Here is a 57,671-nt window from a genome sequence, read left to right on the forward strand (position 1 = left end):
GCTGCGGTCGTAGCACTCGCCCGCAGACGAATCAACGTCCTCTACGCCATGATGCGCAACCACGAGTATTACCGCGATCCCGCCCCAGCAAAGGAAGCCGCAGCAGCCTAACCCCTAACAACGAAACAAGCCGACTGGGAAAAATCCCAGTCGGCTACCAGCCACGCGCAAAAACAACACACCTAAAAATCCCGAGTTAGGGATCCGCCCCCGTCCACCCCACCCGCGAGATTGACAAACTATATAGGAACACCCCCCGTGGACAGGTGGACGAGCTGTTGGAAGAGGTGGGTGCCACGGGGCTGCGGGACCGGCGCGTCGGCCTGCTATCCGGCGGCCAGCAACAACTCATCCGCCAGGCCCAAGCCCTGGCCAATGACCCGGACCTTATTCTTGCCGATGAGCCCCTCCTCTCCCTCGACCCCGCCCGGCAAAATGCCACGGTTAACAAGCTGAACTCGCTGCGCCGCGAGCGCGGTACCTCCATCGTCTTTGTCACCCACGGCATCAACCCCGTGCTCGGGGTGACGGATAAGGTCCTCTACATCGCGCCCAATGGCCACACCTTCGGCCCGGTCGATGAGGTCATGCGCTCCGAGGTCCTCTCGGAGCTCTACGGTTCCAAGGTCAATGTCTTAAGCGTCGACGGGAGGCTCATCGTTGTCTAATTACTGGGAAGATACCCAATACCTGCTCAGCGTGGACTTCGTGCAGTCCTCGCTCATCGCCTCCGCGCTGCTGGGCATCCTGTCTGGCGTGATGACCTCGCTCATCGTGCTGCGCCAGATGTCTTTTTCCGTCCACGCCACCTCTGAGCTGGCGCTTATGGGTGCCTCCGCGGCACTCCTCTTCGGCCTCAACCTGGGCTTCGGCGCGGTCGCTGGCGCCATCGTCGCCGCTATCATCCTGGCCATGCTGGGCTTTAAGGGCCAGCAAGACAGCGCCATCGGCGTGGTCATGAGCTTTGGCCTGGGCCTCTCGGTGCTGTTCTTGCACCTCTACCCCGGCAATTCCAATACCGCGATGACGCTTTTGACCGGCCAAATCGTCGGCGTTTCCTCCGCCTCGGTGTGGCTGCTGGCCGCCACCACGGTCATTATCGTGGCCGCCGTCGGCTTCCTCTGGCGGCCCATGCTCTTTGCCTCCGCCGATCCTGATATGGCCCGCGCCGCCGGCGTGCCCACCCGCGCCATCTCCGTCGCCTTCGCCGTCCTCGTCGGCCTCGCAGCGGCGCAGTCGGTGCAAATCGTCGGCTCGCTGCTCGTCATGGCGCTGCTTATCACCCCCGGCGCGGCGGCGGTACAAATCACCTCCTCGCCCCTGCGCGCGGTACTGTGGTCCACCATCTTCGCCGAGGTCTCCGCCGTGGGCGGTTTCATCCTCTCCCTCGCCCCCGGCCTGCCGGTTTCCGTCTTCGTGACCACCATTTCCTTTGTGATCTACCTGGTGTGCCGGTTCATCGGCTGGCGGCAAGGCAAGCGCGCCATCCGCGATGAGGTCGCGGCCAAGCATTTCCACGCCGATAACCGCGCCGCCGCAGAGGCCCACCACGCCGACTAAACTCGGCGGGCATGCATATTCATCGCCGCACCGCGGATGTGGCTGGCCACACCCGCCGCTTCATCGTCATCGAGCCCGAGAACCTCGGTCCCCAGCCGGACTTGCTGCTGTTTTTCCACGGCTCCCACCAATCCGCCAACGTCATCCGCCGCTTTACCAACGGCACGGTGGACGCGCTTGCCGATGCCACCAATACCCTCATCGTCTACCCCGACGGCATCGACCACCACTTCAACGACACCCGCGCCAACCTGCCGGTCCGCGCCCGCGAGCTCGGGGTGGATGACGTTGCCTTTAGCACTTTCCTCATCGAGACTATGCAGCGCGAGTACTCCACCGCGCGCACCTTCGCCGCGGGCTATTCCAATGGCGGGCAGATGGTGCTGCGCCTGCTTTACGATGCCCCCTTCACCCTCACCGGCGCCTGCGTCTTCGCCTCCACGCTGGGCGAAGGTTCCAACCACGCGCCCACCCACCCCGATGACTACCGGCCTACCCCGCTGCTGTTTATCCACGGCACCGAAGATCTGATTGCGCCCTATGATGGCGGGCTTGCCGGCATCGATGGGCAGCAAACCCACGGGTGCGTGCTTTCTGCCCCCGCCACCGCGGAGCACTTCGCGCTGGCCAATGGCTGCCGCCCGCCCCGCGAAACCCAGCCCATACCCGGGATAACCTCCACCTACTACGACGGCGACTACCCCGTGGAGCTCTGGACCATGGAGGGCCTCGGGCACGTGATTCCCTCTAGCAAAGAAACGCCGGCGAGCATAGGACCAAATACGGATTCCTTCAATGCTGTGGATAAAGTCCGCGAATTTTTCGGCTTAGGTGACGCTTAAGGGTAGTTGTCCACAGGGAGGTGGGGCATCGGCTAGCGCGGGCTTGCGGGGCTTCTTAGTCTCTGGGGCATGAACACGCTGCAGACATTTCTCAAGGGCCTGGCACCCGGCATGGATATCATCGCCGACTGCCACGGCCTCTCGCTGCACGCGCTGATTGCGGCCGGGTGCCCCGATACCACCGCCACCCGACTGCTCACGCTTGCCGAGACCTACTTCGGCACCACCGCCTTCCGCCGCCAGCAGCGCGAATCCATCGCCGCCAGCCGCGCCAACGGGCACAGCCTGACGGCCCTGCTCACCATCGAGCGCCACGCCGCCAAGCTGAAGAAGAAGCGCGATGCCTGGGCGCTGCGGCGCGAATTGTGTGGGATGAAGGGGAAGGTCTCGGATATTGATAAGCGGGGCCGCGCCCGCGTCAAGGAGCTCAAGGGGCCCGTCAAGCGCCAGCCCGGCGTGAAGATTTATCGCCGCGCCGACGGCCCCTGGACCATGTCCATTACCGGCCCGTCCGCCGATATCGCCGATATGCACGCCGCGATTAATAAAGATGCCCCGCTTGCTTCTGTGCAGAATATCTTCCACGGCGAGGCCGCCGCCCGCCCCAGCGTGACGACCAATGTCGTGCTTCGCCTCGACGAGCTCGATCGCATCGTCGATTTCGGCTCCGGCTCCACTGCTGGTTCAAACTCCAACGTCAGCGCTGACTCTGGTCCTGGCTCTGCCCATAGCGCCGACTCCCAGGGCGATATCGTGGTCCAGCTGACCAATGGCGCCACGATGACCGGCGCCGAGCTGGTGCGACGGGTATTTACTGAGCACGGCTACGTCACGCTCATCCACCCAGTGGAAGGTCCGGTCAACCTCTACCGCACCTCGCGCTTTGCTTCTGCAAAGCAACGCCTGATGGCAGCGGCCGAAAACCCGGTCTGCCCGTGGCCGGAGTGCCGCTACCCCGCCGATGAATGCCAGGTTCACCACCTCAATGCCTGGAAAAATGGCGGCGAAACTAACCCGGGAAACTTGACCATCGCCTGTCCGTACCACAATGGCGTGAACGACGATGATCCCAATGCCCCGCCCCTGCGCGGGCACTTAGCCCGGGTCGACGGAACCATCCGGTGGCTGCCACCCTGGGCAGATAATGGTTAAATTGTTGTGTGCCACAACGATTCGCACTGAGAAGGTTGTGCCTCGCAAAGACCCAGCGCGCCTTTGACACTAGCTGCGCCGACAACCGCACCGGCGGCTGAGGAGGCGATTCTGTGCGCTCGACTTTGCCAGCACCGAACGTGGATGGCGCTTATCCGTCGCGGCGAGCTGGCGCAGCGGAAATGGGTTATTTTTCGGCGGCGCGGCGTTGGCGTGCGAACTCGGATAGCACCGAACCCGCAGCGACGGAGGCGTTGAGGGACTCAACCCACCCGGTCATGGGGATGGACATGAGGACGTCGCAGGTCTCGCTGACCAAACGCGAAATGCCCTTGCCCTCGGAGCCGATGACGATGACGACGGGATCCGTGCCGCCTTCATAGGTATCCAGCGTGTGATCGCCACCGGCATCGAGACCGACGACCTGGTAGCCGTTTTTCTGGAATTCCTTTACGGTGCGGGTGATATTCGTTGCGCGGGCGACCGGCAAACGGGCAGCGGTGCCAGCCGAGGTGCGCCACGCCACCGCGGTGACAGAAGCCGAACGGCGCTCTGGAATGATCACGCCATCGCCGCCGAAAGCGGCCACGGAACGGATGACGGCGCCCAGGTTGCGCGGGTCGGTGATGTTATCCAGGATGACGAACATGCCGGGGCGCGGGTTCTCGGCGGCGTTGGCAATCAAATCCTCCACCGCTGCGTACTTATATGGCGGTATCTGCAAGCCGATGCCCTGGTGCATGCCATTTCCCGTCATGCGGTCCATCTCGTGGCGCTGGACCTCGATGATGGGGATATTGCGGGTATTGCACATGGACACGGCCTCAGAAAGCCGCTTATCGTTGCGCGTTCCGGCAGCGATGTAGAGCGTGGTGGCCGGCACCTTGGCGTGCAAACACTCGATGACCGGGTTGCGGCCCACCACCATCTCTGCGGTTTCTTTCTGGTGGCGCCCAGAGTTGCGGCGCTCGCGCTCCAGCTTCGCCTTGTGCTTGGCGTGGTAGACGCGGTCCTCGGCCTTCGGGGTGGGTCCCTTGCCTTCTAGGCCCTTGCGACGCTGCCCGCCGGAGCCTTTGGTAGCGCCCTTCTTATTCGTCTTGCGGATGCCCGCGCCACCGCGGCCATGGGTTCGTGCCATCGTTTCAGTCCTTTCGAGGAAACCGTTCAATAACCAGCGAAAATAACAGCGGAAAGCTGTCTAGCGCTGGGTCAACGACCACGTGGGGCCGTCTGGGGTATCGGTAATGGTGATGCCGGCGGCGGTGAGGCGGTCACGCACGGCATCGGCAGTAGCGAAGTCTTTTTCCGCGCGGGCCTGCGTGCGCCGTTCCAGTTCTGCCTGGACCAGCGCATCGAGCGCCGCGTCTGCTCCGCTAGCTTCGCCTCCATCTTCCCACTCCAGCGGGTCAAATCCAAGTACGTGCGCCATCCCGCGCACCTGAGCGGCCTTCGCGCGGGCGGCGTCCTCGTCCCCGGCGGCCAGGTCCTTATTGCCCGCGCGCACGGTGGTGTGGATAGCGGCCAAAGCCTTCGGCACGGCGATATCATCGTTCATGGCGTCCTCAAAGTCCGGCGTCCAGTCGCCACGTTCGACGCCTGCAAAGCGCTTGACGAAGCCCTCAATACGCCGGTAGCCCGCCGCCGCCTCCGTCAGGGCGGATTCGGAGTATTCCAGCACGGAGCGGTAATGCGCAGAACCCAGGTAGTAGCGCAGCTCCACCGGGCGCACGAGCTCCAGCATGTTCGAGATGGAAAGCACGTTGCCGAGCGATTTCGACATCTTCTCGCCGGCCATGGTCACCCAGTGGTTGTGCATCCAGTAATTGGCGAACTTATCGCCTGCCGCGTGCGATTGCGCGATCTCGTTTTCGTGGTGCGGGAATTGCAGGTCCAAACCGCCGCAGTGGATATCGAAATTGGAGCCCAGGTAGTACGTCGACATGGCGGAGCACTCGAGGTGCCAGCCCGGGCGGCCGCGACCCCACGGGGTGGGCCAGCTCGGCTCGCCCGGCTTGGCGGCCTTCCACAGGGCAAAGTCGAGCGGGCTGCGCTTGCCCGCGTTGTCTGACTCGCCCTGTTCCATCTCCTCGACGCGGTTGCCAGACAGCGCACCGTAGTCGGATCCCTCCGCCTTGGTCCAGGCCTCGACGTCAAAGTACACGGATCCGGCCGCGCCATCGGTCTGCGGGGTGGCCTCGGCGTCTTGGGCGGGAACGGGGTAGGCAAAGCCGGCGTCGATAAGCCGCTGCATGTACTCGACCATCTGGGTGACAAACCCCGTCGCGCGCGGCTCCACGGACGGCGGGAGCACGCCGAGCAGGTTATAGGCCTTGGTGAACTCGCGCTCGTAGGTGGACACCCACTCCCACCAGGGGCGATTATTCTCGGCGGCCTTGGTGAGGATCTTGTCATCGATATCGGTGACATTGCGAACGAGCGCGACGTCATAGCCTTGCGCGAGCAGCCAGCGGCGCAGGATATCGAAAGCCACGCCGGAGCGCAGGTGCCCGATATGCGGCTGCGCCTGCGGAGTGGCGCCACACAAGTAGATGGAGGCGTGGCCGGGGCGGATCGGCTCGAAGTCGCGTTGGCTGCGGGTGGCTGTGTCAAAAATGCGCAAAGTACTCACGCCCCCAGTCTAAATCACCCGTGCGCGGGGTTAGTGTTGGCGCCGCCAGACAACGGCCGTTGCCACCGCCGCGCGGCCCTCTTTGCGGCCAGTAAAGCCCAAATGGTCGGTCGTGGTGGCGGAAATGGACACATCAGCGCCGAGGATTTCCGAAAGCACGGCCTCGGCTTCCTCGCGGCGCGGGCCCATCTTCGGCGTCTGGCCAATGAGCTGGGCGGCGGCATTGCCGATGATAAAACCTTCCGCTTCCAGCAGCTCACGGCACTCGCGCAGGAGCTGGGCGCCGGACACACCGTCGTATTCGGGCCGGCCCACCCCCACGAAAGAGCCGAGATCGCCGAGGTGGGAGGCGGAGAGGAGGGCATCGACAAGCGCGTGGGCTACGACGTCGCCGTCGGAGTGGCCTTCGCAGCCGGGGGTGTCATCGAAAAGCAGCCCGGCAATCCAACAGGGCTTGCCGGCTTCGATCTGGTGGGCGTCGGTCGCGATGCCGACGCGGGGAATGATGGGCTCAGTCATGCTGCTCCTCTGCAAGGGCGTGGGCCAGGGTCAGGTCCGTGGGGGTGGTGATTTTGAAGGCGAGGAAATCGCCCGGCACGGTCTCCACGCGCTGGCCGTGCCATTCCATCAGGCTGGCATCGTCCGTGGCGGTGAAATCCGGCTGCTCGCGCCAATAATCCAGGTTGGCCTGGCGCAGCGCGGCGAGGCGGAAACCCTGCGGGGTCTGCACGGCGCGCAGGCGGGCGCGATCGGGGGTGCCGACCACGGCGTTACCGTCGACTTCCTTGATGGTATCGGTCACGGGAACCACCGGGATGACGGCGGGCGCGCCGGCAAGAACGCGCCGCGCCACGCGCTCGACCATCGCGGTGGGCGTGAGCGCGCGGGCTGCATCGTGGATGAGCACCACAGCATCCTCGTCCGGAATGGCCTGCAGCCCGGCCCAAATCGAATCGGCGCGCTCGCCTCGCCCATGCACCAGGCGCACCGGGATATCTGCGCCCACGCGCTTGACGATGCCCCCAGCTTCCCCCTCCATGGCCGGGCTCACCACCGCGATGACCTCGTCCACGAGGCCGGAGCGGGCCATGGTGCGCACGGATCGCTCCAAGAGGGTGCGGCCACGAAGTTCGACGTAGGCCTTGGGCACCTCCGCACCGAGGCGGGTGCCTTGCCCGGCCGCGGCGATTAAGGCGATAACGCGGGGTTTAGTCTTCGTCGTCGAAGGAGAGGTCATCGAGATCGATGTCGTTGTCGATATCGGTGGTAATGGACTGGTCATCGACTAGACCTGCGGCGCGGTGGCGCTCGATGGTGGCGTCGATTTCTTCCATCATGGTATCGGCTTTTTTATCATCGACCGGCTGCGCCAGCGCCAGCTCGCCCACCAAGATGGTGCGGGCCTTGCCCAGCATGCGCTTCTCGCCGGCGGACAGGCCGCGGTCCTGATCGCGGCGCCACAGATCGCGCACCACCTCTGCGACCTTGTTGATATCGCCGGAAGCCAGGCGCTCCTGGTTGGCCTTGTAGCGGCGGGACCAGTTGCCAGCCTCTTCCACGTCCTCATCGCGCAGCACGGAAAAGACCTTTTCCAGGCCTTCCTTGCCCACGACATCGCGCACGCCGACGTTATCCGCATTCTTCTTGGGCACGCGGACGACGAGATCGGATTGGTTAATGTGCAGCACGAGGTATTCCAGCTCTTCGCCGCCCATTTCGCGGGTTTCGATATCCTCGATGACCGCCGCGCCGTGGTGCGGGTAGACGACGACCTCGCCGACCTTATATTCCATTGCCACTCCTTATAATCCCGTGAATATGCCGATAACTAAGGCCGCCATTTTATCACGCGCGACATGCCTACCACCGGATGCCCCCGATTACCCCCACGGACTACCCGCTAGGTTAGCGAGAAACTGTGTACTTTAGATCGAAAGGGACTAGGCTAAAGATTTGATAAGTCCTGAGATCGCAATTGATGGAGGATGCTCAACGTGCAGTCCCTGAAGTCCGCCGCCCGCCGCGGTGCCATTATTTCCGTTACCGCCGTCTCCGCTTTGGCGCTGGCTTCTTGCTCGGCAGGCCACATCGCCCAGACCGCAGAGAAGGTAGCTGCGGTTGATGGTGCTTCTGCCAGCACCGATGACGATAAGATTGCCGTCCGCGATGTCACCATCCTGACAGAGCCTGACGGTGGCGCCGCGCTGAAGTTCAACGCCGTCAACCAGGGCTATGAAACCGATGTCATCACTTTGAAGTCCGTGAAGGTCGATGGCCAGACCGTCGAGATGAAGCAGACCCAGCCGCTTAAGCGCGATCACTCCATCGTGGCGGACTCCCAGAAGAACCTGGACGCAACCCCGGATCACGATTCCGAGACCGTGCAGTACGTAGCCACCCACCTGGATAACGATGACTTTGGATACGCCGGCCACCGCCCGGTTACCTTCGAGTTCTCCAACGGCTCTATCGAGGTCGATGCCACCGTCGCCGCCTCCCAGATGGAGTCCGGTAAGTACGACCGCGACGTGGAATCCCCAGAGGGCTACACCACCGACGCGAACACCGGTAACTCGCACCACTAATAGCCACCGCACGCGCGCCCTACTTTGCGGAGTACGGGCGCGTTCGTCGTTTTTGCCGCCACGTTCTAGGCTCTACACCATGGCCAAAAAATCTCGCCCCATCCACACCTGCTCCGAATGCGGTTATGTCTCCCCCAAGTGGCTCGGGCGCTGCCCGGATTGCGGTTCGTGGGGCACGATGGAGGAAAAGGCGCCGGTGGTGGCGGGGGCATCGGCAAGCGGGGGGCATGCGAGCGTGGCACCTGCGAGCCCGGTGCAGCCCATCACGCAGGTGGGCGCGCAGGCGACGAAGACGGTGCGCACGGGCATCGGCGAGCTCGACCGCGTGCTGGGCTCCGGCATCGTGCCGGGCTCGGTGGTACTCATGGCCGGCGAGCCCGGCGTGGGCAAATCCACGCTGCTTCTCGAGGTCGCCTCCCGGTGGGCGCAGCTCGGCCGCACCGTCCTCTACGCCACCGCCGAGGAATCCGCCGGCCAGGTCCGCGCCCGCGCCGAGCGCACCGGGGCGCTGCAGGAATCGCTGTACCTCGCGGCCGAATCCAACCTGGACGCCGTCTTTGGGCACGTCGATGCCGTCAAGCCCGGCCTCATCATCGTGGACTCCGTGCAGACCATGCATGCAGTGGGGGTGGAAGGCGTGCCCGGCGGCGTCGCGCAATCGCGCGCCGTGACCGCGGCGCTGACGTCGCTGGCGAAATCCACCGGCATCCCCGTGCTGCTGGTGGGGCACGTGACCAAGGACGGAAACGTGGCGGGACCGCGGGTTTTGGAGCATCTTGTCGATGTCGTCTTAAACTTCGAGGGCGACCGCCAGTCCAGCTTGCGCATGCTGCGCGGGATGAAAAATCGCTTCGGCGCGACCGACGAGGTGGGCTGTTTCGAGCAAACCGCCGGGGGTATTAGGGAGGTCGCGGACCCGTCGGGGCTCTTCCTTTCCCACCGGGGCACGACGCCGGATGGCTCCGCGGTGACCGTCGCCATGGACGGTGTGCGGCCCATCCTCGCCGAGGTCCAAGCGCTGACCGTGGACCCCGTGGCGAAGAATCCGCGGCGCGTGGTCACCGGACTCGATGCCCACCGCGTGCCCATGGTGCTGGCCGTATTGCAGGCGCGCGCCGGACAGCGCACAAACGATAAGGATGCGTATGTAGCCACGGTGGGCGGCATGCGGATTACCGAAACCGCAACCGACCTCGCGGTGGCGCTGGCCACGTGGTCCTCGCTGCACGAGCAGCCGCTGCCTGCGAAGACCGTGGTCATCGGCGAGGTGGGCCTGGCAGGCGAGCTGCGGCCGGTGCCCAATGTTGAGCGGCGCCTGCAGGAGGCGGCGCGGCTGGGATACAAGCGGGCGATTGTCCCGCGCGGGGAAATCAACCCCGTGGACGGCATGCAGGTGCGCCAAGTTGCAACGCTTGGCGAGGCCCTCGCCGCGGTCCAGCCGTAGACCAACCGTAACCGCTGGCCGGTTCTAACCCGGCCGGTTCTAGCCCGGCTGGTGACGAGGAGCCGGGTGCTCCAGCGGCGCGAACTTCCGTGCGGTCTGCTCCCGCGCGACCTGCTTCCGCCCGGGCTGGCTCTGCGCGGACTGCTTCCACGCGACCTGCTCCCGCACGGGCTATTTCCGCCCGAGCTGGTTCTGCCCGAGCTGCTTCCGCGCGGCCGACTGTAAGGAGGCCGCGCGCTTAGCGGAGGGTGAAGTCCTGCGGCGGGGAGGAATTATCGCCAATGACCGTGTGGGCGAAGTAAGCACCCGGCTCGGCGGTCGGGCGGTCGGTGCACTTGCCCGGTTCGGACGCCTGGCGGGACCATTCGGCCTCGAATTTCAGCTCCTTGCCCGCAGGGAAGGTCTGCTCTCCGGTCTGTACGGAGGCGTAGCAATCGGTATCGGACCACACGCGCTGGTTATCGGCCATCTTGTAGACCTCGAAGCGCAGCGAGTTCTCATCTAGATCGATCGTGCAATCCGCGGCGGTGGGGTTGGTCACGGTCATAAAGAACTTCGGCAGCTCGCCGTCCGGCACGGAGTAGTTGAGCATGGAGGTGCGCACCTCCAAGTCCTCAAGCGAGCAGGTATCCTTCGCGGCGTGCACGGATTCCTCGGGCTCCTTGCTTTCCGATGCCCCATCCTTGACTTCCTCCGCCTCGGACTCCGAGGCAGACTCGGATTCAGATTCGGATTCGCTCGTCGAATCCGCGGACGTGGTGGAGGATTCGCTGGTGGTTTCTGCGGACGTGGTTGCCGCCGAAGTCTCTGAGGACGCGGCAACGGAATCGTCGCTATCGCCGCCGAAGGCGGCCACCGCCGCCCAGATCAGCACCACGGCCAGGACGATCACGATAATAAGCGCGGCAACCCGGCGGCGCTTATAGATCTCTTCTGGAAGGGGCTTATTCTGGTTCACGCACTCAATTTTAAGTGGTAGACGCGCCTGGATCCGCTAAGCGCGCTCCGCGTGTCAACTCAACGCCGTAAGAGTGCAACGGCTCAACGCGCGAGTCCTCGAGGAGGTAGCGGGCGCCGACGATGCCGAAGGAGCCATCGTCAAGCTGCTTGCGCACGTTGGGGATGCTGGCCACGACCTGGGTGACGGTTTGGAGGGTGTGTTGGCGCTCGACATCGGCAAGCGTGGCGTCTGGCCCCGCAGTCCACGCGGACGTCGCGACCTTCTCGATGATGGGCCGCTGCAGGCCGATGGGCAGCTCGCCGCCGCGCACAAAATCCACCGCGGCCGCCACCGCACCGCAGGACTGGTGACCCAAGACCACCAGCAGGTTGGGGTGCAGGTGGTCGAGCGCATAATCCAAGGAAGCCAGCACGGAGGCGTCGAGTATGTGGCCGGCGGTGCGGATGACGAAGGCATCGCCAAAGCCGATATTGAATATGTGCTCGATGGGCGCGCGGGAATCGGAGCAGGCCAGGACCACCACGCGGGGATCCTGGCCTTTGGTGAGCCCGTCGCGCTCATAAATCTTGTTGAGATCCATGATGGTGCCGTCGATGACGCGCTGGTTTCCGGCCTGGAGGGCCTCCCAGACGGCCTGCGGATTATGGGCAACGTTACTTAATGGCATGAAGTATATTTTAATGCCCTAGACTGTCCTGCGAGATGGATACGCACGCACTTCTTTCCTGGTTTGACGCCAATGAACGCGATTTACCCTGGCGGCGCCCCGGTACCTCCGCCTGGGGAGTGCTGCTTTCCGAGGTCATGAGCCAGCAAACCCCCGTCGCGCGCGTCGCCCCCGTGTGGGAGGAGTGGATGCGGCGCTGGCCCACCCCCGCGGACTTCGCCCAAGCCTCCCGCGCCGAGGTGTTGCGCGCGTGGGGCAAGCTCGGCTACCCGCGGCGCGCGCTGCGGCTCTGGGAGTGCGCGGGGGTAATGGACGAGGTTCCGGCGGACGTGGATGAGCTGCTGGCGCTGCCTGGAATTGGCGACTATACCGCCCGCGCCGTGGCGTGCTTTCACTTTGGCCAGAACGTGCCGGTGGTCGATACCAACGTGCGCCGTGTCTATGCCCGCGCCGAAGACGGGAATTTCCTCGCTCCGTCGCCCTCCAAGCGCGAGCTCGCCGCTGTGGCCGCGCTGTTGCCCGAGCGCAATGGGCCGCGTTTTTCCGCCGCGCTCATGGAGCTCGGCGCGCTGGTGTGTACTGCGAAAAATCCCGATTGTAAGCGCTGCCCCCTGCGCGCGACCTGCGCCTGGCAGCTCGCCGGATGCCCCGAACCTTCCGCCGCGGAACAAACGCGCGCCAAAAAGCGCGTACAGAAATTTGCCGGGACCGATAGGCAGGTGCGCGGCAAAATCCTAGACGTGCTGCGCGCCGCCGATCACCCAGTGCCGCAGTCCGCGATCGACGTAGTCTGGCCCGATGCCGCGCAGCGTTCCCGCGCGCTGGCTTCGCTGCTTGACGATGGCCTCGCCGAGCAAAACCCCGCCGGCCTCTTCCATCTGCCGGACTAACTGGCCGCCGGGCCTGCCAGCGTTTAGGCGCAGCGACTCGCTAACGCCAGCGACCGCGGAAGTTGAGTCCGCCCGGGAGGTTGACCCACATGCCGCCGCGGGAATTAAAGGTCACCGGCCCAATCTTCGTGGACATGGAGGCACCGGATCCGGAGATGTTAATCCAGCTATTCTTGCCGGTCTTTTTGCGCGAACGATATTGAAGTCCCATAACCGGTCATTCTAGCAATACCCCCGTGCACGACGCTGCGCCACAGAACCAGCGGGCCGCTGTACCGCCATACCGCTGGACAGAGGCATTCGCCCGCCCCGGCTGGTGAGCAAGCTGACCATGGGTGGGCGCATACGAAAACCACCCAGGGTTCGCGATGGAACCGTGGGTGGTTTATGCAGGCCCGCACGGGGGCGGGGCTTAGCCGATTAGTTACATCGGCTGGCCAGCGCCTGCCGGTGGCGGGTTCTTGCCATCGTCGTCGGAGTTGCCGAGCCCCGGCTTTTCCGAAGGCACGTCCGGGGAAATGACATCTGGCTCGCCGTTGGTGTCGATGCCATCATTGCTGGAACCGGAACCGCCGTCCTTCGGGCCACCATCCTTCGGATCGTCGCCCTCTGGGCCGCCGTTACCGTCGCCGTTGTCGCCATCGGAATCGGAGTCGGAATTATCCGAAGCGGAACCGTCGGCGGCCTCGTCGGAGGGGTTGTTGTCGCGCACGGAGGCATCGGCAAGCGAGGGCTCATCGATGTCATCCGGCAGCGGCTTCGGGCGCGGGGTGAAGGTGAAGGTAGCGCCGGAGTCGTCCTTGGACTCGCCGTCCCAGCCTTCGACGTCGACCGAGATGATCTCGCCGGCGCCAATCTCGCCGAAGAGGATCTTCTCCGAGAGCTGGTCCTCGATATCGCGCTGAATGGTGCGACGCAACGGGCGGGCACCAAGCACCGGATCGAAGCCGCGCTGGGCCAGGAGGTTCTGGGCCTTATCGGTGAGCTCGATGCCCATATCGCGCTCCTCCAGCTGGGTACCCACGCGGTCAATGAGCAGGTTAACCATCTGCACGATCTGCTCGCGGGTGAGCTGGTGGAAGACCACGACGTCATCGATACGGTTCAGGAACTCGGGGCGGAAGTGCTTCTTCAGCTCGTCGTTAACCTTCGCCTTCATGCGCTCGTACTGGGCGTCCGAATCGTTCTCGCTAGCGCCGGTAAAGCCCAAGCCCACCGGCTTCGAGATGTCCTGGGTACCCAGGTTCGAGGTGAAGATGAGGACGGTGTTCTTGAAGTCGACGACGCGACCCTGGCCATCGGTAAGCCGGCCGTCTTCCAGCACCTGCAGCAAGGTGTTGTAGATCTCCTTGTGGGCCTTTTCGATCTCATCAAAAAGCACCACGGAGAACGGCTTGCGGCGAACCTTCTCGGTCAGCTGGCCGCCCTCTTCGTAGCCAACGTATCCCGGAGGAGCACCGAAGAGGCGGGAAGCGGTGAAGCGGTCGTGGAACTCACCCATATCGATCTGGATGAGGTCATCATCCGAACCGAAGAGGAAGTTAGCCAGCGACTTCGACAGCTCAGTCTTACCCACACCGGACGGGCCGGCGAAGATGAAGGAACCGGAAGGACGGCGTGGATCCTTCAGGCCTGCACGGGTGCGGCGGATGGCGCGGGAGACGGACTTGACCGCCTCGTCCTGGCCAATGATGCGCTTGTGCAGCTCCTCTTCCATGTTGAGCAGGCGGGAAGATTCCTTCTCCGTCAGCTTCAGCACGGGGATGCCGGTCCAGTGCGCCAGGACCTCAGCGATTTGGTCCTCGCCCACCTCGGCGATTTCCTCCAGGTCACCGGAGCGCCACTGCTTTTCCTTCTCGGAGCGCTCCTCGCCCAGCTTGCGCTCGTCATCGCGCAGGCCGGCGGCCTTTTCGAAGTCCTGGGCATCGATAGCCGCTTCCTTTTCCCGGCGAACCTCGGCAATGCGGTCATCGACCTCGCGCAGGCCCTTCGGGGCGGTCATGCGCTTAATGCGCATGCGGGCACCGGCCTCATCGAGGAGGTCGACGGCCTTGTCCGGCAAGAAGCGGTCATTGATGTAGCGGTCCGCCAGCTGCGCGGCGGCGTGCAGCGCCTCATCGGTGTAGGACACGCGGTGGTGCGCCTCGTACTTATCGCGCAGGCCCTTCAGGATGAGGAAGGTGTCATCCAGCGAAGGTTCATCGACCTGCACCGGCTGGAAACGACGCTCCAGCGCGGCATCCTTTTCGATGTGCTTGCGGTACTCATCCAGGGTGGTAGCACCGATTGTCTGCAGCTCGCCGCGGGCCAGCTTGGGTTTTAGCAGCGAAGCGGCGTCGATGGCACCTTCGGCAGCACCGGCACCGACGAGGGTGTGGATCTCATCGATGAACAAGATGATGTCGCCGCGCTGGTTAATTTCCTTAAGAACCTTCTTCAGGCGTTCCTCAAAGTCACCGCGGTAGCGGGAACCGGCAACCAAAGAACCCAGGTCAAGCGAGTACAGCTGCTTGTCCTTGAGAGTTTCTGGGACCTTGCCGTTAACAATGTCCAGCGCCAAGCCCTCAACCACTGCGGTCTTACCAACGCCAGGCTCACCGATGAGCACTGGGTTGTTCTTGGTGCGGCGCGAGAGCACCTGCATGATGCGCTCAACCTCGGACTCGCGGCCCACGACGGGGTCTAGCTTGCCGTCCTTGGCTGCCTGGGTGAGGTTGCGGCCAAACTGGTCTAGCACGAGCGAGTTGGAGCGCTCGCCCGAGCCGCCGGAACCACCGCGCCCACCGGCACCGGCACCGGGACCTGCGCCCGCGCCGATGGGGCCTGGGGCCTGGTTCGAGTCGCCGCCGCCTTCTTGCTGGCCGCCCTCGTAGCCGGACAGCAGCTGGATAACCTGCTGGCGCACGCGCGGCAGATCAGCGCCGAGCTTCGTCAGCACCTGTGCGGCAACGCCGTCGCCCTCACGGATAAGTCCGAGCAGGAGGAACTCCGTGCCAATGTACTTGTGCCCCATCTGCAGGCCCTCGCGCAAGGACAGCTCGAGGACCTTCTTAGCGCGCGGGGTAAAAGGAATGTGGCCGGTGTGCGGCTGGCTGCCCTGGCCGATGATCTCCTCTACCTCACGGCGCACGTCCTCCAAGGAAATGCCCATGGACTCTAGAGCCTTGGCAGCTACACCTTCTCCCTCGTGGATAAGGCCGAGCAGGATGTGCTCGGTTCCGATGTAGTTGTGGTTAAGCATGCGTGCTTCTTCTTGCGCCAAAACGATGACGCGACGAGCACGGTCTGTAAACCTCTCGAACATGACTCCCCTAAACTTTCGCTTCTAATGTGGTACCCACTGTAACGCCGCACGACCCAAAGGATTTCCTCTTTTTGGTCCCCATTGCCCTATAAACGCCCTAAACCGCCCATACTCGCAGCTCACATAGGTGTACGCCGGTAGCGAACAGGCTCTATTTAGCCTAGAATCTTCTACATTCTCCCTGCCGTCTCGTAGATACGAAGGAATAAAACAGCCGTGCCGCACCTTCCCGAATTCTTTGCTTCCCAGCACAACCTGCATGAAAAGGCAGTGCTGGATGAGGGGCCCAATTCCACCCTTTTTGCCGTGGAGGATGGCTCCACCCACGAGGAACTTACGGTGGAGATCTTCGCTGCGGGGGTAGAGGGCATCGTCAAGGCCTCTACCGCCCTGCACGGCCTGCACCACCCCGCGCTCGCCGCCCTGGAAGGCTCTGGCACCACCGCAGATGGGCAGGAATTCCTGGTTCGCAAGGCTTGTAAGGGCACTGCCTTGCCCGCGCTTGCCGATGCCCCCACCAAACCCCACGCCCAAGAAATCCTCACCCCCGTGGCCGGCGCGGTGGATTTCCTGATTAGCCGCAACCACGCGGATTTCGCCGTCCATGGGCTCAAGGCTGAGCGCGTTTTCGTGGATAAGGATAAGGACGTCGCCGTCCTCGCTGCCGCGGGCCCAAGCGGTGCCAGCTCCGCCGAGACAACGGCGGAGAGGTCTGCAGAGAAAACAGCGCAGGAAACCGCGGAGAAAGCTGCTGAGAGCGCGACGGGCGCCGATGCGGTCCGCGCCTTCCAAAAACTCGTTACCGCCACGTGTCCTTCCTTTACGCCGGACAAGGATTATTCGAGCGCTAAAGAGGTCGTGGCGGTGCTGCGCCCCGAGCGGGATCTCGATACCTCGCAATTCCCGCCGGTGCAGCCCGAAGAGCCCGAGCCCCAACAACAGTTCCCGCCACAACCGCAGCAGCAGTTCCCACCGCAGAACCAGGCCGGGCCGCAGTATCAACAGCAATACCAGCCGCAGTACCAGCAACAGCCGGTACCGCCGATGAATGCGGCCCCGCCAAAGAAAAAGGGCAAGGGCGGGCTCATCGCGCTCATTTCTGTTTTGGCCGTCATCGTGGTGGCCGCCGCGGGCGCGTTGTGGTATTTCCTGTCCTACCCCAGCTGGGATGACAAGGAAAAGAACTTGGCGGATGCTTATCCGAGCCTAATCGGCTCGCGCAGCGGCCAAGACGGCGCGCTCGGTGCAGAGTGTTCCTCCCGTCCCCCAGAAGATGGACAAGAAGCGAAGATCACCTGCTCGGGAGACGGTTTCGACTACACCGCCGCCTACTACCCCAGCGTGGAAGAACGCGATGCCGTCCTCCCAAACACTGACCCAGTAGAGCTGTCTAACGATAGGTGCACCATCCAAAGCTACGAGGCCTCAACGGATCCGCAGACCTACGTTATGGCGGTGGAAGGCACCCAGTCTATCTTCATGGTGTGGGGCAATGATGCCGAAGCTGCGCGGCTAAAGCTGCCGCTGTGCGCGCAGTAGGCGCCGGAGGAGCACAGGCGGGCTGTCAGGGCTACCCCGCGCAGAGCTAGTCCGCCCGGGTTACTCCGCCCGGCGCGTCGGGCGCCGTACAACGTCACGGCGCTAGTCGGCGGCGGGCACGCGCTTGAGCAGCGGCGCTAGCACGAGCACGAAAAGCGAGAGCACTCCGGCGAAAAGGAAGGCCCAGTGCGCGCCTTGGGCGGTAGCGGCGGCCTCGCTCATCCCCTCGGCCTGGCCGGATTTGGTGCCGCTGGTCAAAAAGGCCACGAGGAAGGCGGTACCCGCCGCGCCGGCGAGCTGCTGCAGCGTATTCAAGATGGCAGAGCCGTGGGAGTAGAGGTCATCGGGAAGCGAGGACAGCGAGACCGTCATCAGCGGGGTCATCATGAGCGCGATGCCCACGGCGAACAGCACATGCATGCCGATGACCATCCACACCTCGCTATTTTCTGTCAGCAGGGTCATCAGCCAGATGCCGATAGAAAACATGACCGCGCCGGGAATCAGCAGGGGCCGGGGTCCAAGGGCGTCATAAATCCGCCCCACAATCGGGGAAATCCCGCCCTGCAGGAGGCCGCCAGGCATGACCACGAGGCCGGTGACCAGCGAGGATACCGCCAGCGAGGTCTGCAGATAAATGGGCAGGATATTCACCGTGCCCAGCAGCAGGGCGAACATGAGCAGCATGGCAATGACCGCGAGGGTGAAATTGCGGACCTTGAACGGGCGCAGGTCCAATAGTGCGCGGTTTACCTTGGCCAACCGGAGTTGGCGCACGGTAAAGGTGATGAGGGCGAGGATGCCGAGGAGGAGTAGGAGGGCATCGGCAAGCGAGCCGCCCTCCACCATCTTTTCGATGGACGATAGGCCATAAATGAGCCCGCCGAAGGCCAGGGCGGATAAGAATACCGACGGAATGTCGAGCGGGGTATCCTTGCGCTCACCCACGTTGACCAGGCGGAAGTAGCCGGCGATGCTAATGGCGGCGATGAGCGGGACCATGGTCCAGAAGATGACGTGCCAGGTCGCCATGCTCAAAATGAACCCGCCGACGGTGGGGCCTAGGGCCGGCGCCACGGAGATGACCACGGTGATAATGCCCATAATGGTGCCGCGGCGCTGTGGTGGAACAAGCGTCATGGCCACGGTCATAAGGGTAGGAATCATTAGCGCGGTACCGGCGGCCTGCAGCACGCGGCCGGCAAGGAGCAACCCGAAGGCCGGGGCGAGCGCCGCTAGCACCGTGCCCGTCAGGAAGACGCCGGTGGAGGCGCCAAAAATCTGCCGGGTGGTGAATTTATCCATCAGGAACCCGGTGGTGGGAATGACCACACCCATGGTGAGCAAGAAGCCGGTCAGCAGCCACTGCGCGGAGGTCGCGGGGATGGAGAAATCCGCCATGATGGTGGGCAACGCCACCGAAAGCGCGGTTTCATTCAGGATCATCACCATCGCGGAGAGCACCAAGATGGTGAGGTTGGCTATGACCTCTGCGGAGATTTTCGGGGCGGGATTCTGAGACACCAAATCAGGATACTGAGTTGGCTTAACCTGCAAAACTTGGGGCGTATGATTTAGATGTCTTCTACCGCACCCTCGATTCACGTTAGGCAATCCCACAGTGCATTTCCTCAATGATTCCCGCCCACCCTACGAGCTGACCTACTCGGATGTATTTATGGTGCCGAATCACTCGGATGTTGGCTCGCGGCAGGCAGTCGACCTCACCGCGGCCGATGGCACGGGCAATACCATCCCGCTCATCGTGGCGAATATGACGGCGGTGGCCGGCCGCCGCATGGCAGAGACCATCGCCCGGCGCGGCGGCATGGCCATCCTGCCGCAGGACCTCAGCCTGGAGGCTGCGGCGGAGACGATCGCCTCGGTGAAAGCCACAGACCTCATCTATGACACCCCGATCACCATCAAGCCGCACCACACGGTGGGCTATGCCAGCAACCTATTGCACAAGCGCGCCCACGGCGCAGCCATCGTGGTCGACGGCGCGCTGCCCGTGGGCATCATTACTCCGAAGGACCTGCGCGGGCAGGATAATTTCACCGCCGTGGGTGAGCTCATGACCACGGATTTGGTGACCTTGCCGGTGGGCATCGACCCGCAGGAGGCCTTTACCCGCCTCCGCGCAACTTCGCGCAAGCTCGCCCCGGTGGTCAACCCGGATGGCACTCTGGCCGGCATTTTGACGCGCAAGGGTGCGCTGCGGGCGACGATGTATAAGCCGGGCATCGACAAGCAGGGGCGCCTGCACATCGGTGCTGCGGTGGGCATTAATGGCGACGTTGAGGGCAGGGCGCGGGCGCTTGCCGATGCCGGCGCTGACGTCCTCGTCATCGATACCGCCCACGGCCATCAAGACACCATGCTGGCGGCACTGCGCAAGGTCAGCGCCCTGGATCTGGGCCTGCCGATTGCCGCCGGCAACGTGGTCACGGCCACCGGCGTGCGCGAACTGGCCAAGGCGGGCGCAGATATTATCAAGGTCGGCGTGGGCCCCGGCGCGATGTGCACCACCCGCATGCAAACCGGCGTGGGACGCCCGCAATTTTCCGCCGTGTTGGAGTGTGCCGCCGCTGCCCGCGAGGTTGGCGCGCACGTGTGGGCCGATGGCGGCGTGCGCGATCCCCGCGACGTGGCCCTGGCACTGGCCGCGGGTGCGTCCAATGTGATGATTGGCTCCTGGTTCGCCGGCACCTTTGAATCCCCCGGTGACCTGCACAAGGACGCCGATGGATCGTTCTACAAGGAATCGTTCGGCATGGCCTCGCGCCGGGCGGTGCGCGGGCGCAATTCCGCCACCGAGGCCTTCGAGCGCGCCCGCCGGGAGATGTTTGAGGAAGGCATTTCCACCTCGCGCATCTACCTCGATCCGGAGCACGGCGGCGTGGAGTATTTGGTAGACCGCATCATCTCCGGCGTGCGCTCATCCTGCACCTACGCCGGGGCCGATTCGCTGGCTAGCTTCCACGAGCGCGCCACCGTGGGCGTGCAATCGGCAGCCGGTTTTGCCGAGGGCCAGCCGCGGGCCACCAACCGCTAGGGCGCTTTGGGCGCGTGCTACTTTTGCAAGTATGTTGACTCGCTATGACCAGGCGGCCTCGCGCGCGGCCGCGCAGGTTATGGGGCAGTATTCCACCAGTTTCTCCCTGGCCACGCGCCTTTTGCGCGGGCGGGTGCGCGAAGACATCCGCCACGTTTATGCCGTGGTGCGCATCGCGGACGAGCTTGTCGATGGCACCGCTGACCAGGCCTGCATCGATGCCGCCGCCGCGCTCGATGCCTACGAGGCCGCTATCCTGGCGGCGCCGGAGAAAAGACTGCACACCGATCCCGTCGTGCATTCCTATGCCATTACCGCCAGGCGCTGCGGCTTCCAGCGCGAGCACCTCGTGGCCTTTTTCGATTCCATGCGCGCTGACCTTAACCAGCGGGAGTATTCCGCGGCGGAACTCGCCGAGTATATCTACGGCTCCGCCGAGGTCATCGGCTTACTGTGCGTACAGGTCTTCCTGGCGGAAGAGACCGTGTCCTCTGCCGACCGCACCACGATGGACCGCGGCGCGCGACACTTGGGAGCCGCGTTTCAAAAGATTAACTTCCTGCGGGATTTGGGCGAAGACTCCTCGGTCCTGGGCCGGACCTATTTCCCGCAGGCTGCTGGCGGGGAGCTTTCTGAGCCCGCCAAGTCCGCGCTCATCGCCGATATCCGCCACGATCTCGCTGCCGCCGAAGAATCCATTAACCTCTTGCCGCTATCCGCCCGCTTCGGTGTGCGCGCGGCCGCCGATATCTTTGCCGAGCTCACCAACCGGCTCGCCGCTACCCCCGCCGCGGAGTTAAAAACCGCCCGAATATCCGTGCCGAATCGCACCAAGGCGTGGCTGGCCGCCCGCGCAGTGCGCGCGGTGCGTGCGGTGCGCGCGGTGCGATAGCGCACCGCGCGTAGGTAAAGGACCCCGCCGAAGACTGAATACTAAGGAGAACATCATGCACGCCGTCGTCATCGGGGCCGGCATCGCCGGCCTTGCCACCGCTGCCCTCCTCGGAAGAGAGGGCTATGAAGTTACCGTCGTAGATTCCCTAGACGAGGTAGGCGGGCGCGCGGGCAGCTATGCGGAGGCCGGGTTCCGCTGGGATACCGGACCGTCCTGGTATCTCATGCCGGATGCCTTCGACCACTTCTTTTCCCTCTGCGGCACCTCCACAGAAAAGGAACTGGACCTGGTGAGCCTCTCGCCGGATTACCGCGTCTATACCGGCGGCCCCGCCGAATCCGCTACTGGCACCAGCTCGCGCCCTACCCCCGTGGATATTCATTCCGGGACCGATAACGTGGCCCATCTCTTCGAGTCGATAGAACCAGGCGCGGGCAGCCAGGTGCGCACCTATTTGGCAGATGCCAGCGACGCCTACCAGGTAGCGCTCGATCACTTTTTGTACACCACCTTTTCGGCGCCGTTGAACTTGGTGCATGCAGATATTCGGCATCGGCTAGCGCGAATTGCAGCGCTGCTAACAACCAGCTTGCAAAAGCACGTCAACGGGCAATTTTCGGATACGCGCCTGCGCCAGATTCTCAGCTACCCAGCGGTTTTTCTCTCTTCCGAGCCTGCCGCGGCCCCAGCACTGTATTCCCTTTTAAGCCATACCGACCTGGTGGAAGGCGTGCGCTACCCCCTCGGCGGATTCCACGCGGTGGTGCAGGCCATTTACCGCCAAGCAGAAAAATTCGGCGCCACCTTCCGCTTGGGTGAAGAGGTCACCGTCATCACCACCGCCGGCGGGTCCTCTACCCGCGCCACCGGCGTCCGCACGACGAACGGGCACATCGATGCCGATATTGTGGTCTCCGCCGCGGATTTGCACCACACCGAAAATCAGCTGCTGCCCCGGAAGCTGCGCACCTATCCGGAGCGCTACTGGGCCCGCCGCAATCCGGGGTTGGGCACCGTGGTGGTACTTGCCGGTGTGAAGGGGAAGCTCCCGCAGTTAGCTCACCACACCTTTTTGTTCAGCCAGGACTGGGACCCCGATTTCCGCGCGGTCTTTTCCGCACCAGAAGCGGAACGTCCCCTCGGCGCGTCTGAGTCCATCTACATTTCGAAGGTTTCGGCCACCGACGCGGATGTCGCACCAGAAGACCACGAAAACCTGTTCTTCCTCATCCCAGTACCCGCTGCAGAAGCCTACGGGCACGGCGATGCCTACCATCCCGAGGCTTCCCCGCGCGTTGCTGCTATTGCCGATGCCGCCCTCGACCAACTTTCCCGCACCGCCGATATTCCTGACCTCCGCGAGCGAATCACCATCACGCGCAGCCTTGGACCAGCCGATTTTGCCGAGCGCTATCACTCCTGGTCAGGTGGAGCTTTGGGGCCAGCACATACGCTATTTCAATCTGCGTTCTTCCGTGGGCGCAATGCCTCGCGCAAGGTGTCCGGCCTCTACTACGCTGGTGCGACCACCGTGCCGGGCGTCGGCGTGCCGATGTGCCTGATTTCTGCAGAAAACATCATCAAGCGCCTGCGCGGCGATACCTCCGCTGGGCCCCTGGCAGGCTAATCGAGGTTACGCATCGAGCAGCACGACGCGGCTAATTCCGCTCCGGTCCTGACAATTGGGCAATCTGTTGCTTGGCTCAGTGTCATCGAGGAACTTCGGTGCTGCAAAGCTGCATTCCCACTCGCCGATATTCAGGATGCCACGCGTATTGACCTCTTCAGGCTTGAAGTCATAGTGCACATAGTAATCCACCACTTCCATTGCCTTGGGGCAGTTGGTTCCATCTACCTGCGCATAAACATTCTTAAGGCCCCACCGAGTGTCCATCTGTCCACAGATGGTGCCTTGCTCCGCATAGCCATTGGAATCCGGCTCTAATGGGTAGGTATCGGCGGAGAACTGACCGTTGTCTTTGAGAGTGAAGTGATGGCCGTTGGCGGTGACTGTAAATTCATCCTCGCGTGGGGCCGAAAAGGTTATGCCATTAATCTCTACCTCTTCGCCGGCCTTGAGTGGTTGTGCTGGAACAAGATCGCCCGGCTCGACTACAGCCGAAGGGAAGAATCCTGCGCCCTTCTTGTAGCTGACCATATTGGCATCCCATTGCGGAATTTCCGGATCTGGCAAAATCGGTGGATTGGAAAAGTTCACGGAGCACCACGGCCCTTCAGATTGCTCATTTAAGGAGCACTGAACCTTTCCATCGGGGCTTTTCACTCCCCAGGAGTTCATCTGCTCGTAAGCGGGACCGGTCGCGAGGAAATCTTTAGCATCGCGCTGTTTAAGACCGTGAGAATCTTTATCCTCCTCCGCCTGCTTAGTCGTTGTGGTTGTCTCTTCCGTTGACTCAGGAGCGGAGGTTTCTTCCGAGGAGGCTTGGGTCGTGGGCGAACTAAAAGCCTGGTTCTCAGCCTCATCATTGGGCGAAGAGCACGACGCGAGACCGGCTGCCAAAAGGCTTATGGAAAGGAGAGAAACGATTCTTTTCATATATTCAGTTTCGCATAGTATGTGCACCGCTTCAGGGGTTAGCGAGCACTTCTCGCGATTGTGAAAACAAAATCCGCCACCCCCGTGAAGTCGGCGGATTCGGTGATTGCAGCAGCGTTGCGGGCTACTTCTGTTCCTCCAGAAAAGTGCAACCTCCGATGCACAACGTCTGATGCAATAGGTCCTCGGTGATAACTGAGCAAACTCGGCCCTGAGATGTAGCATTTTTCGCTCAGATATCACCGAGGAGGTTGCACTTTTGTGAAACCGATAGAACTAGGCAGAAATAGGCGTGCGACTCGGGCCGCGAGGCACACGCGGCGGGTGCAATGGGGCAAACAAAAAGGCTGCAGCCAAAGAAAGGCTGCAGCCGGTGTCGAGGCGCTAACGGGTGCCTGCGTGGGCGGGCACCGAGTGGGAGCGCCGGGTATGGGCTACTTCTGTTCCGGCTTTACCAGCGGGAAGAGCACGGTTTCGCGGATGCCGAGGCCGGTCAGGGCCATGAGCAGACGGTCCATGCCCATGCCGGTACCGGCCGTCGGCGGCATGCCCTGCTCCATCGCGGCCAGGAAGTCCTCGTCCAAGACCATGGCTTCCTCATCGCCGCCGGCGGCAAGGCGGGCCTGATCCTCGAAGCGCTCGCGCTGGACGACGGGATCGACAAGCTCCGAGTAGCCGGTGGCCAGCTCGAAGCCGCGCACGTACAGGTCCCACTTTTCGGTCACGCCGGGCTCGGAACGGTGTTGGCGGGTTAGCGGGGAGGTCTCGACCGGGAAGTTCTTCACAAAGATGGGGCCTTCAAGTTGGTCCTCGCACAGGACCTCCCAGATTTCCTCCACCAGTTTGCCGTGGCCCCAGCCTTCGCCCTGCGGCACGTCGAGGCCGATGACCTTGGCAATGCCCTTCAGGGTCTCCACGTCGGTTTCGATGGTGACCTCCGGCTGGCCGGGGAACTTACGCTGCAAGGCCTCGTTCAGGGAAGGATACATCTCGATTTCGGGCCATTGATCGCCGCCGAAGTCAAAATCGGTGCCATCGGCAAGCGTTACGGTGGTGGAACCAAAGACCTCGCGGGCCACGGACTGGATGGACTCGCGGGTCATGCGAGCGCAATCGTTGTAATCGCCCCAAGCAGCGTAGGTCTCCAGCATGGCGAACTCCGGCGAGTGGGAGCGGTCTACGCCCTCATTGCGGAAGTTGCGGTTGATTTCAAAGACGCGGTCGATGCCGCCGACGACGGCGCGCTTCAAGTACAGCTCTGGGGCAATGCGCAGGTAGAGGTCAATATCGAGCGCATTGGAGTGGGTGATAAACGGGCGAGCGGCCGCACCACCGTGCAGGGTCTGCAGCATCGGGGTTTCGATCTCTACAAAGTCCTGGCTTTCCAGGTAATTGCGCAGCGCGCGCATGACCTTTACGCGCACCATGGCGTTCTTGCGGGCTTCTTCGCGGATAATGAGGTCGTTATAGCGCTGGCGCACGCGGGTATCTTCAGCCATATCCGCGAAGGACACCGGCAGCGGGCGCAGGGACTTGGCCGCCATGGTCCATTCCTCAGCCATGATGGACAGCTCGCCACGACGGGACGCAACCACGTGGCCGCTAACGGAGATGAAGTCGCCCAAGTCCACATCGGACTTCCAGGCATCGAGGCGCTCCTTGCCCACCTTGGCCTGCGAAAGCATGGCCTGCATTTGGGTGCCATCGCCGTCCTGCAAGGTGGCAAAGCACAGCTTGCCGGTATTGCGCATGAAGATAAGGCGGCCAGCGATAGCGTGGGTGACCTCGGTTTCCTCACCAGCGGCCAAATAGGTCACGCCCTCTTCATTGCCCGGCTCCTCACCCTCGGCCACTACGCGGAAATCATGGCGCAGTTCCTTTAGCGCGATGGTGCGCTCGACGGATACCGGGTAGGCCTCTACGCCGGATTCCAGCAGGCGGTCGCGCTTTTCACGGCGGATGCGCAGCTGCTCAGGGACATCGTTTACTTCAGTATTCTTCTGCTCGCTCACGTTAGCCTAGGGTAGTCGATCCCAGCTGCTACCCGCGATTTGGCCCAGCTATGTCTACCAAAGCAGCGAAAGGGCGCACAGACCGCAAGCACACACCATGACGTTGTATCGACTGAGAACACTAACGATTCCTACAAAATATCGTTTAAGCCTGCGCTTCCCCACCTATAAAAAGAATCCGGCCCTGAGATAGTTTCTCAGCGCCGGTATTCTGTAGCTGCGGGTACTGTCCCGCTTTATAGCTAAGATTTTATACCTATTCTAAAAGAAAGACAAGTGTGTGATGCCTAAACTGACATATCGTGCGGCTAGGCAAATAGAGCGGGCTATCCCTCCTGCGCGCTTCCAGACATATAAGCAAGCCACGGTAGGGCTTGTTGAGGCAGCTCAGCTTTATCTATGGAATATACAAGCCTCCAGCGCGGTTACCGAGCTGACGGGGATAGTTGAAGTCTTGCTTCGTGACACAATCGATATGCGTCTCCGTCAATGGAATGCTGCTCTCGGAGGTCATGAAGATTGGATTGTGAATCCGGCTCCAACGATTTTGCAACATCTAGTTCGTCCCAATGTCCCCGCTTCATGGCAGCCCCGAAATGATTCAGACCTATATCCAAGGTGGTGGGAGAAGAAGGCACTAGATAATTATGCTAAGCCCCATCCAGGTAGCCGTTCGGTGAGGTCCGTTCCACCAACTCACGATGATTTGGTGGCGAGTTTGAACTTCGGTTCATGGACTAGCATTCTTCCTTCCCCGAATGCTGGTCCTCGAAACAAACGAGTCGAAATATGGAACTCAGCACTGTCATCAGGATTTCACGGCGTTCGACATGAAGCGGTATATCGCTATGCCCATGAACTACGGTGGATGAGAAACCGAGCTGCTCACCTACGGCCAATGCTTGATACTAATCGTCTCTGGTCTACGCATCGCTACGCGATACGCTTACTTAGGTCTATGGATACTGATTTTGCACAGATCATTGCGGGCCAAGCTACTCTTCCGACCATTATTAAGGCCAAGCCCCGTGCTCTGTGAAGAAGCCAATAAATCCAAGGGCGAGTGACATGCCTGAATGCCCTGGACTTGCCTAACATTTTCTGCGCCCCAGGTTTCGAGAAAGTTCCATCGGGCCACTTTAATTGCACTCTAATTGCACTCTGCTCAGCCAAAGAAGAATAAACCAAGTGACGCCTCGGAGCTAAGGTTTCCTGCGATCAAGCAAACCCAGGAAATCCAGGTTTGATTGGCCCCTGTCTTTAAATAGATCGACGCTGCTAGTAGTTACTACCATTGAAGCGTGATTACTAACGAACTTCGGGAATTAACAGCCAAAGCAACCGCCCATGCGCAGCGTTTCCAAGACTGAGGCGACCACACCGTCGCCGCAGCCCTCCTGACCAAATCAGGAAAACAGGTTCTCGGTTTAAACGCACACCATTTCCTTGGTGGCCCCTGCGGTGAAGTCTCTGCTTTAGCAAACCATGCCGCTAGTTACCCAGAGGATCCCATCCAAGCAATGGTCGCCGTATATGGACCTACCGGACAAGTAATTTCACCCTGTGGTAAATGCCGCCAGGTACTTTTTGATGTCGATCCATCCATCCAGTGTATTGTGCGCGGAAGCAACGGCCTTGAAGCGCTCACCGTGGAAGAGCTTCTTCCATTCGCGTTTAACTGGCGAGATATGGAAAAAGAGCAGCGTATCTACATGTGGGAAGGCTACGAGGATTCCATTCGGAGCGGAGAAAAGCAACAAACAATCCGAGTAGATGATCCCTTCTATGAAGGAAAAGCCCAAATAGTCTTTGAGAAGGAAACCGGAGAAGTTGTCACGCTACCCGCACAGGTCACAGCCGTTGTATCTACCCAGCGCGGGCTACTGTCGGAAAAGCAAGCTAAAAATGACGGGTTCAATTCTCTATCCGAGCTTCACGAAGCTTTAGATACCCACTACCCCGGATTAGCGGATACAGACGAAGTTGACGTTGTAGAATTCGAGCTCCAGTAGACTATCCAGACCGAAAATCGGATCATTCGCTACCTAACCAAAAAGCTGCTGTTCGGAAATTTTTGAGATATTTCGTCAAGATTTACAAGTGCCGCCACCAAAGGGCTCCCAACTGTAGGAAGCGAGCTAACGACTCCTCCATAAGTCCAGTCGATTGAGCCTTCGCCGTTAACCACGGTACTTCGGCACGACTGGCTCCATGCCGCGCCAGCAGAGTCCTTTAATCCCGGCCGCTACCCGCGATTTGACCCAGCCATGTCTCCCAAGCGGCGTCGAGCACGCATAAGCCCCTGCGATCCACTCCCGCGCGTCCACATAGTGGAACACCACCCCCTTAATTTACCCGCACTGCAAGAATTTGTGTGAACCGTGACATACTGTTCAGACCTGTGATACACAACACCTCACCTTCGACGCGCAAGGAGACACAGCCATGAACTCTCTCATCCTTGTCATCATCGGCGTGGCGATGATGCTGGCCGGCTACCTGCTCTATTCCAAATTCCTGGGCAAGAGCATCTTCCGGCTATCAGAGAACTACACCACCCCGGCGCACCACCTCAAAGACGGCGTGGATTATGTTCCCACCAATAAATACGTGCTGTGGGGTCACCACTTCACTTCCGTGGCGGGTGCGGCACCGATTATCGGCCCGGCAGTGGCCGTCATTTGGGGCTGGCTCCCGGCATTCCTGTGGGTCACGTTAGGCACCTTCTTCATCGCCGGCATGCATGACCTGGGTGCGCTGTGGGCATCGCAGCGGCACAAGGGTCAGTCGATTGGTACGTTGTCGGGGCGCTACATCGGCAAGCACGGGCGCAACCTCTTCCTCATCGTGATCTTCTTGCTGCTGCTCATGGTCAATGCCGCGTTCGCCGTGGTGATTTCGAACCTGCTTATTTCTACACCCTCGGCGGTCATTCCCACGTGGGGTGCAATCGCCGTCGCGCTGCTGATTGGCCAGGCCATCTACCGCCTGAACTGGAACCTGCCGCTGGTGTCCCTGGTGGGCGTGGTGGCGCTGTATTCGCTGATGGTTCTGGGTGACCGCTTCCCGGTCGTGCTGCCAGAGACGGTCCTGGGCATTCCCGCCAACGGCGTGTGGATCATCCTGCTATTTATCTACGCCTTCATTGCTTCGCTGCTGCCGGTGTGGGTGCTGCTCCAGCCGCGCGATTACATCAATGGCCTGCAGCTTTTCGTAGGTCTTATCATCTTGTACGGCTCCTTCCTCATCACCCGTCCGGAACTCGCCGCCCCTGCCGTGCGCGAGAATGTTCCTGAGGGCACCCCCGGGATTTTCCCGCTGCTTTTTGTCACCATCGCCTGCGGCGCCATCTCTGGTTTCCACGGCATCGTGGCCTCGGGCACCTCGTCGAAGCAGATTGATAAGGAAACCGACGTTCGCTTCGTGGGTTACTTCGGCGCGGTGGGCGAGGGACTGCTCGCGCTCGGCACCATCATCGCCACCACCGCCGGCTTTAAGACTCTGGCGAATTGGGAGGAAGTCTACGCCGAGTGGAACGCCGGCGGCGTCAATGCCTTCGTACAGGGCGGCGGCGCGCTGATGAACGAGGGCCTGGGCATTCCCACCTCGCTGTCTGCCACCATCCTGGCAACCATGGCCGTGCTCTTCGCCGCCACCACGATGGACTCCGGCGTGCGCCTGCAGCGCATCGTGGTCCAGGAAATCGGCGAGATCATGGGCATCCGCATCACGGCGCTGGTTTCCACCATCATCGCGGTGGGCCTGGCCTTCGGCCTGACCTTCTCGGCGGGCGCGGACGGGTCCGGCGGCATGACCATCTGGCCGCTCTTCGGTACCACCAACCAGCTCATGGCCAGCCTGTCCTTGGCCATCGTCGTGGTCATCCTCACCCACCTGCGTCGGCCCACCCTGCCGGTTATCATCCCGCTCATCTTTGTCACCATCATGTCGCTGTGGGCAGCGCTGCTACAGCTGAAATCCCTGTTTACAGATCAGAACTGGCTGCTCTTCGGCATGGACGTCGTCATCGTCATCGCCTCCATCTGGGTCATCGTGGAGTCGATCGGCGCCATCTCCAACGCGCGCAAGGAACCGCCGCTGGAGTGGACCGATGACGATACCGACGCTCCCCTTCCCCAGCATGCTCGACAAGCTTAAGGCCTTCGGCGCGGGGCTCAATGAGTTCTACCAAGCCCCGTACCGCGCCGTCTTCGCCAAGGCCCAGCAGCAAGAAGATGACCTATTTATGATGCTGGTGGCCTCGGAGGCGCTCGGCATCCCCAACCCCGCCAGCTACTACACGCTGGAGCTATTGCCGCTGGTCTACGAAGATTTCCACGCCTGGCACACGCGCATGGGCATGGATAAATCACCCCTGGAGAATATTCAATGCTGCTAGAAACCGCGCCCATCATGTTCTTTGGCGGCAAGGGCGGCGTAGGCAAGACCACCCTCGCCACCGCCACGGCCCTGTCTCTTTCTCAGGACCACAACGTGCTGTTGGTCTCCACGGATCCGGCGCACAACCTGGGGCATATCTTTGATGCCACGCTTTCCGATGCCCCCACTCACCTCACCCCCTCCCTCTCCGCCATCGAGCTCGATCCTGCCCAAGCCACCGAGGAACACCTCGCCAACGTGGGCACCTCGATGCGCCGTTTCATGCCGGAGCACCTGCACGGCGAGGTAAAAAGCACCTGGATTTGGCCCGCCAATCCCCCGGCACGCAGGAGGCGGCGCTCTTAGAGCGCATGGCCGCCCTGGTCGCCGCCGCGGACGAGTACGACTACCTCATCTTCGATACCGCGCCGTCCGGCCACACCTCCCGGCTGATGGCCCTGCCGGAAATCATGGCGGCCTATACCGATGGGCTGCTTGCCCGGCGCGAAAAGTCCGATAAATTCGGCTCGCTGGTGCGCGGGATGTCCGCGGAGTCCGGCGCCGATAATGACCCGGTGGACCGGCGCAATCAGGAAATCCGCGCCACGCTCTTCCAGCGCCGCGAGCGCTTCGAGCACCTGCGCGCTGCGCTGACCTCTCAGCGCACTGTGTTTCATATCGTGCTTACCGCCGAGCGCCTGCCCGTCCTAGAGTCCTCCGAGTTCCACGCGGATCTCACCGGCAATGGCGTGCGGGTGGGCTCCATGCTGGTCAATCGCCGCACCCCGGCGGACCAAGGCGAGTTCTTGGCCTCTCGGCGCGCCGCCGAGGACGAGGCTCTGGCGCTCTTGCACGATAAGCTTCCCGATACCCCGGTCCACGAAATCCCCTGGCTCCCAGAAGAAGTGGGAAGCCCCGAAGCCGTGGCGCGGCTCGCGCGGCATCTATAGCGATCTGTAGCGATCTCTAACGGCCCATCCAGCCCCAGCGGCCTCGCGTGAGATCGCCGTCTGCTAAAACGGTGAGTATGACTTTGCTCACCAATGACTTCCTGTCCCAATTGCGCGAGGAGGCCGCGGCGGACTCCCAGCTGCGCGTCGCGCGCAATGCCATTACCAGCGTAGGGGTGGCCAAGGCGGCCCTTGACCGCGACCGCATTACCGCGCTCTACCCCACCACCGAGGTAAAGCTCGACAGCCTCGGGGTCACCGACCAGATGCGCTCCGGGCGCTGCTGGATGTTTGCCGCGCTCAACGTGTTCCGCCACCGCGCGGCCAAGGAGCTCAACATCGATGACTTTGAGTTTTCCTTTACCTACCTGCAGTACTTCGACAAACTCGAGCGCGCCAACTTCGCACTCAGCCAGCTGCTGGATCTCACCGAAGACGGCACCGACTGGGATGACCGCGACGTGGCTACTTCCCTCGAGCTCACAGGCGACGACGGCGGCTGGTGGTCATTTTTCACCAACCTCGTGGACAAGTATGGCGTTGTCCCGGCCGAGGTCATGCCGGAGGTGCACTCGTCCGGCCACACCGCGCAGATGAACCGCGATATCGCCACGATCATCCGCCGTGCTGCGCACCGTGCGGTGGAAGGCGAGGGGGATCGAGGGGACATCGTCAAGCAAGCCCGCACCGATATCCAACGCGTGCTCGCCATTCACCTGGGCACCCCGCCCGAGGAATTTACGTGGAGCTACCGCACCAAGGACGATCAATTCTTCCGTGTGCACTCCACCCCGCGCGAGTTTGCGGATAAGTACCTGCCAACGTTGGACGAGTACGTCGTGCTTGCCGATGACCCCCGTACCACCAACGACAAGCACCGCCTCTACACCAGCGCCGGCGTGAACAACGTCGCTGGCGGCGCGCCCGCCGGCTACCTCAACGTGGATGTGGACGAGCTGCGCTCCGCCGCGCGCGCCAGCATCGAGGCCGGCGAACCGGTGTGGTTTAGCTGCGATGTCTCCCGCCAGTTCTCCTTCCAGAACGCCGTGTGGGACGAGGGCCTCGTCGATACCGATGGCCTCTACGGCATCGATTCCACCATGAGCAAGGAGGAGCGCTTTACCTCCGGCGAATCTGCGCCCACCCACGCGATGGCGCTGACCGGAGTTGATGGTGCACCCCGTGCATGGCGCGTGGAGAACTCCTGGGGCACCAAGCCGCCGCGCAAGGACGACGCCGACGAGGTACCCGGCAAGGGCTTTGCCACGATGTCGGATGAATGGTTCGGCGAAAACGTCTTCCACATCGCCGTGCGCAAGGAATTCCTCACTTCCGAGCAGCAGCAAGCACTAGAGACCGAGCCCGTTGAGCTTCCCTTCTGGGACCGGATGAACTAAGGAGCATCGAAAAATGAATGAGATTAATCCACAGGAAGTTCACACCACCAACGCCACCCTCACCAGCGAGCCGGCCATCAGGGCGGCGCGGAATGCGGTGGCGCAGGAGGGCATCGATAAGCTGAGCGTCGACCGCGACCTCGTGCGCGAGCTCACCACGGCGACCAGCCACAAGCTCGATAAGTGGGGCGCGGCCAACCAGAAGGCTTCTGGCCGCTGCTGGATTTTTGCGGGCCTGAATTCCCTGCGCGGTGACATCATGGACCGCACCAACATCAAGGATTTCGAGCTTTCGCAGACCTACCTGTACTTCTACGACAAGCTGGAAAAGGCCAATTGGTTCCTCACCGCGGTAGATGAGCTCAAGGACCGCGATATTACGGACCGCACCTTGACCAAGCTCATGGATGACCCCATTGGCGATGGCGGCCAGTGGTCCATGTTCGTCTCGCTGGTGGAAAAGTACGGCGTGGTGCCCAAGTACGCCATGCCGGAGACCGCATCCTCCGAGTCCAGCGCCATGCTCAACCGCAACCTGCAGACCGTCCTGCGCCGCGCCGCCCACCAGATCCGCGCGGGCAAGTCTGGGGCACAGGAGCAAGCGCTTGCCGATGTCTACCGCATCCTCACCGCCAACCTCGGCCTCCCGCCCACAGAGTTCCAGTGGCAGTACCGCGATAAGGACGATAATTTCTACCGCGAGGGCACTTTTACCCCGCAGGATTTCGCCCGCGAATACCTCACGAAGGACTTGAGCGAGTATGTCTGCGTGGTCAATGACCCGCGCAATTCCTACGGCGAGCTCTACACCGTGGACTACCTGGGCAACGTCGCCGGTGAAAAAGTCACCTACCTCAACGCCCCGGTCGAGGTATTGCGCGATGCCACCCGCTCTGCCGTCGAGGATGGCCAGCCCGTCTGGTTCGGCTGCGATACCAGCCAGCAATCCGATGCCGATAGCGGCGTCTGGGCCAAGCAATTGCACGATTATGAGGGGCTGTATGGGGTGGATATGGGCATAGAGAAGCCAGATCGCCTCCGCCTGCACGAGTCCCTGATGACGCACGCGATGGTCTTTACCGGCGCAGATATTGCCGAGGGCGGCGACGTCACCCGCTGGCGCGTGGAAAATTCCTGGGGCACCGAGAAGGGCGACAAGGGCTTTTGGACCATGGCCGATGACTGGTTTGACGAGTACGTCTTCGAAATCGCCGTCCACCCGTCCCGCCTGCCTGAGCAGTACCAGGAGGCGCTCAAATCCTCCGATATCACCACCCTGCCAGCGTGGGATCCGATGGGCGCGCTGGCGAACTAACGCGGCGCGGGTGGCGCGGGCGGCGCGGGGAGGACCCGCGCCGCGAGAGTTCGTGCCGCGAAGTCTGTAGCGTTCGCCGATGTGGCTGCGTTGCGTGGCGTGACGCTCCGTTCGTTTGCGTAGCGTGAAGCTGCGCTCGTTTGCGTGGCGTGACGCGGTAGCCTCACGCCACGTGGCGCACGTACAGCATGCAGGTAAGGTCGCGGTCCTTATCGATGGAGATTTGCTTCTCCCCCACCCGCTCAAAACCGCGGGAATCGTAGAACTGATAGGTGCAGCCATCGTCGGTGTAGAGGTAAATATCCTTGCCGGGGTGGCGCTCCTCAAAGGCCTCAATGAGCGCGGTGCCCACACCCTTCACACCCGAGTTCGGGTCAGCGACGAGAAAGCCGATTTCACCGTCCACGGTATTTTCGGCTAGGTAGCTGACCAACATGTCCTCGTTCGCGGCATCATAGTCACCGCGGTGCCCGCCAGGGCGCAGGCTATTGAAGAGATCCACGGCCTTGACATAAGCCTTGCGCCACCACGGATACGGCAGCGCTGGTTCGCCTTTAATCGATGCCAGAATCACGCCGAGGAAACGCCCATCATCGGCATAGGCGGCCAAAATATCGGTGGCCTGGGCCCGCTCTAAATCCCAAAAGTAACGGCCGTAGGCGCGCTCGAAGCGCGGGTTCTTCACAAACCAGTGCAGGTGCATGCCTTCGATGGCAAACTCAATCGCCTTGGGCTCATCGCGCGGGTCGAGGTCGCGGATGTGGATTTCGGTCATTAGTCCTCCGGGGATTGGTCTTGTTCGCGCTGCTTTTCGCGCTCGAGCTCGGCCTTAGCCTCGTGCTCTTCAATATTAGTGAACCCAATCCCCAACGGCAGGCCAACGTTGTCAATTAATCTAACTCCGCCAATGGTGGCCGCAACGAGCAGGCGGGCATCGCCCTCGGCGGGTGGCTCGCCCAGATCGCGGCCGCGCACCTCTAAGTATTCCGGTTCAACGCCGGCGGCTTCTAGGACACCTGCGGCAACCTCGCGAACCTTGTCTGCCCCCGCCTCTGCGGCATGTGCCCCGGCGGTAAGCGCGGCGGACAGGGCGGCTACGTCCTCCCTCTTATCTTCGGGCACGCGGGTATTGCGCAGGCTCATCACCACGCCATCGGGCATGCGCACGGCGGGTACGCCCTGCACGCGAACCCCGAGGTGCAGGTCCTGCACCGCATGGTGAATGGCCAAGAGGAGCTCGTAGTCTTTTTCCCCGATGAGGACATCGGTGGGCGACAGTGCCATCATCAGCGTGAGGTAGAGGGTGAGCTCGCCTGATAGATCGGGCTCTAAGCCTTCAGGTGCAGATTCAGCATCAGGCGTCTGCTCGGCAGCGGCGGAGTTCGCGGCGTCGCGTTCGACGGCGACGCCGCGAGCCGAGATAGTAATCCGGCGACCATTGGGCCAGAGTTTGTCGGGCGTGTAATCCCAGATGACGTCCACGCCCTCGGCGCGCAGGAGATCTACATCCTCGGCACGAGGTTCTTGGAGCGCCACGACAGTCACCACGCCGCGGATGCGGCGGGCCGCACGCACCAGCGCGATATGCCCAGCATGCACGCCGGTGGTCAATGGCACGAAGGCCACAGGGCGGCCGGTCTTACGCAGCGCGCTACCCACCATGCGGATGCGGTCGACCTCGCTGATGACGCTGGCTTGTCCCATCTTCAAGCTCATCGGGATTCCTCCTGCAAGGCCCACATTTCCAATTCGGTGCGATCTTCTACTTCACCCAAGCGCCGAGCGGTTTCTAAGTAGTGGCGGCGCATTCCGGGATCCGTGGCACCGCGATAGGCCGCGATGATGTCTTCTGAATCGATGTCGAATTCAGACGGTGGGATCTCATCAAACTCGGCAAAGAAATTGGCTTCTACGGCAGCTGCTAGGTGCAGGCGGCTAAGCATTTCTATGTAGTAGGAGCGGGCGGCGAAGGCGGGACGTTCGGCATCGGAAAGCGGCACTGCCTGCCCCCGGAATTCGCTCACTACGAAGTCAGCGATATTTTCGCCCAGCTCATCCAGCGTGGATACTGCCCAGCGCCCGCCCGCCATGGGTGCGACGGCCGCCACGATGCAGCCGTGGGTCTCCAGCGGGTCAAGGCCTTGCACGCCTCGGGACAGGCACGTGTGGAAAGCGATAAGCCCCTTGTGTACGTGGTCCTCGACAAGTTCTACAGCAGCATCCAGCCGTGCCTCACCCACGGCAAGAATCAGTGCCTGGAAGGAGCCGAGCCCGGCCGGATCATCAAGCATCTCCACGGTATGGCCGGCGCGCTCCATGGCAGTGGCCAGGGAGATCCCGGCGAGGCTGCGCCCAAAAAGAGCAACGCGCATGCGCGGTGGACGCATTTATTTATCCTTCTTCATCTGTGCCAATAGCTCCGAAACGGACACGGAACCATCGCGCTGTTCATCGCTGCGGCGGCGGCCGCGGGTCTGCTGCTGGCGGCGCGAGGCCGATTGCTTCTGCTCGGCGGCCACGTGGTGTCCCGAGCCCTTGTATTCCTCGCGCGCATCCTTGCCTGTGGTTTGCTGCGGGATGTTCTGGGTCACCGCATCGGAAGCGGGCTCGGCTGCGGTATCAGCCTCTGGCTTGCGGTGGCTACCTCGTGCGCCAGAGTGAGCTGCGTTGCCAGAGCCCGACTGCCGAGAGCCTTGGCGCTTGATATTGGAGTCCCCACCCGAATCCCAGCGCACGGCCTGGAAGCTGCCGGTATCGAAGGAAACGTCCTTCGGTTCCTTCGCCCCCGCGGCCTCGCTGGACGTGGCGGGCTTGGGGGCATCGGCAAGCTGCTCGGAGTGGGCGGGCTTAGCGGCATTATCGGTCCGGGAAGAGCTGCGCTGCGCGCGGGTGTTTTCGCTGATGATGTCATTGAGCGGGTTAGAGTCCGCGTGCGCGCCGGAGGGTTGATTGCCCAGGCGGCCAGCGATGGCATCGGCAGACGGCGCGCCGGTAGACGTTTGCTCAAAGTCGACGTTTTCTTCCCTGTGGTGGGACGCCGCGGCGGTCTGCGCCTCCAGCTCCATGATGCGGCGCGCCTCCGCGTGCAAGGCGGCTGGCTCGTAGGTGAAATCGTGGCCGGACAAATCCTCGATCTGCTTCCGGATAGAGGCCAGCTCGGTGCGGATCTCATCGAGGATTTGCTGATCCGGCAGCTCCTTGCCTTCGGCTGCGCGGGCCTGCTTGAGCTCCGCGCGGTGGGCGCGCTCCTGCAGCTCCAGCTTGGTCACGGATTCCTCGGCCTGGCGGCGGTAGCGCATCACCAAGAAAAAGCCCACCACTGCGGCCCACAGGGCGGCAATCAGCGCAATCTTGAGCGCCGCTGCGGAGCCGGAAATGAGCATGACGATGCTGGCGATAACGGCCAAGATGACGAGGGCGATAATCCCAATTTGTCCCCAATCCGGCGAGGACGACGAGTTTTTGGAAGAAGAGCGCGGCTGAGTCATGTTCCCTAATGTACCGCTTGAAGCCCGTCCGGTGGCGGCGGGGTCTCACAGTGTCGCTCCAATCGCAGGCCAGCCGCAGACATGGCGATGCCGCCAATCGCGGATGCAAGCACTCCCACCAGATCATCGGAAGCCGCGACAAGGGTGCCCGCATTCGGGATGACATACACCGCCACCCCTGCATAGAGCCCACCGACGATCGCGCCCGTCCACGCCGAAGCCTTACCCACCAGCATGAACTGCGCGATGGTCATGGGATTAAGCTGCGAATTATCTAGCCCGATGCCGTGGTCCTCATCGGTGGCCTTATCCACCTTCCAGGTAAGCCCCAAGCACACCACCACCATGAGCCATAGCGTGGCAGATACCGTGACCGGGATGGACATCATGGAGCCATAAAAGCGCGTGGTGAGGATGGCCGCCGCGGCTGCCATGAATATCCCAACACCGATAAGCGCACCGAGCGAGGTTCGTTTCATAACTCCTCCATCAGGCCCAAGCGGTGGATATTGACGGTTTCCTGCGGGTCCAACGCGGCAACCAGCGCGGAGACATCCTGTCCCTTCAACTTAGCAGCCGCATCGGCGGCCAACCAGGGTATAAGCACGAATGCGCGCTCGTGGGCATAGGGATGCGGAACGATAAGTTCCGCATCGGAGGAGCTATAGCCCTCGATATCGACGATGTCCACGTCCAGGGTGCGCGGGCCCCAGTGGCGCACGCGCACGCGCTCAGCCGCCTCTTCCAGCTTCTGGCCGCGCCGCAAGAGCTCCAGCGGGCTCTCCTCGACGTCCACGATGAGCACCGCATTCAAGAATTCATCCTGGTCCGTTACTCCCCACGGCGGGGTGGCATAGACGGGCGAGGCCGCCACGATGTCCTCGCGGAACTCGGTAAATACCGTGCGCAAAAGCTCCACGCGGTCATCCATATTGGAGCCGATGGATAGTACCGCGCGCATTACATACTCCCGGGGTTCGTGCCGGGGCACTGCGCGTCGGCTCGCTGTGCCTCGGCCTGCGAAGTGCCTGCCTGCGAGGCGGACCGTGGGGCTCCGGTGCGCGCGTGCTTGCGGGAGCGGCGGGCGACGACGGCGACATCGGCAAAAGTGCGCGGGATCGGCGCCTTGGGCTTGTGCACGGTCACTTCCACCGCGTGCAGGTCGGCGAAGGATTCCATGATGGTATCGGCCACCTCGCTGGCGACGGTCTCAATGAGGTCGCGGGAGGGGCCTTCGACGATGCTGGCGGTGACATCGGCAAGCTCTGCGTAATTGATGGTCTTGGTCAGATCATCGTGAGCTGCGGTCTCGGCAAACTCGGACCAGCAGGTGATATCGACGATGAAGGGCTGGCCGGTGCGCTTTTCCTCATCAAAGACGCCGTGGTAGCCAAAGCACTCCAGGCCGGTTAATTCGATGCGATCTGCCATGGTTAATTCCTTTCCGTACCCATCGCGGTAGAGGTCACTGTGCCCGTGCCGGTGGCGGCATTGCGGTAGCTGCCGGTGGCATTGGCGCCGCCGACATAGGACTCGCCGGCGTTCCACGCGGCGGCCACGTCGACGGCATCGCGGGATACGCCCACCTCGTGCACGCGCACGCCCCACGCGCCCATCTGGGCGGAAATGGCGGTCACGGCGGCGGTGGCGGGATCAGCAAGCAAAGGGCTCGCCTCTACCCCGCGGTCTTCCCGGATAGCGGCGAGGAAACGCTTGCGCGAGGCGCCCACCAGGATGGGGAACTCGCCGTCCAGGAACTCGGGCAGGGCCTTAAGCAGCGCCCAGTTATCCTGCGGGCTCTTGGCAAAGCCGAGGCCCGGGTCCAGCACGATATTGTCCTTTTTCACGCCTGCATCCAGGGCGTTTTGGCTCAGCTGGGCGAGGGTCTCGTGCACGTCGCGGACCACGTCGCCGCCGTGATCGGCCGTGCCCGCCGCGGATCCGAACGCGCCTTCCTGCAGCGTGCGCCAGTGCATGAGGCAGACGGGCACGCCGGCATCAGCCATGGCGGCATACATTTCAGGATCGGCGAGGCCGCCGGAGACATCGTTAATCATGTCCACCCCGGCCGCAGCCGCCGCGGCGGCAACCGAGGCGCGCATCGTATCCACCGAGGTGCGAATGCCCTGCTCGTGCAGCGCCTGGATGACCGGGACCACGCGGTCGGCCTCTTCCTGCGCCTCCACGCGCACCGCACCCGGGCGGGTGGATTCGCCGCCCACATCGATCATGTCCGCACCCTGTTCCACCAGCTCACGGGCATGAGTGGTGGCGGCGTCGAAGTCGAGCCACCGCCCGCCATCGGAAAAGGAATCCTTCGTAACATTCACGATGCCCATGACGAGCGTGCGTTTCGGGATGGTCAATTCTCCAACTGAGGAAGCCGGGTGCACTGCGTTCTCCTTTTCGCTCGACAAACTCGACTGCGTACGCGCTACGTACGAATGAAGCTGAGCACTTCCGCGCGGGACGCGGCGTTATTTTTAAACCCGCCGCGCACCGCGGAAGTCGTTGTGGTCGCGCCCGGCTTGCGGATGCCCCGCATGGCCATGCACAGGTGCTCACACTCGATGACCACGATGACGGATTGGGCCTCGAGGACATCCACGAGTGCATCGGCAATCTGCTGGGTCAGGCGTTCCTGGACCTGCGGACGCTTGGCGTACATATCCGCCAGGCGCGCCAGCTTGCTCAGCCCGGTGACGTGACCGTCCTTGCCGGGGATATAGCCAATATGCGCCACCCCATAAAACGGCACGAGGTGGTGCTCGCAGGTGGAATAGATAGGAATATCGCGCACCAAGACCAGTTCCTGGTGGTCCTCGGCGAAGGTCTTGTGCAGCACCTCCGTCGGGTCCTCGTGCAGGCCGGCGAAGACCTCACGGTAAGCGCGGGCCACACGGGCCGGGGTTTCGCGCAGTCCTTCGCGATCAGGGTCCTCGCCCACGGCAAAGAGTAGCTCGCGGACGGCCGCCTCCGCCCGCTTCTGGTCATACGGTGCGCGGGCGGGCACCTGCTGGTTATCAGTGTGATTTTCAGACATGCACGTACTTCTTACTCTTTATCATCGCGCGGTTTTTCCGCATCGCGCGCGTAGGGGTTATCGCGGCGGGAAGACTCATTCCAGCCTGGGGTGAACCATTGGCTGGTTTCTCCCTCTGGCTTGTGGTGCTTGCCCCTGCTTTCCGATGCCGAATCCGATCGCGCTTCCCCACCGTCGCTGCTGCCGTGGTCGCTCTGGTCGGCGCGGTCGCCGCGGTCGCTCTGGTCCGCGCGGTCGTTCTGGTCGTTTCGACCGCTGCGTCCATCGCTGCGGCCGCTCTGGTCAGTTCGGTCTTCGCGGTGGCTGCTGCCACCGCCGTGCAGCTCACGCACCATTTCGGGGTTCACGTAGTCGCCGGCGTGCTGGCCGAAGTTAAAGCCAACCTCGCCCTTGATCTCTTCGCCGGCGAGGCGGCGCTCGCGGGCTGCCCGGGAGGCATCGAGAAGCGTCATGCGTTTAGGAAGTTCCTCGCCGCGCTCCTTGGCCAGCTCAACCGGGGTCTTGACCGGCGCGTAACCAATCTGGCGCGGGAAGCGATCGTCTTCGCCGGGGAAGACATCATAGGCATCGCGCGGCTCAATGCCGTCGAAGATGCTCTCCAGGTCCGGTCGGCGCAGGGTCTCCTTCTCCAGGAGGGCCTCGGCCAGCTTGTCCAGGAACTCGCGGTTGGTGCGCAGGATGTCGTAGGCCTGCTCGTGCGCGCGCTCGAGGAGGTAGCGCATCTGCTCATCGATCTTGGAGGCAAGGTCATCCGAGTAATCGATGGAGCCGCCACCCCCGCCCATCTGGCTGAACGGATCGCCCTGCTCCTGGCCGTACTTGACGGTGCCCAGGTCAGGAGAAAAGCCGTATTCCGTCAGCATCGCGCGGGCGATCTTGGTGGCGTTCTCGATATCGGAGGACGCACCCGTGGTGGGAGCGCCGAAGACCAATTCCTCGGCGGCGCGGCCACCCATGGCAAAGACCAAGCGGGAAAACAGCTCGTCGCGGGTGTACATGCCCTTGTCGTCTTCCTGCGAGGTCATGGCGTGGCCACCAGTGCGGCCGCGGGCCAGGATGGTGACCTTGTACACGCGCTCGATATCCTTGAGCGCCCACGCGGACAGGGTGTGGCCACCCTCGTGGTAGGCGGTGACCTTCTTCTCGTGCTCGGAGATGATCTTGCCTTGGCGCCGTGGACCGCCCACCACGCGGTCGGTGGCTTCTTCCAACGCGTCATAGGTAATGACGTTGCCGCCGATGCGGGCGGTGAGAAGCGCGGCCTCGTTAAGCACATTGGCAAGGTCCGCACCGGACATGCCGGCGGTGCGCTTGGCCAGCTGCGCCACATCGACCTCTTCCGCCAAAGGCTTGTCCTTGGCGTGGACGCGCAGGATCTGCTCACGGCCGGCCAGATCCGGGTTGGTGACCGGAATCTGGCGGTCGAAACGGCCCGGGCGCAGCAATGCGGGGTCCAAAATATCTGGGCGGTTGGTGGCCGCGATGAGGATAACGCCCTCGCGATCGCCAAAGCCGTCCATCTCCACCAGCAGCTGGTTCAGGGTCTGCTCGCGCTCATCGTGCCCGCCGCCGGTACCGGATCCGCGCTGGCGCCCCACGGCGTCGATCTCGTCCACGAAGATGATGCACGGGCTGTGCTCTTTGGCCTGTTTGAACAGGTCACGCACGCGGGAGGCACCGACACCGACGAACATCTCCACGAAGTCCGAACCGGAGATGGAATAAAAAGGCACGCCGGCCTCGCCCGCAACGGCGCGGGCCAACAGGGTCTTACCGGTACCCGGAGGGCCATAAAGCAGCACGCCACGCGGAATCTTCGCGCCGAGCTCGTAATAACGGGAAGGATCATCAAGGAAGTCCTTGATTTCCTGCAGCTCATCCACGGCCTCATCGGCGCCGGCAACATCCTCGAAGGTATTGGTCGGCATATCCTTGGTCAGCTCCTTGGCCTTGGAGCTGCCGATGCCGAACATGCCGCCTGCACCCTGCTGCATGCGGGACATGAGCCAGAACAGCAGGGCGAAGAGGATGACCATCGGCAGCAGGAAGCTGAGCATGGAGCCCAAGAACGAATCCTGGGTGACGTTGGTCTGATACTTCTCCGCACCCGAATCCTTGACCGCATCAAAGACCTGCTCGGAGGCGCGCGCGGGGTACTGAGACACGATCTCTTGTACGCCCTCGCGCTCTTCTACCGTGATTTCATCCTTGAGCTTGATGCGCAGGCGCTGCTCGCGGTCATCAATTTCTACCTCGTCAACGTTTTTATCCTGCAGCTGTTTCAGGGCCACGGACGTATCCGTGTCCACGTATCCGCGGGTCTCGTTGCTAAAGAACGTAAAGGCATACAGCGCTACGAGGATCAGCGCCGCAATGCCGCCGTAGCGAAGGAGTTTATTGTTTTTCATTACTGCGCGATTTTAGTTGGTGGTATAGACATCAGGGTGAAGGGTGCCCACAAAAGGCAGGTCGCGGTAGCGTTCCGCGTAGTCAAGGCCATAGCCAATGACGAATTCATTGGGGATATCAAAGCCCACATCGAGCAGATCGATCTGCGCTTTTACCACTTCCGGCTTGCGCAACAAGGTCACCACGTTGAGCGACTTCGGGTTGCGCCCCCGCAGGTTGCGAATGAGCCAGGATAGCGTCAGGCCCGAGTCGATGATGTCTTCCACGATGACCACATCGCGCCCGGCGATATCACGGTCCAAGTCCTTCAAGATGCGCACCACCCCAGAAGAAGACGTGGAGGCGCCGTACGAGGAGACGGCCATAAACTCCAGCTCCGAGGGGATGGATAGCTTGCGCGCGAAGTCCGTCAGGAAAAAGGCCGCACCCTTTAATACGCAGACCAAAAGCAGGTCCTGCTCGGCGTCTGCATATTTCTCAGATACCGCATCCGCCAGCTGCTGGACGCGGTCTTTAATTTCCTCTTCCGTGATGAGGATTGCTTCTACATCGTCACCGTAGCGGTTTGCGGGGACGGCGAAGTCTTTCTTGTCGTGCACGTGTGCGCTCCTTTAATGACCAGACAATAGTGCCAGTTTGCCACCTATACGTGCTACTTCCAACCTCTGCCCCGCCTGCCGCGCCGAACTCACAGCCACCGGCCCTTGTCCGTGCCAGTTGGTACACAGCTTGCCGATGCCCCCAACCCCCTCCCTCGTTACCTTCACTCCCCGCTCGATGAGCCAGGCCGCAATAGCGCGCCGGCGTCGCGGCTCCGGCAGCGCGGCCAATTCCGCACAGTCCGCGGTGGCCGCCGTGGCGAGGTATTCTTCATCGCGCGCGGTATCCATCGCCGCCTGCGCCAGCGCCGGTACCGAATCACCGCCGATGACCCGCGATAGCTCCGGGATAATCTCCCGGCGCAGCGCTACCCGCCGAAAATCCGTATCCGCGTTCTGCGGGTCCTGCCACACCTCAAGCCCCAGCTCCGCACACGCGCCCTCCGTATCGGCACGGCGCACCTGCAGGAAAGGCCGCACCACCCGCGCGCCTTCCACCACTGCTCGCTCCGGCATGCCGGCCACGCGGCCGCGCAGGGCACCAAGGAGGAGCGTTTCCGCCTGGTCATCGGCCGTATGCGCCACGGCAATCTCCAGCGCCCTTTCTCCTCTGCGCGAAGCTCCGTCTTCGCGCGGGGCTTTCCCGCGCGCAGCTTCCTCCCCAGGCCCCGCGTCTCGTTCGCGCGGCTCAGCCCGGCGCGAGGCTGCGTTCTCGCGGCTCTCGCACCCCTCGCACACGGCCGCGGACATCGCTTGGTAGCGCGCTTGCCGAGCCGCCGCTTCCAGCGAATTCCCCGCTTCCTCCGATACCCGAACTGCGAGCACCCGCGCCCGCGCACCCAAGCTTTCTGCTTGCCGAGCGGCCCTTTCGCCCTGCTCACGCGAACCGTCTTGTAAGCCGTGGTCGACGCACAGCGCGATCACGTCATGACCCTCAGCTATCATCGCCGCGCACAGCGCCAGAGAATCGGCGCCGCCGGATAGCCCTACCGCCACGGTGTGATCCATCTTCGCCGCGTGGACCGCGCGCCGGCAGGCCAAAAAATGCGGCGAGACCCGCGGCCAAAATGGCGTTACTCCAGGCTCTGGGCTCATTTAAAACTCGTGCAGCGCCGCGGCGAGGTCATCTTGGGCAGCGCGCGCCGCCATAATCTCGCCATCATTGACCAAGAAGGCAAAGGAATATACGCGCCCGGATTGGCCTTGCGCGGTGCCCGCCAGCGCGGAAACACCCGTCAAGGTGCCGGTCTTTGCACGGACAAACCCCCGCGCCGCAGACTCCCCGTAGCGCTCGTGCAGCGTGCCGTCGCCACCTGCGACCGGCAAATACGCCGCCAAGGGGCGCAACTGCGGTTCCTCGACCGCGCCGTTGACAATCTCCGCCAACACGCTCGCGCTCAACCGGTTATCTACCGAAAGGCCCGAGTTGTCCTTGATATCCACGCCGCTGACGTCGAACCCGTGCTCGCGCAGCACATCCAGCGTGGCTTGGGTGTCGACCTGGAAGCTGGGCTGTTTGCCGCGGGCATCGGCAAGCTCGCGGGCAATGGCCTCCGCCATGACGTTATCGGAATGCCGCACCATCTCCAGCGCGCGCTCGCTCAGGGGCGCCGATTCGACGCTGGCCAGCTCCTCCGCACCGTCAGCCATCGTGCCCGCGGCGAATTTATCCGTGCCCAAGCGCTTGGCCAGCTCTCCCGCGACGTCGAGGGCCGGGGTGTGGCTGCGCGGCACATCGCCCTCCGTAGCGCCGATGCGACCGCCATACAGCATGGCCGGCTCCATGGGCGCGACGAAGCCCTCATCCACGTTCTCCGGATCCCAGCCCGGCGCCTGCGGCTCGCCCGCCCACGCGGAGGTATCGATGTACACGCCCGCCACCTGGGTGCCGGTCTTTTCAATCTGGTCCGCTAGGTCATCGAGCTGCTCGTTGGTCATCCAGACATCGCCAGCCGCCTTGACCACCACATTGTTCGGGTCCTTGCCGCGGTAGACCTTGGTGGTAATGCGCTTGGACTCATCCAGGGCTAGTGTTGCCGCGGCGGTGGTCAGCACCTTCGTCGACGAAGCCGGGGTCAGCGCCTTATCCGCATCGCGCTCCCACACCACCGAGCCGGTCTCACTATCGATGACCTGCCCGCCAAAGTTGGCCAAATCCTCGCTCTTGCCCAGCTCATCGAGCTTCGCGCTGAGCGCCGCAAAATCCACGTCCTGCGCCTTAGCCGGCTGCAGGGGATTTTCCGGAGCCTGGACCGTTTCGGCCTCGCCATGCGAAAGATCGCCGTACTCGCGCTGGATGGTAACCCCCAGCGCAGCCGTGCCCCCGACCGCCGCCGTGACCACCAGCGCGGTTACTGACCACCAAACCTTCTTTGCTTTCATCGCCACTAACCCTAGCGCGGATGGGCGACGCGCTAGACTATTGACAGTAATTAATACCCAATCCCACATGGAGGACACCACTGTGAGCGTTGAAGTAACCATTGAAATCCCAAAGGGCTCCCGCAATAAGTACGAGGTGGACCACGAGTCCGGCAAGGTCTACCTGGACCGCTACCTGTTCACCCCAATGGCCTACCCCGCCGACTACGGCTTCATCGACCACACGCTTGGCGAAGACGGCGATCCCCTCGATGCCCTCGTCATCCTCCCTGAGCCCGTTTTCCCCGGCGTGATCGTTGAAGCCCGCATCGTCGGCGTGTTCAAGATGACCGATGAGGCCGGCGGCGACGACAAGCTGCTCGCCGTCATCGATGACCCGCGTTGGGAGCGCTACCAGGACATCGACGATGTGGAACAGCACATCAAGGACGAAATCGAGCACTTCTTCGTCCACTACAAGGACCTCGAGCCCAACAAGGAAGTTTCCGGTTCCGGCTGGGGCGATAAGGCCGAGGCCGAGAAGATTCTGGAAGAGGCCAAGGCTCGCCTGAAGTAGGCTTCGGGACTTGCGGGGGCTGCCGCTTTAGGGCTGGGCCCGTGCGTTTGCAGGGGCCGAGCTCGGCATTTTAGGGCCATGAAGTCTGTTTTGAGGCCCAGCTGATGCGTTTTGACAAATAGGCCGCGGAAACCGCGGGGTTTAGGCCACTATTTGTTAAAACGCATCAAGAACGCTTCAAGAACGCATCAACAAGCACCCAGCCGCGCTAACCAAGCACCCAACCGCGCCACACAACCTTCGTTTTGGGGGATCGAGGGATACGAATGGAAATTTTTCGGGGGAAAAGTGCCGCTCAGCAAGCGGTACGCCACGGTGCCGTCCGGATCGCCAACGGCTTCTGCTTGTCAGAGGAGCCGACGCCGAACCAACTGGCGCGCATCATGAGCGAGGAATGGCCGGATTGCGCGCTGGATGGCTACTCGGCCGCGCTCAAGCACGTGGAGAAGCCGCTGCGCTTTCCGCTGGAGTTCCTGCGCAGCTCATCGCTGCCGTCGAGTAAGTACTTCACTTCGCGCCGCGCCCGGCCGAAGGGCGCGTTGACCTGGGACGGCGTCACCGTGTGCAATCCACTGCAGGCGGTCGAGGCGATGCCGGAGGATGATGCGGTCGCCTTCCTCGAGGACTTTTATTCCGGCAAGGACGGGGTCAGCCGCCTGGAGCTGAATAAGCTGGATTACCAGCGGTTTCCGCGGCCGGTAAAGCGCGCCTTGGACAGGGCGATCATCGGCACGGATAGCGTGCCGGAACGCCAGTTAACGCGCGCCCTCGCGCCGCATTTCGCGGTCCAGAACAATATAAAAATAGGCCCCTACCACTGGGATCTGGTGATTAAGGAGCACAAGATTGCCATCGAGGTCGATGGCTACGCCTACCACCGGGGAGAAAACCGCCGCCAGTTTGAGTTGGACCGGCACAAGCTTAACGATGCCGTGCATCGCGGCTGGAAGCCCCTCCACTTCACCGCGACGACGATTGACCACTACCCGGATTTCGTGGTGCAGCAGGTAAAGGCCACCGCCAAGAATAAGCGGCCCTTTGCGCGTCCTCCCTGGCAGTGGCACCGCTTGTGGCGGCATGAAGGCGCGCGGGGCTAGAGCAAGGCCCAGCGCAACAGTCGCGCAGCGGCGAAACAAAGGCTGGCGAGACAGCTGACCAGCGCAAAGCTCAGAACAGGCGCAGCCGGGCCAGGAGGCGGGTCAGCCGGGCCAGAGTCTGGGCCAGGGCCAAGGCCCAAACCCCAGAACCACAGCCCGGCGCGCCCGAGGAAACGCCTATTCCTTGCGGCGGCTGCTGTGGAGAACGTGGCCGCGCAGGGGCTCGACGAGCGCGATGGCGAGGAAGGTTACCGCCCAACCCAGGGCGAGGAAACCGAAGGACATCAGGAACCGCCCGGCGAGGTCAATATCTTCGCCCTCGAGAGCGCTAAAGAACATCAGCGCCGCGATGCTGCCACCGAAGAGGAAGCCGAAGACGCTGAGCGCGACGATAGGCCCCATCACAGCGAGGGTGTTCGTGCGGAATTGGAAGCGGCGCGGCACGCCCATCAGGTCGAGGGAGCGGATGAGTTCCTTGTCCTCGAAGGCGGACGATACTTGGCCGAGGAAGATGGACATGCTGGTCAGCGCGAAGCCGAAGAGCAAGGTCAGGATGACGCCGGTGGAGACGTCCCGGAACATGATGCCCGTTTCTTGTTCTTCCTTGATCGCCGTAGTCAATGCATCGGTGCCCATGGGCGCGCCCATGAGGAAGCCGGCGAGGAAACCGAAGAAGCCGATTGTCGCGCTTTGCCGCCAGGCGCGGCGGGCGTTGGCGCCCACGCGCTGGCAGGCCACGAGGTGTGCGGTGCCGGGGAGCAAAGCCAAAAGGCGCGCACCTATTTGCAAAAGGTAGGGCGCGACCAGGTTGATACTCATGACCACCGCGAAGAGTACGACGGCCACGGAGATTTCGGGCGGGCCGGATTGGCCTTTGAGCAGGGCACCGCCGATGGCGACGATGAGGAGGAAGGCGATGAGGCGCCACCATCGGAAAGCGGCGGGCATCTGGCGTTTAGCCACGCCGAGAGGGCTAACGCGCACACGCCGCATGCCGGCAAGCGCCGCGGCGAGGGCGAGGAGGAAGAGGACTGCGGCCACCGCGAGGTATCCCCACCAGGGCAGGATGATTTCCTCGAAGGCAACGGGGCGGTCTTGGAATTTCACGTGCGTGAAGACGGGGGCGATAAGTACGCTGATGAGCCAGCCCAGCACGATGCCGATAAGCGCTTGGATGCCGGTCTCCACCGCGGCCATGCGCTCGACCTGGTGGGAGCTTAGGCCCAGCAGGCGGAGGGTAGACAGGCGCTGTTCCCTGCCGGAGGCGCCGAGGACGGCGGCCTGTGCGGTCAGGTTGAAGAGTGCGGGAACGATGAAGGCGCAGGCCATGAGCGCGAGGACAAACCAGGGCAGGAAGTAATCTTCCGGGGTGTCGCCGGCAGCGGCGCGCAGGGCGGGCACGGCGTCTTCTGGGTGGTGGGCGCGCTGCCAGAACATCCAGGTGCCGCCGGCGACGAGGAAGGCGACGGCGGAGCCCAGCGTCAGGCTCACGATGGCGAGCACGCTGACGATGCCCGCACCGGAGCGGGCGCGGATGGATTCGCGCTGGAGGCCGAGGACTAGGGTCGCGGTATTCATGGCTGCGCCCCCCAGGCGGCGGTCATCGTGAATGATGCCGTCGCGGATTTCCACGCGGCGCTGCATCCAGTCCGCCACTTTGGGGTCATGGGTGACCATGACCAGGCTGGCGCCGGATTGGCGCACGGTAGTGGTCAGCATCTGCATGACCTCGTGGCCGGTGGCTTGGTCGAGGGCGCCGGTGGGTTCATCGGCAAAGATGACGCCGGGGTTGGCCACGAGAGCGCGGGCGATGGTCACGCGCTGGGCTTGGCCGCCGGAGACTTGGGCGGGGCGGCGGTCCGCGAGGTCGCCGAGCCCGAGCTGGTCGAGCAGGGACATGGCCTTCGAACGGGCCGCGCGCCGGCCCAGACCGTTGAGCATCGCGGGCAGCGCGACGTTGTCCAAGTTGGTCAGCTCCGGCAAAAGCTGGCCGTCTTGGAAGACGAAGCCGAAGTGGCGGAGGCGGGTGCGGGAGCGGGCGGCATCGGAAAGCGTGGAGATGACTTCGTCGCCAAAGCGGACGCTGCCGTCGGTGGGCGTGAGCACGCCGGACATGCAGTGCAGCAGCGTGGACTTGCCGGAGCCGGAGGGCCCCATGATGGCGACGAGCTCGCCAGGGGTGATGTCTAGGGTGATGCCGGCCAGCACGGGGCCGCCGCCGAAATCCTTCGTGATGTCGTGGAGGGAAAGTGTCTGTGTCATGCTGTTCATTTCACCGTGCCGGGCGCGCTATTCCTACAGCGCTAAGGATACTTTCCGGGTAGTGCTAGATTTACCCCGGCCCGGGGCGCGTGCGATTAGGCTTAGGGGCGTGTTTTTCAGCAAGAAGCAGGCCACCAGCAATGAGGAGCGGCAGGCGCGGGTCATCGCGGAGCTGACGGCCTCGCGCCGCGCGATTGCGGATGCCTACGAGATAGAGCGCGCCCGCATCGAGCGCGATCTGCACGATGGCGCGCAGCAATATTTGGTGGCGGCCAGCATGAAGCTCGGTGAGGCCCTGCTGGATGCCACCGGCGCCGAGGCCGAGCTGCTGGAGGCCGCGAAGCGGGACGTGGATCGCGGCCTGCGCTCGCTGCGCGCGACGGTGCACGGCATTCACCCGCAGGTCCTCCAGGATCACGGTTTGGTCGCCGCGCTTGCCGATGCCGCCTCCGCCCACGGCCCCCACGTCAGCGTCTACGCCCCTCACCCGTTGCCGCGGCTTTCCGCCAGCGTGCTGGCCTGCGCTTATTTCTTCGGTACCGAGGCACTGACCAATGCCGCGAAACATGCGCCGGGCGCGCCGGTCTCGGTGCTCATCACCTCGGATGCGGCGCTGCATATCTCGGTGGTGGATGAGGGCCCGGGCGGGGCGCGGGTGGAGCCGGGGCGCGGGCTTTCCGGCATGGCCGAGCGGTTGGCGGCCTTTGGCGGGGAGATGTCGCTGTCCTCGCCGGAAGGCGGCCCGACGCGGGTGAGTTGTACGATTCCGCTCCTCTTGGAGCGCGGGCAGACGGGAGTATCAGCATGAGTGGATTGAGGATTGTGATTGCGGATGACTCCGCGATCCTGCGCGAGGGCCTTGCCGGGCTCTTGGAGCGCCGCGGCCACGAGGTTGTGGGCAGGGCGGGAACGGCGGTGGAGCTGGAGGGGGTCATCGGCAAGCTGAGTGCCCAGTTGCCGGATGTGGTGATAACGGATGTGCGCATGCCACCGGAGATGGGCGATGATGGGCTGAAGGCGGCGGTGGCGCTGCGCCGCGCCTATCCGGGCCTGCCGGTGATGGTGCTATCGCAGTACGTGGCGCCGGCGTATGCGGTAGCGCTGTTTGATTCCCCGGATGCGGGCACCGGGTACCTGCTCAAGGATCGCGTCTCTGAGGTGCGCGATTTCCTGGCCAGCCTCGAGGTGGTGGCCCAGGGCGGCACGGTCATTGATCCGACGGTGGCGCAGGCGCTGATGCGCTCTGGGCGCAGCGGGTTGGGCGAGCTCAGCCCGCGCGAGCGCGAGGTCCTAGAGCTGATGTCGCGCGGGAAGTCCAATAAGGACATCGCCGCCGAGCTGGTGCTCTCGGGCGCTGCGGTGGCCAAGCACGTCTCCAATATCTTTACCAAGCTGCGCCTGGACCCCAGCGAGGATAACCGCCGCGTGAAGGCAATCTTGCAGTATCTGTCCGCGGCCACCTACGGCGGCTAGCGCGCGGCACGTAGACTGCGGGGTATGCAAAACGTACAGCCAACCGAAGTTCCAGCAGGCGCGCAGCTTATCGATGTGCGCGAAAACGACGAATGGGCCACCGTGCATGCGGAGGGCGCCACCCATATTCCCATGAGCGAGATAACGGGTCGCATCCAGGAAATTGATCCGGAGCGAGATATTTATGTGATTTGCCACCTAGGCGGACGCAGCGCGCAGGTGTGCCAGTATTTGGAGAACTCCCTGGGCTGGGACGTTATTAATGTCGAGGGCGGCACCGATAAGTGGGAAGCGGATGGCCTGCCCGTCGTTCGCAATTAATTGGCCTTTACCCATCTTTTGAGATTATGATGATGGTATGGCTTCCACTAATAATTCTGGCATACCAACCTCCCTGCTCGAATCCCCGTCCTTTCAGCTAGAGCGCCTGCGCCGTCGCACCCGCGATGGCGTCGAGGTGGCTCTGCAGACGAAGCAGACGACCATCCGCGAGTTCTGGGTGCTTACCTGCCTCGTCGAGGCGGATGCCGCCTCCCAGTCCTACCTGTCTGACACATTGGCCATCGACGCCTCCGATATGGTGCGGCTTATTGATGCCCTCGAGGAGCGCGGCTGGGCCAAGCGCGAGCGCGATCCCAAGGACCGCCGCCGCCAGATCGTGGCGTGCACCAAGAAGGGCACCAAGACCCACAAGGACTTGGCGGAGCTCGTCACCAACGCCGAGGATGACGCGCTCGACGTATCCACCAATAAGCAGCTCAAGCACCTGCGCAAGCTGGCCAAGGCCATCATCGCTGCGGACGAGGACGAGGCATAAGCATGGACGAGCCCGAAGAATGTAGTAGGCCTAATACAGAACTTCCCAGCGTCCCGCAGCAGTACCTCCTGCGCGATCTGGCCCCGCGCCCGCGCACGCTGTGGGACATCATCACGACCACCGCTGAGATTCATCCAGAAGCCGCCGCGCTTGATGATGGCGAGATCATCACCTACGCCGAACTCATCCACGAGGTCCAGCTGTGGGCCACAGAGCTGCACGTCAATGGCGTGCGCCGCGGCGATCGCATCGGCATCCGGATGACGTCTGGCAAGCGCGATCTCTACCTCGCCATCCTGTCCACTCTGGCCGCCGGCGCGGCCTACGTGCCGGTGGATGCGGACGATCCGGATGAACGCGCGGAGATGGTCTTTGGTGAGGCCGATATCGATGGCTTGTTTAGCGATGACGGCTTCCGCTTCCTGCGCGAAAAACCGCGCCACGCGGCCAAAGGCGTCGAAGCCCCGCGGCCCGAAGACACTGCGTGGATCATCTTTACCTCCGGTTCCACGGGCAAGCCGAAGGGCGTTGCCGTCAGCCACCGCTCGGCGGCCGCCTTTGTGGACGCGGAGGCCAGCCTCTTCCTCGTCGATCACCCCCACGGCCCGCTCGGCCCGGAAGACCGCGTGCTGGCCGGGCTTTCGGTTGCCTTCGACGCATCCTGTGAGGAGATGTGGCTGGCCTGGGGCCACGGCGGCTGCCTGGTCCCGGCACCGCGTTCCTTGGTGCGGTCCGGCATGGACCTTGGTCCGTGGCTGATTCGCCGCGATATCACCGTCGTCTCCACGGTTCCCACCCTGGCGGGCCTGTGGCCAGCGGAAGCACTGGATAATATCCGCCTGCTCATCGTCGGCGGCGAGGCCTGCTCCCAGGAATTGGTGGACCGGCTAGCCACCGAGGACCGCGAGATGTGGAATACCTACGGCCCCACTGAGGCCACGGTCGTCGCCTGCGCGCAACGGATGATTCCAGGGCGCGCGGTTTCGATCGGTTTGCCGCTGAATGGGTGGGACCTGGTGGTCATCGATAAGCAGGGGCAACCCGTTGGCCTGGGTGAAACCGGCGAATTGGTCATCGGTGGCGTGGGCCTGGCCAGCTACCTGGACCCGCAGAAGGATGCGGAGAAGTACGCGCCGCTGGAATCCATGGGCTGGCAGCGCGCCTACCGCACCGGCGACCACGTGCGCCTGGAAGAAGACGGCCTGTATTTTGTGGGCCGCGTGGATGACCAGGTAAAGATTGGCGGGCGCCGCATCGAGCTGGGTGAGGTCGATGCGAACGTCGCCGCGCTGGATAACGTCTACAACTCCGCCGTGGCCGTGCAAAAGACCCCGGGCGGTGAATCCGTGCTGGTGGGATACGTCTCGCTGGAAGATGAGGCGCGCGGTTTTAACCACGGCGTGGCCCACGAACGGCTGGCGGAAACCATGCCTGCGGCGCTGGTCCCGCGCATCTGCGTGATGGATGAGCTGCCGGTGCGCACCTCCGGCAAGGTGGATAAGAAGGCGCTGCCGTGGCCGCTGCCCGGCGTTGGCGTGGAATCGACCACGCTGACGGAGACCGAGAAGTGGCTAGCCGAGCTCTGGGTCGAGACCCTCGGCGTATCCGTGGAGGATGAGAACGCCGATTTCTTCGACCTTGGCGGTACCTCCCTGGCCGCGGCGACGCTGGTGGGCCACATCCGCGATCGCTACCCCACCGTGGCCGTGCGCGATCTCTATGACCACCCGCGGCTAGGTTCGCTGGCGGAGCTCATCGCCGGCGCCGAACCGCGCCCCGAAGCGGAACAACAGAAACCGCTGCGCGAGGTCACCCCGGTTGGCGCGAAGACCCACGTGGCGCAAACGCTGCTGCAGATCCCCGCCATGACGCTGGCGGCGACCACCTGGCTGGCCTGGCTCATGCTGGGCTCGACCGTGGCCTCCGCCTTGGGCGTCGAGTGGGCGCAGCCCTTCCCGTGGTGGCTGGTCATTGCGCTGGTGCTCATCTTTGCCACGCCGCTGGGCCGCATCCCCATCGGCGGCTTTGGCGCGCGCCTGATTACCGCCGGGATTAAGCCCGGCGATTACCCGCGCGGCGGTTCGACCCACCTGCGTATTTGGGCCGCGGAGCGGTGGGCGGATGCCTCCGGCTCGCGCTCCATTGCGGGCGCCACCTGGGTCAATAACTACGCCCGCGCCTTGGGCGTGAAGATGAAGCGCGGCGTGGACCTGCACTCGCTGCCACCGGTGACGGGCCTGCTTACCCTGGGCAAGCACGCCGCGGTGGAACCAGAGGTCGATCTCACCGGCTACTGGCTCGACGGCGACGTGCTCCACGTCGGCGCCATCGATATCAAGGAAGGCGCCCGCGTGGGCGCGCGCTCCACCCTGCTGCCCGGCACCGTGGTGGGCAAGTACGCCCACGTGGAGGCGGGTTCCACCGTCACCGGCCGCAAGAAGATCAAGGACGGCCAGCGTTGGTCCGGCTCTCCTGCGAAGAAGGTGGGCCGCTCCAAGCACCGCTTCCCCTCCAAGCCGCCGAAGCGCCGCCCCTGGTGGGTGGCTATTTACGGTGCGACCTCGCTGTTCCTGGCCGCGCAGCCGCTCATCGCGGTGCTTGTCGGCGCCATCGTGGATTTGGCGCTGGTGCATTCCACGGACGGGAACCGCTTCGTCGGCGCGGTGCTCTTCGCTCCACTCGCGGCGCTTGCGGCCTTTGCCACCTACATGCTGCAGACCTGGCTGGGCGTGCGCATCTTGTCCATCGGCATCTCGCCCGGCGTGAACCCGGTGCGCTCTGCCGCCGGCTGGCGCCTGTGGGCCATCGAGCGCCTCATGGATGAGGCCCGCACGCAGCTCTTCCCGCTCTATGCCTCGCAGCTGACCCCGCGGTGGCTGCGCGCTCTGGGCGCGCGCATTGGCAAGGACGTGGAGATTTCCACCGCCGTGATGATCCCCGCATTCACGGACGTCAAAGACGGCGCCTTCCTTGCCGATGACACCATGATCGGCGGCTACGAGCTCGGCGGCGGCTGGATTCACTCCGGCGAGGCCAAGGTGGGCAAGCGCTCCTTCGTGGGCAACTCCGGCATTACCGCACCTGGGCGCAAACTTTCCAAGAACTCCCTGGTCGCGGTGCTGTCCTCCACCCCGAAGAAGACGAAGTCCGGGGCCAACTGGTGGGGTTCCCCGCCAGAGCGCATGCGGCGCGTTACCGCGCAGATCGATGCCCCCGCCGAGTCCGCCGAGGCGCTGACCTACAACCCGGGCTTCAAGCTCAAGGCCGCCCGCGGCGTCGTGGAGACCATGCGCCTCCTCGCGCCGATGTTCTCGGCCATGCTGCTCGCCGCCACCCTGGGGACGCTGTATTACCTGCTTGCCGATGTCGGCTTCCCCACCACCTGGGCCCTTTCCGGCCTCGTGCTCATGGCCATGGGCGCTATCGCCATGGCGGTGACCATCGCCGTGAAGTGGATCTGCGTGGGCACGCACAGCGCGGCCGACCACCCGCTGTGGAGTGTGTTCGTCTGGCTCAACGAGCTACAGGACACCTTCGTGGAGGTCGTCGCCGCCCCGTGGTTCTTCCAGCACACCTACGGCACAGGAGAGATCAACCTGGGCCTGCGGGGGCTGGGAGTGGACATCGGCAAGGGCGCCTGGATCGATTCCTACTGGTTCCCCGAAACCGATCTGTGCCACGTCGGCGCTGGCGCCTCCGTGGGGCCCGGTACCGTGGTGCAGACCCACCTATTCCAGGACCGCGTGATGAGCCTGGATACCGTCACCATCGAGGCCGGCTCCACGCTCGCCTCTCATTCGGTGGCGCTGCCCGCCTCGCTCATTGGCGAATCCAGCACCGTCGGCCCCGGTTCGCTGGTCATGCGCGGTGACCGCGTCCCCGCCAACGCCACCTGGCAGGGTAACCCCATCGAGCCGTGGGGTTAGCCCACGCAAACACCGAACCCCGGCTTTAGAGGGACCACCACAAGGTCAACCTCAAGCCGGGGTTCTGTAAGCAAAAGACCCCTCCTCAGCCAAGCCGCTGAACGGTTGACCACCACAAGGAGGGGAATACTATACCGAGTATAATCGGACGTGCCGCCTCAATCAAAAATATTTTTAAAGAGCCCTTAAGTTGGTAGCCATGAGTAGTAAACGGATTAAAAAAGAGTGGTTATCAGAAAACAGGTTGGAGCCCTACCTTACAAAACCGGTGGATCCACAGATAAGGCTTTTGAGCTCTACGAACTCGATCGCCACCTTAGTGCTTCCCTTTTTCACGAGATAGCCTTCATCGAAGTAGCATTACGTAACTCAGTTTCTGGATATCTCAGCACCGAATACGGAGATGATTGGTATTGCAAGCTCGAGATGGGGTTCGATAAACGGGTTCGAGACAATATCACAGAAGCATGGAATAGCCTGCCAAGAGACTTCACCAAGAATACCGAACGAAGCAGAAGGCTAGGAGGAAGGGTCATTGCTGCTTCGATGTTTAGAACTTGGACAAATATCCTCGATACAGGAGGCTCCACGGGCTTACCAGCCCCTTTCAACAATGCTGATCATGACAGAATTTGGTCCCGCCAAGCCTTAATTTCTGTCTTCCCAGGTGCGAATTCAGTAGCTCGGAAGAAAGATCCAGAATATTCCACTCACGGTCTGACCCGTAAGTGGGTTCATTCCAAAATCCTCGAGATAAAGAAAATTAGAAATAGGGTTGCGCATCACGAGTCTGTAGTCCTTCGCGGCATCCCTGTCACGGGCACAGATACTCGTTTACGGCCTAGAGAATGCCACGAGGCCTGCCAAGATGTAGCAGCGATGTTGGACCGTGATTTAGCCTCTTACCTCACGGAAAACCTGCCAACAACAGCAATTCTCACCGAGTTGGACACCTTCTACGCAGGTCTAAATAATTCAAACAAATCATAAATGACCCACCTTCCCCAGGCCGCTAAAGCCTAAGTACCAACCCAACGGCAGGGAAAGCAGGTCATTATGTGCCGGGCCTATTGAACCCGAGACACGCTATCTTCTACACGTGGCGGTCCAGCCAGTCCACCACGGTGTCGAGGGCCTGGTCAGCGGCTGGCTCGTTGAAGACCTCGTGCTTCTGGCCCTCCCAGTTGATGTATTCCACGTCATCAGAGGAAATGGAGTTGTACCAGTCCTGGGAGAAGTACGGCGGAACGATGCCGTCCTTGGTGCCGTGCATGATAAGCGTCGGCGCGGTGAACAGGTCCGCGTTCACAGCATCGTAGGTAGCGATAGCACCCAACTGCAGCGCGGTACCGGCGCTGGTCTTTTGCGCGATGAGCGGGCTAGACGCGTACTCGTCCTTCACGGCCTGGCTGGTGGAAATACCCTCTGTGAAGGGGTTGGACAGCATGATCTTCTTCGAAAGCTCCGGCGACTGCGCACCAA

49 protein-coding genes and 4 pseudogenes (1 of these 53 running past the window's edge) are annotated in these 57,671 nt (G+C 62.8%); 25 read left to right on the forward strand and 28 right to left on the reverse strand.

The features are described 5' to 3' along the window. Positions 1-245: 245 nt before the first annotated feature. From ABRP93_RS04460 to ABRP93_RS04475, 4 genes and pseudogenes are all read left to right on the forward strand, one after another. Positions 246-668, forward strand: a pseudogene (locus tag ABRP93_RS04460) (ATP-binding cassette domain-containing protein); the annotation flags it as partial. Further along, positions 661-1,560, forward strand: a complete 900-nt coding sequence (locus ABRP93_RS04465) for a metal ABC transporter permease (RefSeq protein ID WP_349819786.1) — start codon at positions 661-663, stop codon at positions 1,558-1,560. The pseudogene ABRP93_RS04460 and the gene ABRP93_RS04465, both read left to right, overlap by 8 nt. 11 nt (positions 1,561-1,571) lie before the next feature. Then, positions 1,572-2,402 carry a CE1 family esterase gene (locus ABRP93_RS04470; RefSeq protein WP_239268399.1) on the forward strand — a complete coding sequence of 277 codons (831 nt, stop codon included), beginning with the start codon at positions 1,572-1,574 and terminating at the stop codon, positions 2,400-2,402. Between the two features lie 69 nt (positions 2,403-2,471). Further along, entirely contained in the window at positions 2,472-3,554 is a 1,083-nt protein-coding gene (locus ABRP93_RS04475) for an HNH endonuclease signature motif containing protein (protein ID WP_349887049.1), read from the forward strand. A gap of 187 nt (positions 3,555-3,741) precedes the next feature. Here ABRP93_RS04475 and rlmB read toward each other — a convergent pair whose 3' ends face one another. From rlmB to ABRP93_RS04500, 5 genes are read right to left on the reverse strand one after another with little or no spacing between them, the layout of a single operon-like run. Then, the gene (gene rlmB, locus ABRP93_RS04480; RefSeq protein ID WP_237792359.1) at positions 3,742-4,692 is read right to left on the reverse strand and encodes a 23S rRNA (guanosine(2251)-2'-O)-methyltransferase RlmB; all 951 of its coding nucleotides are present in this window, start codon (positions 4,690-4,692) and stop codon (positions 3,742-3,744) included. 60 nt (positions 4,693-4,752) lie between these two features. Beyond that, on the reverse strand, positions 4,753-6,183 hold the full coding sequence (gene cysS, locus ABRP93_RS04485) for a cysteine--tRNA ligase (protein ID WP_023023900.1): 1,431 nt from the start codon (positions 6,181-6,183) through the stop codon (positions 4,753-4,755). Between the two features lie 30 nt (positions 6,184-6,213). Next, positions 6,214-6,702: a 2-C-methyl-D-erythritol 2,4-cyclodiphosphate synthase gene (gene ispF / locus ABRP93_RS04490; protein WP_023023902.1), complete on the reverse strand. Its 489-nt coding sequence runs from the start codon at positions 6,700-6,702 to the stop codon at positions 6,214-6,216. Next, positions 6,695-7,420: a 2-C-methyl-D-erythritol 4-phosphate cytidylyltransferase gene (gene ispD / locus ABRP93_RS04495; RefSeq protein WP_349853248.1), complete on the reverse strand. Its 726-nt coding sequence runs from the start codon at positions 7,418-7,420 to the stop codon at positions 6,695-6,697. The genes ispF and ispD overlap by 8 nt, the downstream gene beginning before the upstream one ends. Further along, positions 7,392-7,976: a CarD family transcriptional regulator gene (locus tag ABRP93_RS04500; protein WP_005279544.1), complete on the reverse strand. Its 585-nt coding sequence runs from the start codon at positions 7,974-7,976 to the stop codon at positions 7,392-7,394. Before ABRP93_RS04500 ends, ispD begins: the two co-directional genes overlap by 29 nt. Positions 7,977-8,168: 192 nt before the next feature. Between ABRP93_RS04500 and ABRP93_RS04505 the strand changes: the two genes are divergently transcribed. Further along, on the forward strand, positions 8,169-8,768 hold the full coding sequence (locus ABRP93_RS04505) for a hypothetical protein (protein WP_239268405.1): 600 nt from the start codon (positions 8,169-8,171) through the stop codon (positions 8,766-8,768). A 79-nt stretch (positions 8,769-8,847) separates the two neighbouring features. Continuing rightward, the gene (gene radA / locus ABRP93_RS04510; RefSeq protein ID WP_349887050.1) at positions 8,848-10,212 is read left to right on the forward strand and encodes a DNA repair protein RadA; all 1,365 of its coding nucleotides are present in this window, start codon (positions 8,848-8,850) and stop codon (positions 10,210-10,212) included. Between the two features lie 238 nt (positions 10,213-10,450). Here the strand turns inward: radA and ABRP93_RS04515 are convergent, their stop codons facing one another. Further along, positions 10,451-11,170: a hypothetical protein gene (locus ABRP93_RS04515; protein WP_349887052.1), complete on the reverse strand. Its 720-nt coding sequence runs from the start codon at positions 11,168-11,170 to the stop codon at positions 10,451-10,453. A gap of 10 nt (positions 11,171-11,180) precedes the next feature. Beyond that, the gene (locus ABRP93_RS04520) at positions 11,181-11,840 is read right to left on the reverse strand and encodes a carbonic anhydrase (RefSeq protein ID WP_239268412.1); all 660 of its coding nucleotides are present in this window, start codon (positions 11,838-11,840) and stop codon (positions 11,181-11,183) included. A gap of 35 nt (positions 11,841-11,875) precedes the next feature. Between ABRP93_RS04520 and ABRP93_RS04525 the strand changes: the two genes are divergently transcribed. After that, positions 11,876-12,730 carry an HhH-GPD family protein gene (locus ABRP93_RS04525; protein WP_239268414.1) on the forward strand — a complete coding sequence of 285 codons (855 nt, stop codon included), beginning with the start codon at positions 11,876-11,878 and terminating at the stop codon, positions 12,728-12,730. A gap of 40 nt (positions 12,731-12,770) precedes the next feature. Here the strand turns inward: ABRP93_RS04525 and ABRP93_RS04530 are convergent, their stop codons facing one another. Further along, positions 12,771-12,941, reverse strand: coding sequence for a DUF4236 domain-containing protein (locus ABRP93_RS04530; RefSeq protein ID WP_081443674.1), 171 nt, complete (start codon positions 12,939-12,941; stop codon positions 12,771-12,773). 213 nt (positions 12,942-13,154) lie between these two features. After that, positions 13,155-16,034 carry an ATP-dependent Clp protease ATP-binding subunit gene (locus tag ABRP93_RS04535; protein ID WP_239268416.1) on the reverse strand — a complete coding sequence of 960 codons (2,880 nt, stop codon included), beginning with the start codon at positions 16,032-16,034 and terminating at the stop codon, positions 13,155-13,157. Positions 16,035-16,250: 216 nt separating this feature from the next. Between ABRP93_RS04535 and ABRP93_RS04540 the strand changes: the two genes are divergently transcribed. Further along, complete coding sequence (locus ABRP93_RS04540) at positions 16,251-17,573, forward strand: serine/threonine protein kinase (RefSeq protein ID WP_349887053.1); 1,323 nt, start codon at positions 16,251-16,253, stop codon at positions 17,571-17,573. 102 nt (positions 17,574-17,675) lie between these two features. Here the strand turns inward: ABRP93_RS04540 and ABRP93_RS04545 are convergent, their stop codons facing one another. Continuing rightward, positions 17,676-19,097, reverse strand: coding sequence for an MDR family MFS transporter (locus ABRP93_RS04545; protein WP_349887054.1), 1,422 nt, complete (start codon positions 19,095-19,097; stop codon positions 17,676-17,678). A 97-nt stretch (positions 19,098-19,194) separates the two neighbouring features. Here ABRP93_RS04545 and ABRP93_RS04550 point away from each other — a divergent pair, with 97 nt between their 5' ends. Genes ABRP93_RS04550 through crtI form a run of 3 tightly spaced genes read left to right on the forward strand, consistent with a single transcriptional unit; the run spans position 19,195 to position 23,153 of the window. Continuing rightward, entirely contained in the window at positions 19,195-20,631 is a 1,437-nt protein-coding gene (locus ABRP93_RS04550; protein ID WP_349887055.1) for a GuaB1 family IMP dehydrogenase-related protein, read from the forward strand. Between the two features lie 31 nt (positions 20,632-20,662). Further along, a complete protein-coding gene (locus ABRP93_RS04555; protein WP_349887056.1) occupies positions 20,663-21,523 on the forward strand; it encodes a phytoene/squalene synthase family protein in 861 nt (286 codons plus the stop codon). A 55-nt stretch (positions 21,524-21,578) separates the two neighbouring features. Continuing rightward, positions 21,579-23,153: a phytoene desaturase family protein gene (crtI, locus tag ABRP93_RS04560; protein WP_349887058.1), complete on the forward strand. Its 1,575-nt coding sequence runs from the start codon at positions 21,579-21,581 to the stop codon at positions 23,151-23,153. Positions 23,154-23,159: 6 nt separating this feature from the next. On the opposite strand, the gene ABRP93_RS04565 is transcribed toward crtI, so the two are convergent. Together ABRP93_RS04565 and lysS are read right to left on the reverse strand one after the other, a co-directional pair. Then, a complete protein-coding gene (locus tag ABRP93_RS04565; RefSeq protein ID WP_023023928.1) occupies positions 23,160-24,083 on the reverse strand; it encodes a hypothetical protein in 924 nt (307 codons plus the stop codon). 434 nt (positions 24,084-24,517) lie between these two features. Next, the gene (gene lysS / locus ABRP93_RS04570) at positions 24,518-26,095 is read right to left on the reverse strand and encodes a lysine--tRNA ligase (RefSeq protein WP_349887059.1); all 1,578 of its coding nucleotides are present in this window, start codon (positions 26,093-26,095) and stop codon (positions 24,518-24,520) included. A gap of 1,520 nt (positions 26,096-27,615) precedes the next feature. Here lysS and ABRP93_RS04575 point away from each other — a divergent pair. The 6 genes and pseudogenes from ABRP93_RS04575 to ABRP93_RS04600 all read left to right on the forward strand — a co-directional run bounded on the left by ABRP93_RS04575 (position 27,616) and on the right by ABRP93_RS04600 (position 34,137). Next, complete coding sequence (locus tag ABRP93_RS04575; RefSeq protein ID WP_284771722.1) at positions 27,616-28,107, forward strand: ASCH domain-containing protein; 492 nt, start codon at positions 27,616-27,618, stop codon at positions 28,105-28,107. A gap of 433 nt (positions 28,108-28,540) precedes the next feature. Continuing rightward, positions 28,541-30,253: a carbon starvation CstA family protein gene (locus ABRP93_RS04580; protein ID WP_349887060.1), complete on the forward strand. Its 1,713-nt coding sequence runs from the start codon at positions 28,541-28,543 to the stop codon at positions 30,251-30,253. Beyond that, the gene (locus ABRP93_RS04585) at positions 30,237-30,494 is read left to right on the forward strand and encodes a cory-CC-star protein (RefSeq protein WP_023029243.1); all 258 of its coding nucleotides are present in this window, start codon (positions 30,237-30,239) and stop codon (positions 30,492-30,494) included. The genes ABRP93_RS04580 and ABRP93_RS04585 overlap by 17 nt, the downstream gene beginning before the upstream one ends. Further along, positions 30,485-31,425: pseudogene (locus ABRP93_RS04590) on the forward strand (ArsA family ATPase). The gene ABRP93_RS04585 and the pseudogene ABRP93_RS04590 overlap by 10 nt, the downstream one beginning before the upstream one ends. A 77-nt stretch (positions 31,426-31,502) precedes the next feature. After that, the gene (locus tag ABRP93_RS04595) at positions 31,503-32,822 is read left to right on the forward strand and encodes a C1 family peptidase (RefSeq protein ID WP_349887061.1); all 1,320 of its coding nucleotides are present in this window, start codon (positions 31,503-31,505) and stop codon (positions 32,820-32,822) included. Positions 32,823-32,835: 13 nt separating this feature from the next. Next, positions 32,836-34,137, forward strand: coding sequence for a C1 family peptidase (locus tag ABRP93_RS04600; protein WP_349887062.1), 1,302 nt, complete (start codon positions 32,836-32,838; stop codon positions 34,135-34,137). A gap of 163 nt (positions 34,138-34,300) precedes the next feature. Here ABRP93_RS04600 and ABRP93_RS04605 read toward each other — a convergent pair whose 3' ends face one another. From ABRP93_RS04605 to dacB, 13 genes and pseudogenes are all read right to left on the reverse strand, one after another. Further along, positions 34,301-34,912, reverse strand: a complete 612-nt coding sequence (locus ABRP93_RS04605) for a GNAT family N-acetyltransferase (RefSeq protein WP_239268440.1) — start codon at positions 34,910-34,912, stop codon at positions 34,301-34,303. After that, positions 34,912-35,853 carry a pantoate--beta-alanine ligase gene (locus ABRP93_RS04610; RefSeq protein ID WP_349887063.1) on the reverse strand — a complete coding sequence of 314 codons (942 nt, stop codon included), beginning with the start codon at positions 35,851-35,853 and terminating at the stop codon, positions 34,912-34,914. The genes ABRP93_RS04605 and ABRP93_RS04610 overlap by 1 nt, the downstream gene beginning before the upstream one ends. Further along, positions 35,850-36,524: a Rossmann-fold NAD(P)-binding domain-containing protein gene (locus ABRP93_RS04615; protein WP_349887064.1), complete on the reverse strand. Its 675-nt coding sequence runs from the start codon at positions 36,522-36,524 to the stop codon at positions 35,850-35,852. The genes ABRP93_RS04610 and ABRP93_RS04615 overlap by 4 nt, the downstream gene beginning before the upstream one ends. Continuing rightward, positions 36,525-37,625: a DUF6779 domain-containing protein gene (locus ABRP93_RS04620; protein WP_349862478.1), complete on the reverse strand. Its 1,101-nt coding sequence runs from the start codon at positions 37,623-37,625 to the stop codon at positions 36,525-36,527. 5 nt (positions 37,626-37,630) lie between these two features. Continuing rightward, positions 37,631-38,104 carry a DUF3180 domain-containing protein gene (locus ABRP93_RS04625; RefSeq protein ID WP_023023950.1) on the reverse strand — a complete coding sequence of 158 codons (474 nt, stop codon included), beginning with the start codon at positions 38,102-38,104 and terminating at the stop codon, positions 37,631-37,633. Next, a complete protein-coding gene (gene folK / locus ABRP93_RS04630; protein WP_349837732.1) occupies positions 38,101-38,586 on the reverse strand; it encodes a 2-amino-4-hydroxy-6-hydroxymethyldihydropteridine diphosphokinase in 486 nt (161 codons plus the stop codon). The genes ABRP93_RS04625 and folK overlap by 4 nt, the downstream gene beginning before the upstream one ends. A 95-nt stretch (positions 38,587-38,681) precedes the next feature. Next, positions 38,682-39,056 (reverse strand): annotated as a pseudogene (folB, locus tag ABRP93_RS04635) (dihydroneopterin aldolase); the annotation flags it as partial. A 2-nt stretch (positions 39,057-39,058) separates the two neighbouring features. Further along, on the reverse strand, positions 39,059-39,964 hold the full coding sequence (gene folP / locus ABRP93_RS04640) for a dihydropteroate synthase (protein WP_051138413.1): 906 nt from the start codon (positions 39,962-39,964) through the stop codon (positions 39,059-39,061). Positions 39,965-40,059: 95 nt separating this feature from the next. Continuing rightward, positions 40,060-40,668, reverse strand: a complete 609-nt coding sequence (gene folE, locus ABRP93_RS04645) for a GTP cyclohydrolase I FolE (RefSeq protein WP_349887065.1) — start codon at positions 40,666-40,668, stop codon at positions 40,060-40,062. A gap of 11 nt (positions 40,669-40,679) precedes the next feature. Next, positions 40,680-43,076: an ATP-dependent zinc metalloprotease FtsH gene (ftsH, locus tag ABRP93_RS04650; protein ID WP_349887067.1), complete on the reverse strand. Its 2,397-nt coding sequence runs from the start codon at positions 43,074-43,076 to the stop codon at positions 40,680-40,682. Between the two features lie 12 nt (positions 43,077-43,088). Further along, positions 43,089-43,676, reverse strand: a complete 588-nt coding sequence (gene hpt, locus ABRP93_RS04655) for a hypoxanthine phosphoribosyltransferase (protein ID WP_005279498.1) — start codon at positions 43,674-43,676, stop codon at positions 43,089-43,091. A gap of 12 nt (positions 43,677-43,688) precedes the next feature. Next, a complete protein-coding gene (locus ABRP93_RS04660; protein WP_349887068.1) occupies positions 43,689-44,771 on the reverse strand; it encodes a tRNA lysidine(34) synthetase TilS in 1,083 nt (360 codons plus the stop codon). After that, positions 44,772-46,058: a D-alanyl-D-alanine carboxypeptidase/D-alanyl-D-alanine endopeptidase gene (gene dacB / locus ABRP93_RS04665; protein WP_349887070.1), complete on the reverse strand. Its 1,287-nt coding sequence runs from the start codon at positions 46,056-46,058 to the stop codon at positions 44,772-44,774. It lies immediately after the preceding gene. 82 nt (positions 46,059-46,140) lie between these two features. Here dacB and ABRP93_RS04670 point away from each other — a divergent pair, with 82 nt between their 5' ends. Together ABRP93_RS04670 and ABRP93_RS04675 are read left to right on the forward strand one after the other, a co-directional pair. Then, positions 46,141-46,614: an inorganic diphosphatase gene (locus ABRP93_RS04670; protein ID WP_035108560.1), complete on the forward strand. Its 474-nt coding sequence runs from the start codon at positions 46,141-46,143 to the stop codon at positions 46,612-46,614. Positions 46,615-46,880: 266 nt separating this feature from the next. Continuing rightward, positions 46,881-47,711: an endonuclease domain-containing protein gene (locus tag ABRP93_RS04675; RefSeq protein WP_284869441.1), complete on the forward strand. Its 831-nt coding sequence runs from the start codon at positions 46,881-46,883 to the stop codon at positions 47,709-47,711. 177 nt (positions 47,712-47,888) lie between these two features. Here the strand turns inward: ABRP93_RS04675 and ABRP93_RS04680 are convergent, their stop codons facing one another. Then, on the reverse strand, positions 47,889-49,289 hold the full coding sequence (locus ABRP93_RS04680) for an FtsX-like permease family protein (protein WP_349887089.1): 1,401 nt from the start codon (positions 49,287-49,289) through the stop codon (positions 47,889-47,891). A gap of 9 nt (positions 49,290-49,298) precedes the next feature. After that, positions 49,299-49,973 (reverse strand): annotated as a pseudogene (locus ABRP93_RS04685) (ABC transporter ATP-binding protein); the annotation flags it as partial. Between ABRP93_RS04685 and ABRP93_RS04690 the strand changes: the two are divergent. From ABRP93_RS04690 to ABRP93_RS04715, 6 genes are all read left to right on the forward strand, one after another. Next, on the forward strand, positions 49,972-50,781 hold the full coding sequence (locus tag ABRP93_RS04690) for a sensor histidine kinase (protein WP_349837725.1): 810 nt from the start codon (positions 49,972-49,974) through the stop codon (positions 50,779-50,781). The pseudogene ABRP93_RS04685 and the gene ABRP93_RS04690 overlap by 2 nt on opposite strands. Further along, positions 50,778-51,446: a response regulator transcription factor gene (locus ABRP93_RS04695; RefSeq protein ID WP_349868140.1), complete on the forward strand. Its 669-nt coding sequence runs from the start codon at positions 50,778-50,780 to the stop codon at positions 51,444-51,446. The genes ABRP93_RS04690 and ABRP93_RS04695 overlap by 4 nt, the downstream gene beginning before the upstream one ends. Before the next feature lie 24 nt (positions 51,447-51,470). Then, complete coding sequence (locus ABRP93_RS04700; protein ID WP_349887072.1) at positions 51,471-51,767, forward strand: rhodanese-like domain-containing protein; 297 nt, start codon at positions 51,471-51,473, stop codon at positions 51,765-51,767. A 37-nt stretch (positions 51,768-51,804) separates the two neighbouring features. Continuing rightward, positions 51,805-52,263, forward strand: coding sequence for a MarR family winged helix-turn-helix transcriptional regulator (locus tag ABRP93_RS04705; RefSeq protein WP_284869436.1), 459 nt, complete (start codon positions 51,805-51,807; stop codon positions 52,261-52,263). 2 nt (positions 52,264-52,265) lie between these two features. Next, on the forward strand, positions 52,266-56,189 hold the full coding sequence (locus tag ABRP93_RS04710; RefSeq protein ID WP_349887073.1) for a Pls/PosA family non-ribosomal peptide synthetase: 3,924 nt from the start codon (positions 52,266-52,268) through the stop codon (positions 56,187-56,189). A 225-nt stretch (positions 56,190-56,414) separates the two neighbouring features. Further along, positions 56,415-57,179, forward strand: coding sequence for an Abi family protein (locus ABRP93_RS04715; protein WP_023023986.1), 765 nt, complete (start codon positions 56,415-56,417; stop codon positions 57,177-57,179). Positions 57,180-57,282: 103 nt separating this feature from the next. Here the strand turns inward: ABRP93_RS04715 and ABRP93_RS04720 are convergent, their stop codons facing one another. Then, positions 57,283-57,671 carry the 3' end of an alpha/beta hydrolase gene (locus ABRP93_RS04720; protein WP_349887075.1) on the reverse strand. Its footprint extends 760 nt past the window's final position, so the window shows 389 of its 1,149 coding nt (coding positions 761-1,149); its start codon lies off the right edge, out of view; the stop codon is at positions 57,283-57,285.

Source organism: Corynebacterium sp. KPL2850 (assembly GCF_040225855.1).
Lineage (GTDB): Bacteria > Actinomycetota > Actinomycetes > Mycobacteriales > Mycobacteriaceae > Corynebacterium.

Coding starts and splice junctions, on each gene's coding strand:
- ABRP93_RS04470 (WP_239268399.1), top strand. CDS start 1,572: ATGCATATTCATCGCCGCACCGCGGATGTGGCTGGCCACACCCGCCGC.
- ABRP93_RS04475 (WP_349887049.1), top strand. CDS start 2,472: ATGAACACGCTGCAGACATTTCTCAAGGGCCTGGCACCCGGCATGGAT.
- rlmB (WP_237792359.1), bottom strand. CDS start 4,692: ATGGCACGAACCCATGGCCGCGGTGGCGCGGGCATCCGCAAGACGAAT.
- ispF (WP_023023902.1), bottom strand. CDS start 6,702: ATGACTGAGCCCATCATTCCCCGCGTCGGCATCGCGACCGACGCCCAC.
- ispD (WP_349853248.1), bottom strand. CDS start 7,420: ATGACCTCTCCTTCGACGACGAAGACTAAACCCCGCGTTATCGCCTTA.
- ABRP93_RS04500 (WP_005279544.1), bottom strand. CDS start 7,976: ATGGAATATAAGGTCGGCGAGGTCGTCGTCTACCCGCACCACGGCGCG.
- ABRP93_RS04505 (WP_239268405.1), top strand. CDS start 8,169: ATGCTCAACGTGCAGTCCCTGAAGTCCGCCGCCCGCCGCGGTGCCATT.
- radA (WP_349887050.1), top strand. CDS start 8,848: ATGGCCAAAAAATCTCGCCCCATCCACACCTGCTCCGAATGCGGTTAT.
- ABRP93_RS04520 (WP_239268412.1), bottom strand. CDS start 11,840: ATGCCATTAAGTAACGTTGCCCATAATCCGCAGGCCGTCTGGGAGGCC.
- ABRP93_RS04525 (WP_239268414.1), top strand. CDS start 11,876: ATGGATACGCACGCACTTCTTTCCTGGTTTGACGCCAATGAACGCGAT.
- ABRP93_RS04530 (WP_081443674.1), bottom strand. CDS start 12,941: ATGGGACTTCAATATCGTTCGCGCAAAAAGACCGGCAAGAATAGCTGG.
- ABRP93_RS04535 (WP_239268416.1), bottom strand. CDS start 16,034: ATGTTCGAGAGGTTTACAGACCGTGCTCGTCGCGTCATCGTTTTGGCG.
- ABRP93_RS04555 (WP_349887056.1), top strand. CDS start 20,663: ATGTTGACTCGCTATGACCAGGCGGCCTCGCGCGCGGCCGCGCAGGTT.
- crtI (WP_349887058.1), top strand. CDS start 21,579: ATGCACGCCGTCGTCATCGGGGCCGGCATCGCCGGCCTTGCCACCGCT.
- ABRP93_RS04565 (WP_023023928.1), bottom strand. CDS start 24,083: ATGAAAAGAATCGTTTCTCTCCTTTCCATAAGCCTTTTGGCAGCCGGT.
- ABRP93_RS04575 (WP_284771722.1), top strand. CDS start 27,616: ATGGTCGCCGTATATGGACCTACCGGACAAGTAATTTCACCCTGTGGT.
- ABRP93_RS04580 (WP_349887060.1), top strand. CDS start 28,541: ATGAACTCTCTCATCCTTGTCATCATCGGCGTGGCGATGATGCTGGCC.
- ABRP93_RS04585 (WP_023029243.1), top strand. CDS start 30,237: ATGCTCGACAAGCTTAAGGCCTTCGGCGCGGGGCTCAATGAGTTCTAC.
- ABRP93_RS04595 (WP_349887061.1), top strand. CDS start 31,503: ATGACTTTGCTCACCAATGACTTCCTGTCCCAATTGCGCGAGGAGGCC.
- ABRP93_RS04600 (WP_349887062.1), top strand. CDS start 32,836: ATGAATGAGATTAATCCACAGGAAGTTCACACCACCAACGCCACCCTC.
- ABRP93_RS04605 (WP_239268440.1), bottom strand. CDS start 34,912: ATGACCGAAATCCACATCCGCGACCTCGACCCGCGCGATGAGCCCAAG.
- ABRP93_RS04610 (WP_349887063.1), bottom strand. CDS start 35,853: ATGAGCTTGAAGATGGGACAAGCCAGCGTCATCAGCGAGGTCGACCGC.
- ABRP93_RS04615 (WP_349887064.1), bottom strand. CDS start 36,524: ATGCGTCCACCGCGCATGCGCGTTGCTCTTTTTGGGCGCAGCCTCGCC.
- ABRP93_RS04620 (WP_349862478.1), bottom strand. CDS start 37,625: ATGACTCAGCCGCGCTCTTCTTCCAAAAACTCGTCGTCCTCGCCGGAT.
- ABRP93_RS04625 (WP_023023950.1), bottom strand. CDS start 38,104: ATGAAACGAACCTCGCTCGGTGCGCTTATCGGTGTTGGGATATTCATG.
- folK (WP_349837732.1), bottom strand. CDS start 38,586: ATGCGCGCGGTACTATCCATCGGCTCCAATATGGATGACCGCGTGGAG.
- folP (WP_051138413.1), bottom strand. CDS start 39,964: ATGGGCATCGTGAATGTTACGAAGGATTCCTTTTCCGATGGCGGGCGG.
- folE (WP_349887065.1), bottom strand. CDS start 40,668: ATGTCTGAAAATCACACTGATAACCAGCAGGTGCCCGCCCGCGCACCG.
- ftsH (WP_349887067.1), bottom strand. CDS start 43,076: ATGAAAAACAATAAACTCCTTCGCTACGGCGGCATTGCGGCGCTGATC.
- ABRP93_RS04660 (WP_349887068.1), bottom strand. CDS start 44,771: ATGAGCCCAGAGCCTGGAGTAACGCCATTTTGGCCGCGGGTCTCGCCG.
- dacB (WP_349887070.1), bottom strand. CDS start 46,058: ATGAAAGCAAAGAAGGTTTGGTGGTCAGTAACCGCGCTGGTGGTCACG.
- ABRP93_RS04675 (WP_284869441.1), top strand. CDS start 46,881: ATGGAAATTTTTCGGGGGAAAAGTGCCGCTCAGCAAGCGGTACGCCAC.
- ABRP93_RS04680 (WP_349887089.1), bottom strand. CDS start 49,289: ATGAATACCGCGACCCTAGTCCTCGGCCTCCAGCGCGAATCCATCCGC.
- ABRP93_RS04690 (WP_349837725.1), top strand. CDS start 49,972: ATGCTGTTCATTTCACCGTGCCGGGCGCGCTATTCCTACAGCGCTAAG.
- ABRP93_RS04695 (WP_349868140.1), top strand. CDS start 50,778: ATGAGTGGATTGAGGATTGTGATTGCGGATGACTCCGCGATCCTGCGC.
- ABRP93_RS04700 (WP_349887072.1), top strand. CDS start 51,471: ATGCAAAACGTACAGCCAACCGAAGTTCCAGCAGGCGCGCAGCTTATC.
- ABRP93_RS04705 (WP_284869436.1), top strand. CDS start 51,805: ATGGCTTCCACTAATAATTCTGGCATACCAACCTCCCTGCTCGAATCC.
- ABRP93_RS04710 (WP_349887073.1), top strand. CDS start 52,266: ATGGACGAGCCCGAAGAATGTAGTAGGCCTAATACAGAACTTCCCAGC.